The sequence below is a fragment of the Amphibacillus cookii genome (assembly GCF_016908375.1).
Classification (GTDB): domain Bacteria; phylum Bacillota; class Bacilli; order Bacillales; family Amphibacillaceae; genus Amphibacillus_C; species Amphibacillus_C cookii.
In genome coordinates, this window is the sequence record NZ_JAFBDS010000005.1 from 1 (window position 1) to 57,671 (window position 57,671).

The following is a 57,671-nucleotide window of genomic DNA, read 5'->3' on the forward strand; positions in this document are numbered from 1 at the left end:
TCATCCGGTATTAGCTCCGGTTTCCCGGAGTTATCCCAGTCTTACAGGTAGGTTGCCCACGTGTTACTCACCCGTCCGCCGCTCATTCCACGCGATCTCACCCCGAAGGGATTGATCATGCTTCCTGCGCTCGACTTGCATGTATTAGGCACGCCGCCAGCGTTCGTCCTGAGCCAAGATCAAACTCTCATTAAAAGTTTACTTGCACACGGATGTGCTGGCATCGACGTTGCAACAATTCTTTTTGATGGGGCGAGTAATCGCAGCCCCAGGACGTTGCGTTCTTCGTCGATGATCCATTTGCTCGTTTAAAGCACTAGCTTGCTTCTTACTTCTTTTCTTAACATACTGGTTGTTTTGTTCAGTTTTCAAAGATCAAAGATCACTATCCCAGTTCGAGACAGCAATATAATAATACCATACACTACGCCTTGTTGTCAACAGTCTTAAAGCTATCACAACGCCTTGATATTTAAATGGCGTACTCCTAATAATAATAGGTTTTTACACAAAAGTCAAGCACAAATTCATTAAAATATAACGCCTTAAAACACTTCATTTATTACATGTTACAGATAACCGCCCGTAAAATGCCCACCTCAAAATAGAGAGCAGAGGTCAGTCTATTTAGATGGACGATAACGGATGCTAATATCCTGATTGACTCCACTGAAAAAGACGAAACCACTCGCTGATTGAAGGTTCGTTTTAATCTTTCATCTATCATAACTGCTGAAAAATCAAAAACAAGTTATCGCTTATTATATGATAACAAAAAAGGTTCGGAATATATTGGATCTATACTCCGAGCCTTGTATTAAGTTATTAGTTGGCTACAATATTAACCAATTTACCTGGAACAACAATCACTTTTCGAACCGTTTGACCGGCAATTTTTTCTTGGATAATCTCATTCGCTAATGCCAGCTCCTCAAGTTCATCCTTGGTAGCAGTCTTTGGCACCAACATTTTAACTCTATTCTTACCAAGAATTTGAATCACAATCTCAACCTCATCTTCCACTAACTTTGTTTCATCAAATTCTGGCCAAGATTGATACGCGATTGTCTCAGCTTTACCTAATTTACTCCAAAGCTCTTCAGCTAAGTGAGGTGCCACCGGTGAAAGTAACTTCACAAAACCTTCTGCATACTTTCTCTCTATTTCATTAACTTTATATGCTTCATTAATAAATACCATCATTTGAGAGATCGCCGTATTAAATTTCAACTCTTCAAAATTCTCTGTAACACGCTTAACCGTTTCATGGTAAACTTTTTCAAGCTGATCGTCTTTGACCTCAGATACAATTTTTGATACTAACTGCTGTGACTGTTCTGATATGTATAGACGCCAAACACGATCAAGGAAGCGACGCGCTCCATCAAGGCCCCCTTCAGACCACGCAATTGAAGCATCTAGTGGACCCATGAACATTTCATATAAGCGAAGTGTATCTGCACCATGACTAGCAAGTATTTCATCTGGGTTAACGACATTGCCCTTTGACTTACTCATCTTTTCATTGTTTTCACCTAGAATCATTCCTTGATTAAATAGCTTCATAAATGGTTCTTTTGTAGGCACCACACCTATATCATATAAAAACTTATGCCAAAAACGAGCGTATAATAAGTGTAAAACAGCATGTTCTGCTCCGCCAATATAAACATCTACTGGCAACCATTTGTTTAACTGATCATAGTCAGCAAGTTTTTCACTATTATCTGGATCAATGAAACGTAAGAAGTACCAGCAACTCCCTGCCCATTGTGGCATAGTATTCGTTTCACGACGACCTTTTTTGCCTGTTTCAGGATCAGTCACATGAACCCAGTCTTCAATATTAGCAAGTGGTGATTCACCTGTTCCAGAAGGTTTTATTTCTGTTGTCTTCGGCAACACAAGTGGTAATTGACTTTCATCTACTCCTGTTGTCGTACCATCTTCCCAGTGAATAACCGGAATCGGTTCACCCCAATAGCGTTGGCGACTAAAAAGCCAATCGCGCAAACGATACGTGACCTTTTTCTCACCTTTATTACGCTTTTCAAGCCAATCAATTGCTTTTGTAATAGCTTCATCTTTATTTAAGCCATTTAAGAACTCAGAATTAATATGTTTACCATCACCAGTAAATGCTTCAGTTTCGATGTCGCCGCCTTCAAGTACTGGAATGATCTCAAGGTTGAATTTTTTTGCGAACTCAAAGTCACGTTGATCATGGGCAGGTACGGCCATAATTGCACCAGATCCATAAGACATTAAAACATAATCAGCAATCCAAATCGGAATTTTTTGATCATTGATAGGGTTCACTGCATAAGCACCTGAGAAAACACCTGTCTTATCTTTAGCCAAATCTGTCCGTTCTAAATCACTTTTTGTTTTTACCTGATTTAAATAATGACTGACTGCACTTTTTTGCTCTGCTGTAACCACTTTATCAACCAATGGATGTTCAGGAGCTAACACAGCATAAGTAGCACCGTATAGGGTGTCAGGTCGTGTTGTAAACACGGTAAAAGTATCTTGATGATCCGCAATGTCAAAGATCACTTCAGCACCTTCTGATCGACCGATCCAATTACGTTGCATATCCTTAATGCTTTCTGGCCAATCTAGCTCTTCTAAATCTTCCAATAAGCGATCTGCATATGCAGTAATTTTAAGCATCCACTGCTTCATTGGCTTTCGCTCAACTGGGTGTCCCCCACGCTCACTTACACCATCAATCACTTCTTCATTAGCTAACACCGTCCCTAACGCTGGACACCAGTTAACCGGCACTTCATCGACATAAGCTAGTCCTTTCTCATAAAGTTTTAGGAATATCCACTGTGTCCACTTATAATAATTAGGATCTGTTGTATTAACTTCTCTGTCCCAATCATATGAAAAGCCTAGCTCTTGAATTTGCCGTCTAAATGTATCAATATTTTCAGCAGTAAACATGGCCGGGTCATTGCCTGTATCAAGCGCATATTGTTCAGCTGGCAAGCCGAAAGCATCCCACCCCATTGGATGAAGAACCTCGTAACCTTGCATCCGCTTCATTCTCGACAGAATGTCTGTTGCCGTATAACCTTCCGGATGTCCAACATGAAGCCCTGAACCAGATGGATAAGGGAACATATCTAGCGCATAAAACTTTTTCTTATCCGTATTTGTATTTGTCTTAAACGTTTTATTGGTTAACCAATAATCCCGCCATTTCTTCTCTATTTTTCTATGGTCAAATGACATATTATATCCTCCTTCATTTTGATCGACAACGGCAAATGGGAACGTGTGTTCTAAAAATAAAAAAGCCCTGCATCCCACAACTGGGACGAGAGCTTTTCCCGCGGTACCACCCAAAATTAACGTCCTTCGTAACGTTCACTTTGTTTCTTTAACGCAGAATACGGCGATCACTACTACCATTCACAATCGCAACCTCAAAGGTGAGTTCGTAAAAGCCAAGAATAACTTTCAGCAACCGTTATTTCTCTATGGCTTGACTATTTTACTACTAATCCTTTTCATTGTCGTTCCTTATTATTGTAATCGTATTGTAAGTAAACCAGACGCTTTTGTCAAGCTGATCATCAAAATACTTTTAAAATGACATCGTGCTTCTCCCCTCTTATTGTGATAAAATATTCAAAGTGATTTAAACCAAATTAGGATAAAGGGGTTCTCATTTATGAAAAATCCATTTCCATATTCATATGATCAAAAGCGATACCATTCTTTAAACTATCATTTAAAAAATCGTTTCGGAGAAAAAATCTTCAAAGTAGCATTAGATGGGGGATTCGATTGCCCTAACCGTGATGGCACGGTTGCTTATGGTGGCTGTACGTTCTGCTCGGCTGCTGGAAGCGGTGATTTTGCTGGAAACCGTACCGATGATCTAGAAAAGCAATTTAATGAAGTGAAAGACCGCATGCACAGTAAATGGCCTAATGCCAAATATATTGGCTATTTTCAGGCCTATACAAATACACATGCACCTGTAGACGAGCTAAGAGATAAATATGAAACTATTTTAAAACAAGATAATGTTATTGGCTTATCGATCGGCACGCGCCCAGACTGCCTCCCAGACGATGTCGTTGAATATTTAGCAGAGCTTAACGAGCGGACTTACCTTTGGGTAGAACTCGGGTTACAAACGATGCACCAAAGCACTTCTGATTTAATTAATCGTGCACATGATATGCAATGCTATCTTGATGGGGTTGAAAAACTACGCAAACATAACATTAACGTTTGCACACATATTATTAACGGCTTACCTGGTGAAGATTATCAAATGATGATGGACACGGCTAAAGCAGTGAGTGAGATGGATGTACAAGGGATAAAAATTCATATGATGCACCTGTTGAAAGGAACACCTATGGTTAAGCAATATGAAAGAGGGATACTTAAATTTATGACACGTGATCAATATATTAAACTCGTGGTCGACCAGTTGGAAATTTTACCGCAAGACATGATTGTTCACCGCATCACTGGTGACGGACCGCCTGAGTTGTTAATTGGACCGATGTGGAGCATGAGTAAATGGGAAGTATTAAACGCGATTGATGCCGAACTTGAAACACGCAACAGCTATCAAGGGAAGCTGTTTAATACACACCCTCAGGTACTGTCATGTTAAAACGTGTCATTCCTTACGCTCATCAATTAATTCAACAGGTCATTCAACCTGGTGAACTCGTGATCGATGCCACTTGTGGGAACGGCCATGATACCGTCATGCTTAGCGAGGCAACTGGACCTAATGGAATCGTTTATGCTTTTGATATTCAGGCTGAGGCCATTATCAATACACAAGAACTGCTTAAAGAAAAACAACTAACTAACGTTGAACTGATACATGATAGTCATCAAAATGTCGATCATTATTTAGAAAAACGGGCTGATCAACAACTTGCTGGTGCTATCTTTAACCTCGGTTATTTACCCGGAAGTGATAAAGCGATTGTTACTAAGCCAACAAGCACGATTTTAGCTATAGAGAAAATAGCCTCTCGATTAAAGGTTGGAGGCATAATCGTTTGTGTTGTCTATCATGGTCATCTGGGAGGTACAGCTGAAAAAGAAGCCTTGCTTGACCATTTGAAACAATATGATCAGAAGCAATTTAATGTACTTCAGTATGGATTTATTAATCAAAAAAATCATCCACCTTTTATTCTTGCCATCGAGAAAAAACAAGCCGATTAAAGCGAGTATTGCTTAATCGGCTTGTTTTTAAAGCGATTATACCATTTTATTGAATAATAGAAAAAAACAGACTTAATCCCGCCAGCTTTTAATAATTGACGCTTTATCCGCGCTCCGCTCAATACCCTATCGATTTTAGGGTCAGACAGGTATAAAGCGATTAGCCCTTGGTAAATAAAGCGATGGAACGATAGATCCCGCATCTCTTTAATTGCAACTTTAGTCCGTTCAATAAAATAAAGCAGACGTTGCTCCAACTTATCAACACTCGGGTAGTAAGCGCAAAAGTTTAAGTCCCCCTCTTGTCTATCTTCATTCTGATCAATGAGATAATCCAGAAGAATATGAAGGCCTTGTAAATATGGAAAATAACCCTGATAAATATAATCTAATTGACGCTTCTCTAACTGACCATGAAAAGCATAAGAAACCATACAAAATATTCCTAAAGTTGACCCTGTTGCCGCACTATACTCATACCAACTTAGCTCTTTATAATCCGCTTCTTTATACATTTGCTTTAAACGGTCCACCCTTTCAGATTGATCAACATGTTTATGTACTTGCAAATCGATATATATACGAGCTAGCTCAATTAAATATCTTTTCATGACAGGATAAGCGCTTAGCGTTGATAAATGCTTTTGACATACTTGCACAAGCTCTGTTAAGTAACCACCATCGTTTTGAGATTTACGAAACTGATAATAAGAGCTTGCTGATTTCGACAATGTGATAGCATCCAGCATCGATTGGTGCAGTGACCGAAAATCATTCGGGTCAAGTGAATCACTACGGTCACATAAATTATCTAAATAGTCGCTAATCGTTTGATACGCAACGATGAAGGTCACTGCTTCCCTCCACCTTGCTCCTGATAAAACACTATAAATACTTCCACCTTGACAATGAAAGGTTTTCGTATCAATACTAGCTAAGGCTTGATCACGTAAATCGGCATTCGGAATAGCCTCTGCCCTTGCACGCCAATACATAAGCTCATTAGTTACAACTGGAAAGATATCTCGGAATGCGGTCTTTACAAGTTTAGGAGCTGTTTGATACATACTGCTTCTCATATTTATCACACCTACACGTTTAATGATTGCTTTTAATCATTATAGCCAGCGGGAATAGATTTAAATCTAATTTGACTTGATAATGATAAAAATCCCCCTCAAAGTAAGCTGATCTTTTCTACTTCATTAGACTTTACAAGAATGGACCCTATAGACGGCACTATTTTAGCGCCCATTCTATTGGGTCCATGTTATTCCCCGCTCGCGCGCATTTAAAAAGGGGGGGATCTTTTGCGTTGTATGATTAAGCATTAATAAAACGAAACTTCCATCAGCGGGCGCTTTCGTTCTTTGCCCACTGATGGTTCGTGGAATGAATCAGGATATTAGTGTCCGTTATCACCCACCTCAATTGATTAACCTCTGTTCTCTTTTTGAGGGGGTTTTAGGGACGGCTAGCTGTGATAAAAGCATTTAAGGCTTCTGCTTTATCTGTTCTTTCCCAAGGAAAAGTGACATCTGTACGACCAAAATGACCATAGGCTGCGGTTGACTTAAAGATCGGTTGTCGTAATTGCAACATTTGAATGATACCTGCTGGGCGCAAATCAAATAAATGGCGAATTGCTTCTACTAGCTTTTCCTCACTTACTTTCCCCGTTCCAAATGTATCGACTGAAATAGAGACAGGTTCAGCTACCCCTATGGCATATGCCAATTGAACCTCGCATGCCGTGGCTAATCCAGCAGCAACAATGTTCTTAGCGACATAACGTGCAGCATAAGATGCAGAACGGTCTACTTTTGTTGCATCCTTACCACTAAACGCACCACCACCATGGCGTGCATAGCCACCATAAGTATCGACAATAATTTTTCGACCTGTCAAACCAGCATCGCCTTGAGGACCGCCAATAACGAAACGTCCTGATGGATTAATAAAATATTTTGTTTGCTCATCTAATAGTTCCGCTGGCACAACCGGCGCAATCACATGTTTTTTCAAATCTGCTTGAATACGCGTTAGCTCGATGTCTGGATGGTGTTGTGTTGAGATCACAATCGCATCAACACGCAACGGTTTATTGTTTTCATCGTATTCAACCGTTACTTGCGTCTTACCATCCGGACGTAAGTAATCAACGGTTTGGTCTTTGCGCACATCTGCTAACCGCTTCGATAATTTATGCGCTAAAGAAATCGGTAATGGCATCAATTCAGGCGTTTCATTATTAGCATAACCAAACATTAAACCTTGATCTCCTGCCCCAATCGCTTCAATCGCTTCATCGTTCATTTTACCTTCACGCGCTTCCAAAGCTTGATCTACTCCCCCCGCAATATCGGGAGATTGTTCATCTATTGCGGTTAATACCGCACACGTTTCGTAATCAAATCCGTATTTAGCACGTGTATAGCCAATTTCCTTAATCGTTTGACGAACAATTTTAGGTATATCAACATAGGTTGAAGTTGTTATTTCTCCTGATACAAGTACTAGACCTGTCGTAATCGTTGTCTCACATGCCACTCTAGCGAGAGGATCTTTTGTTAAAATTGCATCAAGAATTGCATCTGAGATTTGATCACTAATTTTATCTGGATGTCCTTCAGTTACAGACTCCGAAGTGAATAATCGACGATTTGCAACCATGTTAGCAAATCTCCTTTCCTAACCACCAAAACAGGTGTCCATTCTTTTTTATTTTAGCTGTTTCCAAGTTTATCATAACAGAATATGCGAAGCATTGGCTATAAAAACGAATGCCTTCTTACACTCTTCACTGAATAGTTAATCGAGATGGATGCATACATTCCCTAACTAAACTTTGTTATGTTTTTTTATCGTAACCAAACCCTTCTCTGTTGTCAATATAAGTTCTAACTATTATAAATTATAAAACAAACCTTCAATTAGTGGACGTTTAGTGAATCACGACATTAACATCCGTTATCTCCCGCCTAAATAGATCATCTCTGCTCTCTATGTTTGTGGCGGGCGTTTTTACGGACCATTATCTGTGCTAAACACACAGCCATTTATTTTTGCATACGATGGAGAAAACGGGATAAGAAAAAGGAGTATTAAAATGAAAAAAATTGGTGTCATCTCCATGCTTTTAGTCATACCTATCTTACTTATAAGTTGTTCCAATGAGCAATCATTAATAGAAATTCGCGTTGCAGAAGTAACACGAAGCATTTTTTATGCTCCTCAATATGTTGCCTTAGAACTTGGCTATTTTGAAGAGGAAGGTCTAGAGGTTGAGCTACAAACCATTGCTGGTGGAGATAAAGTAATGATTTCGCTATTATCGAACAATTCTGATATTGGTTTAGTTGGGGCTGAGACTTCTATTTATGTTGCTAGTCAAGAAACAGATGATCCAGTTATTAACTTTGCGCAATTAACGCAAACAGATGGTACATTTCTTGTTTCACGTGAGCCCGACGATGATTTTTCCTTTACAGATTTAATCGGCAAGGAATTTTTAGGTCAACGTAAAGGCGGGATGCCGCAAATGGTGGGAGAGTTTGTATTAAGAGACCATGGAATCGATCCACACGAAGACTTAGAACTCATTCAAAATATTGACTTTGCCAACATTGCTAGTTCTTTCTTAAGTGGCGTTGGCGATTATGTACAGTTGTTCGAACCTACTGCAAGTCAATTTGTTGAAGATGGCATAGGACATATTGTCGCTTCTTTTGGTGAAGCCTCAGGGCAAGTCCCTTACACTGTTTTTATGGCTAAAGAAAGCTTTTTAGAAGCCCATGATCAAGCGGTTTTAAAGTTCACCAAAGCCTTATATCGTGCACAACAATATGTTAACTCAGCTGCTCCTGACGAAATTGCCGAGATTGTTCAACCTTTTTTCGCTGAAACCGATCGCGCATTACTTGCTAGCTCAGTTGAGCGTTATCAGACACAAGGCGCCTATGCAACCACCCCTTTGCTAGAAGAAGCAGCTTGGGAACATTTAAAAGTAATTATGGATCAAGCAGGTGAATTGCCCGCTGACATTGACTATCAAGATTTAGTTAATACAAATTTTGCAGAAGAAGTTATTAAAGATTGAGGAGGTAAGCCCATTGAGCTATTTAGAGCTTGCATCTATTTCTCACTATTATTTTAATGAAAAACATTGCACACATGCCCTTGATAACATCTCATTCCAAGTTGAAAAGGGACATTTCATTTCTTTATTAGGTCCTAGCGGGTGTGGGAAAACAACTCTTCTATCCATTATCGCTCAACTAATTAACCCAACAGAAGGAACAATAAAGTTGAAAGGTTTACCGATTGACCAACAGAACATAGCGATTGGCTATATGCTCCAACAAGATTACTTATTTCCTTGGAAAACGATTTTAGACAATGTTTGTATTGGTCCAAAAATTCGTAGGGAATGGGTAACAGGTGATTACGATAAAGCTAAAGGATTATTGACTAAAGTTGGATTGACCGATATTGCTAATAAGTATCCCGATCAATTATCTGGCGGTATGAGGCAACGCGTGGCACTCGCTCGCACCCTAATGACTGACCCTGCACTACTTTTACTTGACGAACCTTTTTCGGCATTAGACTTTCAGACCAAACTTATTTTAGAAGCATTTATGATTGATATGCTAAAAGATTATCAAAAAACATCGCTTTTAGTCACCCACGATATCGGAGAAGCCATCGCTATGAGTGATGATATTTTTTTGATGAAGGCAAATCCTGGCGCCATTCACTCACACATATCTGTGCCAGAACAAGTACGAAATCTCTCACCTATTGAAGCACGAAAACATCCAGAATACCATCAACTATTTGATCAAATTTGGAAGGAGATGAATCAGCTTGACACCGAAAACGACGCATCCCGCGTATAATGTTTACTTACAACAATTATCACGTGAAAAAAGGTTAATCAAATATGGCCAATCGATTATTTTTATTTGTTTTTTCGCATTTTGGGAAATCAGTAGTCGTCTGCACTGGATTGATCCATTAATATTTAGTTCTCCTTCACGTGTTGTAAATCTTATGGTGCGTTACCTTCTTGATGGTTCACTCTGGTTTCATATGCGGATAACTGTTTTTGAAACATTAGCTGGTTTTTTCATCGGAACAATAGCAGGGGTAATTTTGGCTTTCTTCCTTTGGTATTCCAAGAGATTTTCAGCTATTGTTGATCCCTATTTAGTTGTCTTCAATGCCTTACCAAAGGTAGCATTAGGCCCGATTATCATTGTCGCTTTAGGACCAGGTTATAGCTCCATCATTACAATGGGAGCGATTATTTGTGTGATTGTCTCCGCTCTTGTCGTTTATAATGGTTTCCATGAAGTTGATGCTAATTATATTAAAGTTTTACAAAGCTTTGGCGCTTCCAAATGGCAAAATTTCAAAGAAGCGATTCTCCCTGCTTCTTTACCGACCATCATATCCACCTTTAAAGTAAACGTCGGTCTTTCTTGGGTTGGTGTGATCGTTGGTGAATTTCTCGTTGCATCCAAAGGGCTCGGCTACTTAATTGTCTATGGTTTCCAAGTTTTTAATTTCACATTGGTTCTTTATAGTCTTGTATTAATTGCTTTTTTAGCAGCGTTAATGTATCAAGGTGTTGCTTATTTTGAAAAATGGTTATTAAAGAAATTACGTTAACGAAATGGCATCTTTAAACAGTAAGACACGTCAGCTTTCTTATTCAAAGCTGACGTGGTGTTTAATAATTTCCTTTAAACTCAGTCTAACGATATCATCCTTCATAATAAAGCTAAATGATTTATTCGTTATCAAATTTTCAGGTAAATTCTTTAATAGAACAGGACCTTCTGTTTCATGATAACTATTTTGTTGTTTCAAATCTGCAATTTCGGCGTAGTAAATATTTTTGATTACGGTATCCCCTTTACCCTCTACATGATATTGACCTAAATAACGGAGCAAATCAACAGTTGCACCTGTCTCTTCTTTTACCTCTCGAACAGCCGCTTGTTCCGCTGTTTCCCCCTGTTCTACTTTACCTCCTGGAAATTCCATGCCTCGTGTTTTATGCTTAGTAAGTAGCCATTGCCCCCGATAGCGACAAATAACAAACACATGTTTAGGGTATTTAGAAAATGGATGGTCATCAAATGAAAGCCTAACCTCATTATTATAATAATCTCGAAAAACATACATAACGATCGCTACCTTCAAATAATATCCGATGAGTCTGTCACATCCTCTTCAATATGAGGATGGTTAATATCAATAATCCTCCAGCCTTTTTCGTAAGCAAAGACGATTTCAATCCGATAGTCTCCATACATTTCTAGTGAGTTTTCTTGTATGATCTTGATCAGACCGTCGTCTAAGACTTCTTTTTGATACGGCTCTTCAAGTATGAACCATGGCGGTAATTCAGTAGGGACAATATACAGACCATCGTCTCTTTCATCATAATAAAATTCTATATAGGGTGCAACCACCTCTTGTGTAGCTATCCCATCGAATTGTTCAATAAGTGCTGCTTTCGTTGAAAAATTAACCACGCGATAATTTTCATTAGTTTCTTGTACGAGCTGGTCAATAAATGCTTCAGTCTTTTCCTTAATCATTTCCTTTGTCAATTCAGGAGCTGTCTGTCGCTCCTCTAATGTAGTGAAAGTGGAAGAGGTAATTTCTTCTTTCGTCAATCGTTCATGTTGACTATAGGAGTGGGCATAAGTAGGACGCTCACTTTCTGGTTGATAAGAAAACAGAAGTAAAGTGGTCACGAGCAGTGCCAGTCCGGTTAAAAGCCATTTAAATTTATGTTTCCACATCATTCCCCATCTCCAATCATGTTGTTACTTTATCCTTCCACTTTTTGAGCGCAGCTAAACCTTATTTTCTTTCGTAAATATTGTGAAGATAGTAGATGTTCAAGTACAATAGCTTGTATGTTTCTATCGATCACCAACTATTCTCTATTGTTAAAATTTATGCTTAGGAAGCCTTTTCGACTAGATTATCACGGTAATGAACGTTATCGAATCATTATCTATAAAACAAAACGACAATCAGTTGGCCTTCTTGCTCTTCACCCATTGATTGTTAGTTGAGTGAATCAGGACATTGGCGTCCGGTATCACCCACCTATATGGATTTACTTCTGCACGCTATCTTGAAGTGGGTGTTTTACGGACGGTTATCTGTGCTAAACGTCCTGTTCTCTTTTAGCGACTATGCCCACCTATTTTGTTTGCTCGTCCTTTGACCTGACCAGCATCTAGTAATGATGATGCCTTCATTATAGCCGTTAAACCGTACCGTTCTTTTAATAAATCCATTGTTTGCGTAAGGTCTTCTTCTGTTTGCGGGTCATCGAATAACGAAAGTTGTTGCGTTGATTTAGGTACAAGCTTTGATAAAGTTAAACCGATTCCTCTAATTGGATAGCCCTCCCAATGTCTGCTAAAGAGAATATCAGCAGCCTGATAAATTTTTGAGCTTAATTGGGTCGGCTCCGTTAGTGCAAGTTGACGATTAAATCCTTCTTTACTACCAAAATGATGACTTTGGAGATTTACAGATACGGTCATACCTAAATAATCTTGACGTCGCACTCGTCTAGCCACCTCCTCTGATAGTTCACGCAACACCACTTTTATATCCGCTTCTCGCTGATAGTCATAGGGTAAAGTCATGTGATGCCCAATCGCTTTTTGACTTTGATGTGTTTTCGAGACAACCGGACTTGAATCAATTCCATTAGCTAAACGCCAGAGCACTTCGCCGTTTATCCCCCAACGCTTCTTTAACCAGTCAACCGGATAACAAGCTAGATTGCCAACCGTATGTAATCCCATCTTAACAAGGTGGTTATTCATCCGATCTCCAACACCAAATAAAGCATCAATCGGAAGCGGCCAAAGTAAGTCTTTAATATTGTTCAAATTTAATTCAGCAATTCCGGTTCTGTTTTTTTTGGCAAATTGATCACACGCCATTTTGGCTAACGCCTTATTGGGTCCAATCCCAACCCTTGCTTCTACCCCGATGCTGTCAAAAATTTCATCACGAATCGCTTGAGCGATAGCTTGCTTGGAACCAAATAAGTGAAAGCTACCAGTCACATCTATAAATTGTTCATCAACAGAATATACTTCTACTAAGTCAGAAAACTGCTCAAGTATTTTAGTGATTTCCAATGAAAGGGTTAGGTAAAGCTCCATATGGGGTGTAGTTATTTCAAGGGTCGGGCATTTGCGACGTGCTTGCCAAATCGGTTCTGCCGTCTTTACACCTTCTTGTTTCGCAAGCGGACAAGCCGCTAACACAATGCCACTTCTTTGAGTAGGATCCCCAGCAACAATAACAGGCTTGTTAACTAAATGTGGCTGCCTTATCTTTTCTACTGAGGCATAAAAAGCTTGCATATCAACTAAAAAAATGGTGCGTTCCACCTGCCTCTCTCCCTAAAACATCATTTTTAGACTACAAAAAAGAACAACTTGCTCATATTCTATACGAACATTTGTTCTTTTATCAAGCTGTATTTTTTTCCATCAATTTAAAATTTTCATCTGAGATGTTTCATTAAGCGTGTGTTTATTATAGTCAACCAACAAATAGCCTTTTCCTCTAATTGTTTTAATATAAATCGGATTTTTCCGTTTTGGCTCTATCTTTTGTCTTAATCGACTAATAAAAACATCAATAATCCGATCATCAATCGTGTCTGATTCACTTGATAATGCTTTCAATAGTTCTTTTCTAGTCACGACCTCACCTTTATGTGAGAATAAATAATAAAGCAGTTCAAACTCTTTTCGTGTTAAATCAATCAATTGATTATGTTTATATAAAGTATAATTTATTGTATCAATGATAAGTTCGCCATTTACTATATGGTGTTCGGGCAGTGAACTGTTGGTCGCTTGGTAATCAAAACGACAACATTGCTCACTTCGACGCAAAATAGCTTTAATTCGTGCAATAAGCTCCTTAATGCTAAAAGGTTTTAAGACATAATCATCTGCCCCTAGTTCAAGTCCCAATGTGCAGCTTAATTCATCATGATCCGATGACAATAAAATAATAGGTTCCCAGCGCTTCAGAACTTGTCTTAATCGTTTACAAAGTTCTAATCCATCAATAGGTGTGTCTAAATCGATAAGTACAGCGGATAGTGTAAGTGTATCTGTTAAGCTCATTGCTTCATCCATATGATCCGTTTCCCATATAACATACCCTAAAGCGTGAAATGCTTCTCTTAATGACGCATGCAAAACATTCTCCTTGGCAACCATTAATATCGATTGATCCATCAAACCCCTCCTAAAACTGCTATCCTATCGCTGTTCCTTTATTTGAGTATCCAGCAGCCGATAATTCCCACTGTTTTTAGTATATCGAGCCAATTTTAAAAAATCATGAACTTAGTGTTAAGGTTATGTAAATTTTAACAATATAGAAATGTTACTTAAATTGCGAATTTATAAAACAAACCTTCAATCAGGACATTAGCGGCCGCTATCTTCCACCTAAAGACAAGCTCTATTCTCTATTTTGAGGCAGGCGTTTTGCGGACAGTTATCTGTGATAAAAAAATAGTTCAGTTTTGGCGTTAACAAATTGCACACCAAAGCTGAACTACTTATAGACTGTACTGATCTCTTTTATCAACTATGAACTGAATATAGATTGCTTTTGTTTGATCCAAGGTTTTAATTTAATGAACAATGGCACAAATAAAGCAGAAACAATGATGCCCTTAATCAAGTTAAATGGAATCACACCAACCATGATTGTACTCAACAACGCTCCACTAGATAAATCATCCATACCCATGAAGACACTGTAAATGGGAAGTAAGACATAATAATTGAGTATCCCCATTGCAAGCGTCATAATAATCGTACCAACAACCAATCCAGATAACAAGCTTTTATCACCTTTATACTTATGATAAATCATCGATATGGGCACAACAAAAGTGACACCCGCTACAAAGTTAGCAAATACACCAACTGGATCTGCTGCTCCAGTAAAAATAAGATATAATAAGTTCTTAATTAATTGGACAACCACACCTGCCATTGGTGAGAAAATAAGTGCCGCTAATAACGTCGGCACTTCCCCAAAATCCACTTTTAAATAGGGAGGCAAAAATGGCAATGGGAAATTTAAAAATAATAATACCATAGAAATGGTCCCTAATAATGCTAAAATAATCAATTTTAATAATTGTGATGACTGTTTATTCATGTCAACATCCTCCTTCACCTTCTTAATCGATATTAACCTCAATATGATGAAGGGAGAGTAACTTCCTCAAGCCCAAATTAAAAATCCTAAAGCAAAAAGGGCTTTAGGATTAATAGGCATCAAGAAATAAAATGGTCAATTAACCATATTACTCTGTATCTTCTCCCATCCAGACTTTCACTGTCGGTCCTAGATTCGCACTAGGTCCACCGCTATAAAAAGCGGGTCACGGACTTACAGCATGAGCTGCTTACCGTCGGTCGGGAATTACACCCTGCCCCGAAGATTAAATCGATATGTTGTTATATATAGTATAATATAGTCGAATAAATTTGTGAAGGGTTTTACATGAACTTTTTTCACATAATCATCAAAAAGCACAGTTAACAAAGGAGAGCCATGCTTAATTTCGGATCTTTTAAAGCTTCTACTGCACAACTATCTCCTTCAAACTGAAAGCTTACTTAGCAAATAAGGAACTAATCAATTAATGGATTTAAGTTCTCAGCCCCACTCATGTTAGCAATAAAGTCAACTAATAGTTCAATTTCCTCTTCGATGTCTTTAATACTTACCGTTTCAACCGGAGAATGCATATATCGTAGCGGTAGTGAGACTAAGCTGACTGGCACACCGCGACCGGTTAAACGCATTTTATCAGCATCTGTACCCGTCATGCTTGATGTCAGTTCATATTGAACCTTGATATCCAATCGCTCAGCTGTTTGCTCAAGCCATTGGTTTATTTTTCGATTAATCGGCGCACCCTTAGCTAAAACAGGCCCACCATCTAATTGAATATCACCATATTTATTTTTATTAACATTAGGGTAGTCAGTTGCAAAAGTGACATCACAGGCAATAGCCATCGTCGGCTCCACACCTGCAGCTGCAAAGTACGCACCACCCATATTCGTTTCTTCATTAACAGTGCTCGCCACATAAACACCGACATTAAGGTGTTTATCCGATAATTTACGAAGCACTTCCGCCACAATAAAAGCCCCGGTGCGATTGTCTAGACCTCGGCCACTTATATAACGATCCATTAGTGATTCAGGTTTACGATCATAAACAGCTAAATCACCAATTTGAACATAGGCCTCAATTTCATCTTTAGACTTTGCACCACAGTCAATAAATAAGTCTGCAACATCGAAATCACCTTTTATTCCACCATGATGCTGAGCATTAACACCAATTACCCCAGCTATTTCTTTGGCATAGCCTTGTATTTTCACCTTCATTCCAACAGCTGCTTTAGGATTAATCCCCCCCATTTTATCAAAATAAAGAAAGCCGTCATTATCTATTCGATTAATAACAAGGGCAATTTCATCACAATGACCGGCTAATAATATTTTGAAATCCGCTTCTTTATTAAGTACACCAATTGCATTTCCAGCATGATCTGTTATTATTTCATCAGCAAATCGCTCAACATAATTAATCCACTTCTTTTGGATAGCAATCTCCATACTTGATGGTGAAGGTGTTTGTAACAACTCAAATAAGAACTCTTTATTTTCTAATAACATAATGTCATCCTCCTTTTCATTCTACCAACATCATATCAAAACTTTTTGTAAATACTAAGAAAAAATATTTAGGATGATGATTAATGATTGTTCGTATAAGGTATTATTATCTCCAACTGCCTACACTTTTAAAATTACTCATTATTATTGGAGCATTTATGATCGGGTTTGGTTCACTTATTCATTTTGTTGAACCTAACATCTTTCCAACTGTATTTGATGGCATTTGGTGGGCGCTCATCACCGGTTCCACAGTTGGGTATGGAGATTATGTTCCTCACACGTTAATAGGACGTCTGTTAACCTTGATGCTTATTTTAGGTGGCGGTGGTGCCATTACTTTCTATATGGCTACCATTTCAGCAACAACTATAAAAGCAGAACAGCAAAGAAATAGCGGACTCACACGTTTCCAAGGAAAAGCGCATCTTATTGTTATTGGTTGGAATGAACGCACAAGGCAACTGGTTCATCTATTACAAAATCAAAAAACACAATCAACCATTGTTTTAATTGATCAAACCTTAGCACATTTGCCTGCAAATTATCGCTATCTTCATTTTGTTAAAGGGGATCCTACTATAGCTAAGACATTAAGTGAAGCAAACGCTGAACAAGCTACAGCAGCCATAGTTACAGCTGACCCAGGAAAAGAAGAACGCTATGCTGATCAAGCGAGCATATTAACGGTTATCGCATTAAGAAGTATAAATGATGACATTTCAATCCATACCGAAATATTAACAACAGAACAGGTAGACAATGCTAAGCACGCCGGAGCAACCGCCATCATTGAAACCAATCGCGTCCTAGCAGAGATGTTTGAAAAACAGCTTTAATTAAAATTAAACGAACCTGCAATCAGTCGGCGTGGACCTACAGGATGTAGGTTATGCAGACGTTGCCACAGGACGTGGCGGTTTTAGTCTACGATCTTATTCTCCTACTTGTTGAAGTGAATCGGACATTAGCGTCCGTTATCATTCACCTCAATCGATTTGCTTTACTCTGATTTTGAGGGGGATTTTATGGACGGTTATCTGTGATAAATCAATACCATCATAGAAACATTAAAGGTGTTCCCCATCAAAAGATGATTAGACGTAAAACAAGAGGCTGTTTAAACAGCCTCTTGTAGATTATAAACGTTTTTCTAGTTCTGCTTTTTCTTTTTCAAATCCTGGTTTTCCTAATAAGGCAAACATATTTTTCTTGTACGCTTCTACACCAGGTTGATCAAATGGATTCACACCTAATAAATAGCCACTAATTGCACAAGCCTTTTCAAAGAAATAAACAACATAGCCAAAAGTGTAAGCATCTAGCTTTGGCAAGTGAACAATTAAGTTGGGGACTTGACCATCTGTATGAGCAAGCATTGTCCCTTGATAAGCCTTTTCATTAACAAAATCTACGGTTTGACCAGCGAGGTAATTTAAACCATCAAGGTCTTGACCTTCTTTCTCTAGCGTAATATCATGTTTTGGCGTTTCAACATGTAAAACTGTTTCAAAAATATCTCGACGACCTTCTTGAACATATTGACCTAAAGAATGTAAATCGGTTGAGAAATTCGCAGAAGAAGGATAGATCCCTTTAAAATCTTTCCCTTCACTTTCTCCGAATAACTGCTTCCACCATTCAGCAAAATATTGTAAAGCTGGCTCATAATTAATCAGCATTTCAATCGTCTTACCTTTATTGTAAAGTACGTTACGAATCGCTGCGTATTGGTAAGCGGGGTTGTTGTCAAGATCTGCTTCACTAAGTTCTTGTTGCGCTTTTTGTGCCCCTTCCATCATTGCATCAATATCGACACCACTTGCTGCGATGGGCAATAAACCAACAGCTGTTAGCACAGAATAGCGTCCACCAACATCATCAGGAATTACAAATGTTTCATAACCTTGTTCTGTCGCTAATGTTTTTAATGCACCTTTCGCGCGATCAGTTGTCGCGAAGATACGCTTTTTAGCTTCTTCTACACCATATTTATCTTCTAGGAATTTACGGAAAATTCGGAAAGCAATTGCTGGCTCGGTTGTCGTTCCACTTTTAGAAATAACATTAATCGATACATCTTTGTCTTCTAACAAATCAAATAAATCATGCATATATGTCGAGCTAATACTATTCCCAACAAAAATAACTTGAGGTGTTTCACGGTTATCTTTAGGTAAAATGTTATAAAATGAATGATTTAGCATTTCAATGGCAGCACGCGCACCTAGATAAGAACCACCAATACCAATGACAAGTAAAACATCTGAATCGGCTTTAATTTTATCTGCTGATTTTTTGATCCGATCAAACTCATCCTTATCATAGTTTTCAGGTAAATCCACCCAGCCAAGAAAATCATGGCCAGCCCCTGTTTTATTATGTATCATCTCATGAGCTAATTTTACAGGCTCTTTAAGATAGTCAACTTCATGCTGACCAAAAAACGTTAATGCTTTTTCATATTCAAAACGTACGTGTGTCATTTAATTACCTCCATTTATAAAATAATCTGTCATCTTAAAGATACCGAATCAGCTTTCGTAAATCAAGTAAAATTGAAAGTTAACAAGCCCATTGGCCGTATACGGCTTATTCAAAAGTATAGATTCATTAAAAAAACACACACTAAAATAGCAAGTTATATTATTGAATAAGGAGGACATACGATGAATGTACTTGAAAGAATAGCACTTGTGTTAATTATCATTGGCGCCATCAATTGGGGCTTAATCGGTTTGCTACAATTCGATTTAGTTGCTACATTATTCGGTGGTGGTTCTCAAGCAGGTGCTTTTGCCCGAATTATCTACACCTTAGTCGGCATTAGTGGTTTAATTAGCTTGAGCATCTTATTTAAGCCAGACCATGAACCGAGAGAGAAACATCATTATCAACCACAAAGCTAAATACAGACAAAGCAGATAACGAATCAACGGAACGACCTAAAAAGCCAGCACACTTATATTCAGTGTGCTGGCTTTACATATGAATTACTTGTTCTGTTCTGACTGTTTAAGCCACTCGTTTAATTTATCTTTCAATGTATTAAAACCACCTTGTTCTTCTTGTTGCGAAGGCTTAGGGTTAGATGGTTTATTAGCTTGAGGTGCCTTTTTTGGTGCTTCTTCAGTAGCACGGATAGATAACGAATATTTATTTTTTTCTTCATCAATTGAAATAATTTTAACGTTAACTTCATCACCAACAGCAATAAACTCATTAATATCTTTAACAAACCCATGAGTAACCTCTGATATGTGAACCAAACCTTGAATTTGATCATCTAACGCTACAAAAGCGCCATAAGGTTGGACACCTGTAACTTTTCCTGTTAATACCTGACCTTCTGTAAATTTTTCTGACATAATCATCACAACTCCTAAATTTAATATTGACAAATCTATAACACCTACGAGTCATAGGATTTACCGGATGTATTTATACGCAATTATTAATTTTATCATAGCTGATCATGAATATACAAGATATTTTTATTGCTTCAAACATCTTAGCTAAATACCACGTTAAACATGTTATAATAATTAGAAAATAATGATTAATCAAAATAAGCGAGGGAGTGGGATAGATGATGGAGCCGTTTGAGCAATTGCCAAACCGTCAAGGAACACGTTCAGTTAAATGGGATATGACTGAAAAAGTATTTGGTTCTAGTGATATACAACCGATGTGGGTAGCTGATATGGATTTTGAAATCGCCTCCCCCATTAAACAAGCATTAATTGATCGGATTCATCATGGGGTATTTGGCTATACAATAACGGATAGCCACTTAAATCAAATAGTAAAACAATGGCTGAAAAGAAGACACAATTGGACAATTGAGGCAGATAGCATTATATATAGCCCGGGTGTACTTGTTACTATACATATGGCTATTTTAACGCAAACGAATCCAGGCGATAAAGTATTAATTCAAACACCTGTATATCCGCCATTCCATAGTATAGTCAAAAAGCATAATCGTACATTAGTCACTAATCCATTAATTTATAACAATGGAAGATATACAATCGATTATGATGATTTAGAAGCAAAATTCAGATCCGGAGTAAAGGCGTTTATTTTGTGTAGTCCCCATAATCCAGTTGGGCGTGTTTGGACGAAAACAGAGTTGGCTAATATAATCAGCCTTGCTAAACGCTATCATGTACTTATTATTTCAGATGAAATTCATGCTGATCTTATTTATAACGATGCTCAGCATGTACCGATCGGTTCAATTGATCAAACGATTGAGGATCAACTTATTACTTGTTTTTCACCAACAAAAACTTTTAATTTAGCAGGACTACAGGTTTCCTATGCAGTCATTGCGAACAAACAGCTCCGACAGGACATTACACAAGCTTTAGCGGACTATGGCGTATCTTCCTTAAATACATTAGGGATTACTGCTTTAGAAGCCTCCTATCAACATGGTGAAGAATGGCTTGATCACCTATATACGGTATTGCATAAAAATAGGCAATTAGTCGAAAAAACCTTTCAAGAAAGACATGAGATCACGCCTATTCATCCCGAGGGAACATATCTTATGTGGCTGGATTGTAGAAACATGAGCCTTGATCAGACCGCATTAAATCAATTTATGATAGCAGAAGCTCGGGTAGGGTTAAATAATGGTTTAACTTTTGGAGAAGAAGGACGTGGATTTATGAGGATCAATTTAGCTAGTCCAACCACATATATAGAAACAGGTGTTAATAAAATGATTAAAGCATTAGACGCTAGAGTAAACAAGGTGTAAATGAACCGGTTGGCAGCGATATTTGAAATATAAGCACTTTAACTTTAAGCAGACAGAGGTTCAGGGCTACAGGAGATATAGGTTAATCACACAACTAACAGTATAGACAACCCTATTGCAAGCTTATAGTGCTGGCTTATTTGACATTTCAAACAACGCAAGTTAAATATGAATAAAATAGTTTTAAATGAAAAATGGAGGGTTCACTCGAACCCTCCATTTTTCACCATGATGTTATATCAACGTAATAACTGGATGCTAACCATAAAACGAACCTTAACCAGTAAGTTTTTTGTTCTTCTCCCGCGGATTGGCCGTTGAGTGAATCCGGACATTAGCGGCCGCTTCCTCCCGCCTAAATAGATAAGCTCTACACTCTATTTTGAGGCGGGCGTTTTACGGACGGTTATCTGTGAACAATTATTCCCCTAATTGTTCACGGATCGCTTCAGTAATCCCTTCAATGGCTTGCTCTTCATCAGCACCTTCAACTGTAACCTTAATTTGAGCACCTTTAGGTACACCTAACGACATGACACCCATAATAGACTTCAAGTTAACTGATTTACCATTATAATGCATTTCTACGTGTGATTCATATTGACCAGCTTTATTAACTAACAATGTAGCAGGACGTGCATGAATACCTGTATCATCTGTAATTGTAAATGTTTGCTCTTTCATTTTAATTCCTCCCAACTGATTCACGTTATTAATCAATCCATTCTTTACATAAATAGATTCATTAATGTTATTATATACGAAATTTAACATGGAATAAATAGAAATAATCATAATAATAGAACGTTTTCACAAAGGTTAAGCTTTCCCCGATTACCTAGCTAGAAAATATGAAAAATAATTTGTATTCTAAATTCGATTATGATAACTTATCAATATGTAGTGAAGCTTCCCTCAATGGTGGGCTTATTTCTTGTTAATAAGGAATAAATAAGAATCAGTAACGAACTTTTTACATCGTAATAGTTAAAACCTTAGGTTTGGAGAAAGTTCTCTATTCTGCACTAATTAAAAATTATTTTATTAAAGGATATAGGAGGCTTGCTTTATATGAGTACACATATAGGTGCTAAAAAAGGCGATATAGCAGATAAAATATTATTACCAGGAGATCCATTGCGCGCTAAGTACATCGCTGACAACTTCTTAGAAAATGCTGTATGCTACAATGAAGTACGAGGTATGTATGGCTATACAGGTACATACAAAGGTGAACGGATCTCTGTACAAGGAACAGGAATGGGCGTCCCTTCTATCTCTATCTATGTCAATGAGCTTATTCAAGAATATGATGTTAAAAAATTAATTCGCGTCGGAACATGTGGGGCTATTCAAAAAGATGTCAATGTCCGAGATGTTATTTTAGCACAAAGCTCAACCACAGACTCACAGGTTAATCGCATGGTATTTGGCGGCATTGACTTTGCCCCTATCGCTGATTTTCAATTATTAAAGGCCGCATATGATACAGGGAGCAACAAAGGGTTAGCCCTACGTGTAGGTAATGTCTTTACAAGTGATAGCTTTTACCGCGATAACGGATTAGCCTTATTGGAGAAACTAGCTCAATATCAAGTACTTGCTGTAGAAATGGAAGCTACTGCACTTTATACACTAGCTGCCAAATTCAGTCGTCAAGCATTAGCTATTTTAACCGTGTCTGACCATATCTTAACCGGTGAAGAAACAACTGCTGAAGAACGGCAAACGACTTTTAATGATATGATTGAAGTCGCATTGGATGCAGCAATTAAAAGTTAGTAGACAGAGGATATTTTAAAAAATAATCGACAATTTCAAAAGGGGGAAGTTTAAACTTCCCCTACTTTAAAACGTATTGTTAACCATTAAAATATAAGGTTAACATTAGAAAGGGAGAGAATGATGAAAAAAATATCAACCTTAGAATTATGTTATGGAGCGATTTTTATCTGTTTAATGGCAATTGGAGCAAATATCACTTATTGGTTTCCATTTTTATCCGTACCAATAGGCGGGGTATCTGTACCGCTTTCCCTGCAAACTTTTTTCAGTATTCTAGCGGGGCTCATGTTAGGTAAAAAATTAGGGGCATTTTCAATCTTTGCCTACACACTTGTAGGCTTAATTGGTGTTCCCGTCTTTGCTCAAATGCAATCTGGATTATTTGTACTTTTTAATTATACCGGTGGCTTTTTACTTTCTTTTATTTTAGTGGCTTATGTAACAGGCTATTTAGTTGAGCGTCTAACGACCATAACTTTATTATTAAGTACATCTATCGCTATAATTGGGGTAATTACAAATTATTTAGTCGGTGTAACTTATATGTATATTGGTATGAACACGTGGTTAAATCTTGAGATTACTTATTTAACAGCTTGGTTAGGTATGATTCCATTTCTAATTAAAGATCTTTGTCTTGCTTTTATTGCTGCATTGCTTATTATGAGAATGCATCAGCGTCTATCTTTTAAAACATCACATATAAAAACGTTATGATTTATGAACAGCGAAAACACATTGCAGAAGTCAGTAAAGCGATTGAGTGAATCAAGACATGAACGCCCGTTACCTCCCGTCTAAATAGATGAGCTCTACTCTCTATTTTGTGACAGGCGGTTTACGGACGGTTATCTGTGATGAACGTGTTCAAACTAAGATGTTTATTTTCTAATGACAAAGCCTGTTTTAACTAAATTCACTATCCGATCAGAGCGTATTTATCTTGGACAATGACTTTCACAAATTAAATATGCTATAATAACCGATATAGATCTATCAGAGATAGAGAGGATGATTGAAGGTTGGCTTTGTTTGAAAATTTTCCATTAATTGTTGCATTATTTGCTATTCTTTTTGCGCAAGGTGTCAAAGTACCGATACATTACATTGCTACTAAAGAATTCAAACCAGGCCTAGTCTTTAGTACAGGTGGAATGCCGAGCAGTCATTCAGCTGCTGTAGCTGCTGTCACCACTGGTGTGGGTATTGAACACGGTATAGCATCTGGGATATTCGCTGTTTCTTGTATCTTTAGTATTATTATTATGTTCGATGCCACCGGTATTAGAAGACAAGCCGGCGAGCAAGCTATCGTACTTAACATGCTTGTCAAAGATTTTCAATATTTTGTTGATGAAGTAAAAGATTGGTCAAAAAAGAAACAGTTCGAGAAGAAAGAAGAGCTAAAAGAGTTATTAGGTCATCAACCTATTGAAGTATTTTTCGGTGGATTAACAGGTATCACACTTGCACTGTTGGCTTATCCACTATTCACCTGAATATTTGACATAAAACGAATCTTCCAATCGTGGCGTTTTCGTTCTTCGTCCACTGATTGCAGATTCGTTGACTGAATCAGGCATCCGTTTTTCACCACCTCAATCGATTGACCTCTGCTCTCTATTTTGTGGTAGGGGTTCTGTTATAACAAAAATGCAGACTTAACAAAGTCTGCATTTTTTAGTTCTCATCCTTTAATAATATGGAATTTGTTCACTAAATCTCATAAGGATCTGAGTGAAAACTCATCTCAAACGCTTCAATTACATCTGACTTTATCTTCACAGAAATTTGTTTGACGGTATAATCATGACTTATTGTCTTATTGTTTAGGCTTACCTCACTAAAGACATCATTAAATGTTAGGTTCGTAACCGCCATGGTTGTTGTAAGCAAAGCAAGTGCAAAAAGAATCGTAAAAAATAGCGGATAGCTAACCTTCTTCAATCGATTAATCATCTATGCTCACTCCTTTGGTCATTCAGCATAGACATCATCTGATCAAATTATACGTAAAAAATAAAACGAAACTTCAATCAGTGGAGTTTCACTCTTCCCCCACTGATTGGTAATTGAGTGAATCAGGAAATTAGCGTCCGCCTAATTAGATTGACCTTTGTTCTCAATTTTGTGGCGGGCGGTTATCTGTGATCAATTATTTAGCTTTTCTAAATTGTTTCCAAGCCAGAGACCATCCGCCAATTTGAAAAAGAAAAAAATAATCCACTACTTTCTTTAAAACTGAAGCAAACTTACCGAAAATTCTTCTTTCTTCTCCGACTAAGCCAATTGCATCATTAGCACCTATTGAGGCAATTGTGCCACGATTTTTAAAGGAAAAAGACTTCATCTGGCTTTTTCCCTCTAGCTTAGCGATGACATTATATGCAGCCACTTTACCTTTTTGAATGGCTAAATCAGCATTCGGCAAATAAGGTTTCCCACTTTTATCTCGAACCAATGCAACATCACCAATCACAAATACTTGCTCATAATTCGGAGCTGTTAAATCACAGTTGACTTCCACACGTCCTTGATTAGAAGGCAATGCTGATTTATCAATCAACTGATTACCTTTTACACCTGCAGTCCAAACAAATAAAGAAGCAGGGATATCTTCAACGAGACCTGATTGTTCAATCTTTATATTTGCTCGACTTATCGACCTTATTTTTGTACCTAGGCGAAATTCAACGCCTTTTTTCTCGAGCTGTTGCATGGCATATTCACCTAATTCAAGATCGAACTCTGGGAGAACAGTCGGTTGATTTTCAATAGCTATAAGCTTAATCTTATTCGGATCAACATTTGCTTCTATACAAAGCTTAGGTAATTGATCAACCCATTCCCCTAGTAGTTCGACACCAGTAAACCCCCCACCCCCTACAACAAAATGGAGTGGTTTTTCCATTTCAGTCTTACTGTAGTCTTCTAACACGGTAAGGATTCGGTTATACAATTGATTGGATTGTGCTAATGTCGTAATTGAATAAGCATGTTCTTTCAAGCCAGGGATTTGAAAGGTATCGATTTCAGAGCCGAGGGCCAAGATCATATAATCATAATCATATATATTACTTTCTGTACGCACACACTGTTTATTTACATCAATATCCTGAACTGTTTCTTTTACGACAGAGACAGATGTGGAATGAATCAGTGACTCAATATCAAACATCGACCGTTCGTTTGAATAAAAACCAACCGCATTACGGTGAAGCCAAGTGGTTTGATAATGATAGTGATGCTTATTTATTAACGTAATCACGACGTTATCTTTAGTAAGTTTCTTTTGTAAATACAAGGTTGCCGTCAATCCAGCAAAACCCGCACCTACAATAACAATTTTAGTCGGATTCATTTCTCTCCCCCTTTTAATAGGCGGTTATTCTCTCCCTCACTATTTCATCACATTTCAATCTTAGCTTTTTTCGTAAACATTTTCAATTGGTATTCCCTGCTTAAGCAAATAAAACCCGCACTAGAACTGATTAGCTGATTACTAGAGAACGCTATTGACATGACTGAGGTTTATTTTTGTAAAAAAAGGTATAAAGTATGTTAGAATATTGATTAGTGACTTTGAAAGTGCAATAACAGGAGGATTAGAAAATGTCAGAAAGAAAAGTTTATGATATAACCATTATTGGTGCAGGCCCTGTTGGTTTATTTACAGCCTTTTATGGTGGGTTAAGACAAGCAAGTGTTAAAGTGATTGAAAGCCTTCCTCATATTGGTGGTCAACTCAGCGCTTTATATCCAGAAAAATACATTTATGATATCGCTGGATTTCCGAAGGTTAGGGCACAAGATTTAGTAAATAATCTTCACGAACAATTAAGTATGTTTGAGCCTACCTTCTGTTTGGAAGAAGCAGTTGAATATGTTGAACGCCTTGATGACGGCACTTATAAATTGACAACAAACACTGGAGAACACCTTACAAAAACAATGATTATTACAGCAGGTAATGGTGCATTTCAGCCAAGAAAATTAGCCCTTAAAGAAGCTTCAGCTTTTGAGAATCGCAACTTGCATTATTTTGTCGATAATATGATGCAATTTAAAGATAAACGTGTCGTTCTGTTCGGTGGTGGCGATTCTGCTGTTGATTGGGCCTTAATGCTCGAACCGATTGCAAAAGAAGTGACACTTATCCATCGACGTGACCAATTCCGAGCACACGAACATAGTGTAGAAAAATTACATCAATCAACGGTTCGTTTATTAACGCCATTTGTTCCAGAAGCTCTGATTGGTAGTGATGCAATTGAACAAGTTAAAGTAAAGAAAGTTAAAGGTGATGATGAAATAACAATTGATGTCGATGATGTTATTGTTAATTATGGCTTTATTTCTTCACTTGGCCCAATAAAAGATTGGGGGTTAACGATTGAAAAAAACAGCATCGTTGTCAATTCTAAAATGGAGACAAATATAGAAGGTATATATGCCGCTGGGGATATATGCACATACCCAGGTAAAGTTAAGCTCATTGCTACTGGCTTTGGTGAAGGACCCACCGCCGTTAATAACGCTAAAACTTATATTGAACCTGAGGCCAGAGTACAACCGAAGCACTCAACCAGTTTGTTTGAATAGCAACACAAAAGAGTCATGATCTCATCGGTAATAATGCGATCATGACTCTTTCTATTTTGGAACTTCATTTATATGGTTGTATACTATTTGACGTTGGTGAAGGGAATTCTCCATTTCATGCGTTTGTGTAATGGAGGTAGACTTTCGTTAACGTCTTTTCTATTTCTCTAAAAATAGCAATGGGTTCGGTCATCCAGTGATTCGCTTTCCGCAGGCACGGCTTCAGCTAACTCATGTGCGCACCAAACGCGCACATGAGTGGATCTTCAGCTCGTGCTATTCCTGCAGGAGTCTCATCACTTCCTGACCGAACCCGTATGAATTTACGTGTAGATAGACATTTAAATTAAGTTAAGATCTATTGAATCGAAATCAGCCCAAAATGCACCTAATCAAACAAACATTCACTTATAAAATCGGCAATAATTCTCACCAACGTCATTTGACAAAGAACCATTTATATACAAAGATGGTTTACAGTAACCTAGCAAATTATCAGTTTAAGCTTAACAATTTTCAGGTGATCCTTCTCTTTCCTTCGCTTTAAACGATGAACCACAGCCACATGATACAATAGCATTAGGGTTATCGATCGTGAAACCGCCGCCCATCATATTTTGTTTAAAATCGATGGTTGTTCCATTAATAATCGGGATATCTTCTTTTTTAATGGTGACAGGAATCTGATTGATGTTATCAGCGATATCTACTTGTTCATCGACTTGTTCATCAAAACCTAGCGAGTAACTTAACCCGCTACAGCCGCCTCCTTTTACACCAAATCGAAGTCTAACCTGATCATTGTCCTCTTGCTTTAGCATTTCTTCTATTTGATTCCGAGCTTGGTCTGTAATATTCAGTACCATATTCTTTAAACCTCCTGCATCTATATTAGTACCAGTATAATCAAAAGCAAACTTGAATTCAAATGTACCGCTTTTTACGTCAATATAAACATACCTTCTACCGTTGTCACTGCTGGGCCAGTCATCCACACATGATTATCAGTAGACCATTGGATTACTAAATCACCACCAGCTAAGTGAATGGTAATGTCCTCACCCTTATTAGCATAACCATTTAAAATCGCTGCAACAGCTGCCGCGCATGCACCTGTGCCACAGGCTTGTGTCACACCCGAACCTCGCTCCCACACACGGAAGTGCATTTCATGCGCATCAACTACTTCAACAAATTCCACATTCACACCTTCTGGGAAACGTGAATCGTTAGTAATGATGGGCCCTAATTCATATAATGGCGCCTGATCAATTTGTTCAACAAAGAAAACCGCATGAGGATTCCCCATCGATACCGCTGTTAATGACAAAACAGTTTCATTAACGATAAATCGCTCTGAGATGACCTCAACTGTTGGAACACCTTCCATGGGGATATCACCACGTTTCAAATACGGTGCACCCATATCGACGGTAACATGTTCGACGATATTACCCTGTTGATGGACTTTAGCAGTTACAAGCCCTGCTTTTGTTTCAATAGTAAATTGTGTTTTTTTTACTAAGCCATGTTCATAAGCATATTTCGCTACACACCTTAATCCATTACCACATGTTTTACCTTCAGAACCATCTTTATTAAACATCCGCATCCCTACTTCAGCTTGTTCACTAGGCGTGATCAAAATCAGTCCATCTGAACCAATGCCGGTATTCGAATCACTTACTTTTACCGCTAATGAAGCGAGTTCTTGTTCCTGTATATCAACGTCAAATGTATTTATATAAATATAACTATTTCCTAAACCATGCATTTTTGTAAAAGGAATAGACTGCATGTAAATACCTCATTTCTAGGTTTATTTTGTTTGAGAATATCTTTTAATACATTATAAAACAAGTCAACATGTTTGGAAACCGTACTAACATTTTTATAATGAACGCAATTATAAGCTAGAAGATAGTATGAAATTAAATACTTCTTAAAGTAAGAAATTAATGTTATACTGTCTAAAGGAAGATAGAAAGGAGTAGATGGATGATGCAAGAACAAGTGCAAGAAGTTTTAAATAAATTACGTCCATTCTTACTACGTGACGGTGGCGATGTTGAATTAATCGATGTTGAAGATGGCATTGTTCGTCTTCGCTTAATGGGAGCGTGCGGGAATTGCCCTAGCTCAACCATTACACTTAAAGCAGGTATTGAACGCGCCCTTGTAGCAGAAGTGCCAGGCGTCCGAGAAATAGAACAAGTATTTTAAAAAGATAAGACTACTCACCGCAAAAAGTGAGTAGTCTTTTATATTTGCACTATTAAGACTAATAATAAAACGAACCTGCAAGGGCTTTATAAACTGTTATCTGTGATAAATGAATCAATGTTGCATTTTCTGCACAAAAAATCGATATTTATTATTTATCTTTAAGGTAATTGGAGGGATTATTATAAAAAACAGAATTGCTATTAAAATTGCCATTAGTTTTTTTATTGTCATTTTTATTATTCAATCCATTTTATTTATTACTTTGTATAATTTTGTAGCTAGAGATGAACGAGATGAGGCTGTCAATCAATTATGGACACGTGGGCACTCACATAGCAAAGTTTTAAGCGAACACTTTAACGAAGAAACAATAGAACATGTCGCTTTAATGGAATCAGCTTCACCATTGATTGCCATTATATTAGACCACAATTACGAAATCTTAGCTCAATCGAATGGTATTGAGTCTGAAGTAGAGGATATTATTTTAAATACTGATCTTAGCCAATTGTCTCAGCAAGGAAAAATCATTAATAGTGATTGGTTGAACGCCAATTATTTAGCTACAGTTAATCCTATTCAAGTCGATCAAGACAACAACGGATTTATTTTTATGTTTACGAGCACTGAACAATTGAAGGGAAATATTCAGTCGTTAGCCATTCAATTTACAGTCGTTGGCATACTGTCACTACTTCTTACTATTATGACGTTATTTATCTTATCTAGAAAGGTATCAAAACCTCTATTGGACATGAAGGCTGCTACTCAAATGTTGAGCAAGAACCAAACAACCTCGATGATGTTACCAGTTAACAGAAACGATGAATTAGGAGAACTAGCTGATGCTATTACTAGTTTAGCAAACCATTTAACTCATTTGAAAAATGAGCGCAATGAATTTTTAGCCAGTATTGCCCATGAATTGCGAACACCTTTAACATATATCAAAGGATATGCAGATATATTAACTAAGCAAAATACTTTAACGGACTTAGATAGAGACAAATATTTAAGAATTATTCAAGAAGAAAGTGATCGATTAACGCTTCTAATCAAAAATTTATTCGAACTCGCTCAAGCTGATCAAAATAAGTTTACGATTAGTACGCAAAGGGGCCAATTACACAGACTTGTTAGTGATGTCATTCAGTTTTTCCAGGTGTCGTTTCAAGAACGAGGTATCACGTTAACAGTAAATATCCCAAAAGAAATAGAGCTTCAGTTAGATCAAAAACGTTTTAAACAAGTGCTTATTATTGTTATTGATAACTGCCTTAAACATGCAGGTAGTCCATTTGATCATTTGAAAATAAATGCAGAAAATACCGATCATTTTATTGTATTAGCAATAGAAGATAATGGACAAGGTATTGATCAAGACCACCTTCCTTATATTTTTGATAAACTCTATCGTGCTGATCAATCTAGGGCAAGAAAGAGTGGGGGATCAGGGTTAGGTTTAGCTATCGCTAAACAAATAGTAACCGCTCATAATGGAGAGATTGAAGTACACAGCACAAGAAGTAGCGGAACTAAAACGATAATTAAACTAAGAAAGGAATAGATAAAATGCGAAGGGCACTATTAGTCGATGATGAAGAAAGAATGCTTGATTTACTTGAATTATATTTGACCCCTCATGGGTTTAAATGCACAAAAACAAGTAAAGGAGAAGATGTAGAAGATATCCTACGCAGTCAAACATTTCACATTATATTATTAGATGTTATGTTGCCTAATATTACAGGTTGGGACTTGTGCAAAAGGATCCGACACGTTTCAGATACGCCCATTATAATGATTACAGCACGCGACCAGGGGGATGACATTGTAAAAGGCTTAAAACTCGGTGCTGATGATTATATGACAAAACCCTTCGATGAAAAGGAGCTTTTAGCACGGATTGAGGCTATCTTGAGAAGAAGTCAGGCACAACTATCTATTGAAATTGATGGATTGTTATGGAATGAAAAACAACATCAACTTAGTTATCGCCATCACATTATCAAGCTTACACCTAAAGAATTTTTATTAATCGGCACTTTAATGAGAAAGCCAAATCAAGTGTTTTCTCGCGAGCAACTGATTGAGTTAATTTGGGGATTCGATTCACACACTGAAGGACGTACCGTTGACTCACATGTGAGGAATATACGCGATAAGATACGGCAAACCGGGTTTAATATCGATGATTATTTTATCACGGTCTGGGGTGTTGGTTACAAATGGAGCAAAGAGCCCAGAACATAACAAAAATATATTCTGTAAATACGATTGATTTTAGAGTCTATTGGTTTATCACATACCTACAGAGAAAATATACTCCCTTTCATAAGCTCCTACCTATATAGATGAGTCCTTCAGGCTTGTTAAGAAAAGGGTGTAAGTTATTCTAAATACTTTAACACACGTTCATTACGGTGGTCATGAATTAATAGTTAATTCATGATCATTGTTGAATATGGCTACCTTTACATTTACTCTCAAGTTCTTTCTTTCGTAAATACAAGACTTTTAGAAGAGTGTTCTCGTTAGGGAATGCTCTTTTTCTAAAGCTAGAATATATACTTACTACGGCATTTGTAAAGTCGATTAAAGGGTGTGTAATATATTAGAAGATGGAGTTCATGTCCCTTTACCACAAGTTGTCGTACAATTTAACCTCCCCTTAAACTACATAAGAGCAGCGACAGCCTTTTATACTATCGCTCCCTTTACTTGAATAAAAAAGGGTGCTGTACCGTTCAAGATGTAAGATGATATCCTCTTCTTTTCATCAGAAGTAAACAACGCTTAAATTAAAAAGATTTATAATAAAGGTTAAGGATAATTGTTCCTTTACCATAACTTCTTTAACAAACTCAGATCAACTAAGTTTTAATTCTTTATTATTTTCTTTTAAAAACTCAATGGCTCCCATTTACTCTGCTCTATCATGGTCAAGTAAGATTGCACCAATATCAAAAAATAGCTTCTTTTCCACCTCCCCGATATGTTTTTATAAGTGCTTTTGTGCTAATCTCACGTTTCTTCAATTTGAAAAGCGACAACTTCTTTCACAAACGGTCGCTTACCATCTATTTTTCCCCTATCCAAATTGTCCATCTATCTTTTTCAACTATATTAGTATCTCTGTGTAATGAACGATCTATATGTTTTATTAACACGCCCAACTCTTCATCATCTAACTCATGTAAAATACTTCTTCCAGCTCTTTCTCTTAAGTCTTTTAATAACTGCCCTTTATTATCATATACCTTTCTAATCTCCCACAGTTTAACTTCTTTAACATTCTTGAATCCGGCTTCTTGCATCATATTTATTACAATTTGACTCCTATGTCTACGCCTCGTTTCTTTTTGAGTCAATTTTGGAAATCGTTCAAAAAAGTAACCTCTAATATGATTAGCATCACCCTTTATTACACAATCTTCTGGCGTGCGGTCCTGGACCAAATAAAATCCGCCGTTTCTCAATAATCTAAATGCCTCTGCAAAACAAGCATTTAAATCCTTCATATGATGGATTAATGCTCTTTCAACTAGCAAATCATATTCGTTACTTCCTAAACCCGTTTCAAAAGCGTTTCCCTGAACAAAAGAAATATTTTTATACTCTTTGCAATTTTCCCTTGCCCCTTCAAGCATAGATTCGGAAAAATCCACACCTGTAACATAGCTTATTCCCATGTCTGCTAATGCTTTAGTATAAATCCCCCCACCACAACCAATGTCTAATGCTCTAGATACATTCCCAATAGGTAAAAGTTGTTTTACTTCTCTAATCCACGAAATATCAGCAAGTCGAGTTGTATAAGTTTTACTGTTGTCCTTACTATGAAAATCAATTCCCACTTTCTTCACCGTCCTCACTCATAGAGAAAAATTAATTTTTGCATATCTTTTAATAAATTTCATTTATGTTAATCACCTAACGATTAACGCCTTTATCTTTATAATTATTCTACCAAATAAAAAAACTGTGTGAATAAGAAATCGTAGACATTTCTTACGCACACAGTTAATATTACTTCCAATGATGTTAGAATCTATAGGTTTATCACATACCCACAAAGAAAATATACTCCCTTTAATAAGCCTTTTGACTATCGATGAGCTTCCTTTATTCTATGGCAAGCCATTTACGGATGATTATCTGCAGTTAACGGATCATTCGCATTTGACCTGTTTTTTACTTTTACCAATCCACTTTTGTTCCTGTTAAACTTTAAGGTAAAACATCAATTGGATTAAGGAGTTCACCATTATAATAAACCTCAAAATCAAGGTGAATACCAGTTGATCTTCCGGTTGTTCCCATAATTCCGATCACATCACCTTGATTCACTTGTTGCCCTACATTTACATGTTTGCTTTCTAAATGGGCATATTGGGTGGTGTATCCATTTTGGTGATCAATCTCAATCGTGTTTCCATACCCATTTATCCAACCCGAAAATGTAACTATTCCTCCATCAGCTGCCAAAATCGAATAATCATCAGGTCGAGCTATATCAATTCCTTTATGGAAACTTCCCCAACGTGGACCTTGGTATGAAGTAATCACACCTCCAATTGTAGGCCAAATAAATGTACTATCCGTATTGCCTGCCGGGGCATTTGATGGTCGCCTTGAATCACCTTGAGCGGTATTGTTCTCTCTAGATCGGTCATTATTCGGTTCTTCCTGGGACAATAAAGCCAATTGTTGTTCTTCTTGTCTCTCTTTTTCTAACTGTTCTTGTTCTATTTCTAATTGTTCTAACGTTAATTGATTAGTCTCCAATTCTTGTTCTAATCTTATTTCTGCTTGTTCCATTTCATCGATTTGTTCTGCTAAATTTTCGTTATCTTCTTCTAAGTCTATTAATTGCTGTTCCAATTGATTTTGCTGCTCACTTATTTCTTCCTTGATATGAGCAAGGTCTTTCAAGTCGTCCTCTTGCGCTTGATAAATGTTTTGGTCTTGTTCGATAATCGTTGAAACTGCAGTATACTTCGAGATAAAATCCAGGAAGCCTTCAGCACTTAATAAAACTTCAATATATCCCCAGTTACTATCATTTTGTTGCATTGCTCGAAGTCGATTACCCATTATCTCTTCACGTTTTTCAATTCGATTCTCTAATTCTTGCATCTCATCATTCAATTGTTCAATTTCTTGTTCTGTTTCACTTATTTCACGTTCTGCCTTGTCAATATCCTGTTGAATTTGACCAAGTTCTTTGTCTTTTTCAAGCAAATCAACATTCATACGCACTAGTTCTTCTGAAATGCGTTCTGTTTCTTGATCAAGTTCATCTATTTCTTCTTGTTTTTCTGTAATGCTTTGATCCAAACTCCCCGTTTCTTCGCCAATGATTTCTATAGGAAATATAGCTATTAATAAAGTAAATAAAATTAATAGGCGGTATCGTTGATGCACAATCACTATTTATTCCTCCTTAAACTAATCTTTTAATTTTCTATTTAATAGATTAGTTTAGAAGTGTGGAGATTTTGTGCATAAATCATAACAATAGGATTACAGGTTAGTTGCTTTATTATGTTACGATCTAATAACTAATAACATCTTCATATCTGTCATTGAACGTTAACTCAATAACCACACGATGTGGTAAACAAATAATGACTTGATTAGGCTCAGAAATAAAACCAGTCTGAACACATATCTGATCTGGACAACTTGAATCACGTATACGAACCGCACGATTCTTTATTTCAACACCATCTTCATTACATGCAATCTCTGGAATTTCAACCATCTTCAACTTATCGGGATCGGTTAAGTCTATTTCCCGTATGACATTTTGATTGACTTGAATAGTAGCACTTACAGGCTGATTTAATGAAGCTCGATTATATAATAATAAAGTCGGAATAAGAGATAGCAAAAATAATATAAACATCAATATTATATCTCCTATTTTAAATTTCATTTTCATAATTAGATTACCTTACATTAACGTGTGTACGCCATAATAGATAAATAAAGAAACTATTATTAAAGTTCCTATAATGATAACCGTATAGTAATAATTTTTCGCAGGTATTTGCTTATCTGATTTCGGTAACCGACTATTTTTCCGACAGTAACTTATTAACCCGAGAGTTAAAATAATGAATGCTAAACCTAACAAGTGACTTATACTAACAAATCCCCCTACCGAAGGGTTTATTCTGAAAAATTCAACAAACGATCTTATCAACATAAAACCGATTAAATAGTGTAAAAAAACTTGACCTTGATACACTTTTCTATAAAAAAGCCATAATAAGTAGCCTAACAATAAGTAACTGAGTATAAATTCATAGGCTTGTACGGGGTGTAAGTATTCTCCATTAAACATCACGCCCCAGTGCCAATTGTTGCTTAAAGGTCTGCCAAAAACATCACAACCAATACGGCTAACAGCTTGAGCCAATATTAGTGCCGGCGCTGCAATATCTAATACTTTCCATATAGGTAACCGATATCGTTTAAGTAGATAAAAACTTGTAAGTAATCCAGCAAATAGTCCACCATGGATCGATAAACCTCCTCGATGTATCATAAAGATCTCAACTGGGTTTGCAAAGTAATAAGTCGGATTATAGAATACAATATAAAAGATACGCGCACCAATAATCCCGCCGATAAATGCATATAATCCAATATCAAATAGTCTTTTGAAATCAACTTGCTCTCTTTCTGCAAGTTTTTTTAATAATAACGTCCCTAGAACGATACCTATACCAATCATTAATCCAAAGAAATAAAATGTGAATGGTCCAAAAGAAATAAGTTCTACCATATGTTAATTCACTCCTTATTTTTAGTTGTAGAAATCAAATTTAATAAATAAATATTGATTTTCTGTCGAGATCATTAACTTCTAATAAATAAAAAACCATCAATATCTTCTGATATCAATGGTTTAAGCATTTATTATAAATTACTCTATGGGATTAATGTTAATTCGTTTTAGTCTCAAGGAATTATAAATGACATTTAGCGAGCTGACTGCCATTGCTGCAGCTCCAATCATAGGATGTAACAAACCTAACATAGCTACGGGTATGAAAGCCGCATTATAAAACCATGCCCAAAAATAATTTTGTTTAATTTTACGGAATATAGCTTGTGATAACGTAATAGCAGAGACAATCCCACTCAGCTCACCTCGCACTAAGGTAACATCAGCAGCTTCAATGGCAATGTCTGTCCCTGTTCCGATTGCTATTCCAATCTGCGATTGTTTTAGTGCTGGAGCATCGTTGATACCATCGCCTACCATCGCCACGACTTGGTGATTTTCTTGTAGTCGTTTCACTTCAGCAACTTTACCATCTGGCAATACTTCCGCAATCACATGACTAATCCCAATTTTTCTAGCGATTGCTTGCGCTGTTCGCTCATTGTCACCTGTAATCATCGCTGTTTTGATCCCTTTTTTCTCTAATTTAGCAATTGCTTCAACCGAATCTTCTTTAATGGGATCGGCGACGGCAATGACACCGAGTAATTGATCTTGTTTAGCGACAAGCATAGCGGTTTTTGCTTCATTCTCTAAACGAATTAATGCATCCTGATGTTCGCTATAATCAATATCGTTTTCGTCCATTAGTTTTCGATTGCCAATAAAAATTTGCTCTTTATTAACTAATCCGTGTACACCCATACCAACCTGATTGGTAAATGCTTCAACATCATCTAGTCGTCTGTCACTTGATTTGGCTTTTTCTACAATAGCATGTGCTAATGGATGTTCTGAACCTTTTTCTATCGTTCCCGCATAATATAAAAAGTCTGCTTCAGCTACCCCATCAGCTAATAAAATATCCGTTACTTCTGGCTTCCCTTTTGTAATCGTTCCGGTTTTATCAAATGCAATCATATCTAAATCTTTAAATGATTGAATAGCTTCTCCATTTCGAATTAAAATCCCATGTTCGGCACCCATCCCGCTTCCAACCATAAGTGCTGTTGGTGTTCCTAATCCAAGTGCACATGGGCATGAAATAACGAGAACGGCTGTTGCTGTTATAAATGCTAGCGTTAGTGGGGTAAGATCAGGATTGATCCATGGTAAGAACTGTGCGCCCCAATCAATAATCGCTTGATGAAAATCAGGAAAGACAAGATAAGAAATAAAGGTAATGATCGTTAAGATTATGATCACCGGAACAAAATAACCCGTGATCCGATCGGCAAACTCTTGAATCGGAACCTTAGAACCTTGTGCTTCTTCCATCATTTTAACAACTTGAGATAAAAATGTGTCTTGACCAACCTTTGTTACTTTCACTTTAACTAAACCTTGCTGATTAATGGTCGCTCCAATCACTTCATCACCTTGCTGGCGCTTAACGGGCATAGACTCTCCAGTCGCCATTGATTCATCAAATAAGCCGTTACCTTCAACAACAATACCGTCGGTAGGTACTTTTTCACCTGGACGAATAATCATAATATCATTCGCTTGTAATTCTTTTACTGAAACTTCTACTTCTTCACCATCGACTAAAATTTTTGCTGTCTTAGCCCCCATCTCAAGTAATTTTTTAATCGCTTGTGATGCCTTCCCTTTTGCGCGCACCTCAAGATATTTTCCAATTAAATGAAAAGTCATAATTGTTGTTGCCATTTCAATAAATGTTTGAATTGGCAAAAATAATCCCATTAAGCCTACTAGATAGGGTAGTAGTGATCCGAGCATCACGAGTACATCCATATTCGGACTTTTGTTTCTTAAAGCTTTAAAAGCACCTACATGAACATGTCGACCAGTACCAAATACAACAGGAGCACCTAACAGCGCAACAATAGGGAGATAACCTGGAATCGGCCAGATAAACATATGAATAACCATCATAAGCATAATCAGACTTGATAGCCCAATTGAGATAAACATTAATCGTGCTGCCCTGTTTATTTTCTGTTCATCTTCATCAGCTTGCTGATCTTGATTATCTTCAACTAACAATTGATAGCCTAATTGATCGACTTTTTCTTGTAAATCAAAAATTCTCACTTGATTTGGATCATATTCAACCGTTAGTTTTTCAGCGGGAAAATTAACGGCGGCTTGATTTACACCTTCAAGTTGGTTTATCCCCTTTTCAATGCGATTAGCACATGCCGTGCAAGTCATACCATTTACTTTTAACGTTGTCTTTATATCAGTTCGTTGTTGCTTTGGAATGGCTCGATAACCTAAATCTTCAACAACCTGTTCAATCTCTTCTTTGCTAATAATTGCTTCATCGAATTCAATTCGCGCCTTTTCAGCAGCAAAATTAACGGTAGCTTTTATGATACCGTTAGTATTATTCAATTTTTTTTCTATATTTAATGAGCAACTACTACAAGACATACCTTCTATCTTCCAAACCTCCTGCACGTTCTTTTTTGAATTTTCCATATAATTAGCTCCTTTTTATCTAACAATCATTTACATTTATAAAAAAACTATACCCAGGTAGGGTTGATTTATTTTAAATTTAACATGATCTTAAAAAGATGTCAAACAAAGTTAACCTTCAATCGGAGGCGTTTTACAAACGGTTATCTGTGATAAAGCAAAGTATTTAAGTATATTTGGTATAGAAAAGAAAAAATAAAAACCTCACATCAAGTCTTTTCCTTAGTATATATCAACTAAGGAGCTCTGCCGGTGAATGTGAGGCGGGTGTTCTATAGAATGACTTCTATTCCTTTATTAACGGGTTTTAATATTTTCCACTCTATATCTTGTATCGTTTCTTTCCATGTCGCCACTTTTGTAGCGATCTTTTCTTCTGTTGTCAATGCTATCATGGTTGGACCTGCCCCACTTAAATAGATGCCATAAGCATGTTCTGCTAAAAGCGTTTCTACTTTATTATAATGGGGGATTAACTTCTTCCGATACGGTTGGTGAAATAAATCTTTTTTCATTAGCCGACCAAGCAACTCCCAGTCCCCTTGGCAAATGGCTGCAACACTTACATTAGCAATACTACTTGCTTTAATACTATCATGATACGAAAACGTATTGGGTAGGACGGCTCGAGCGTCCGATGTTTTTAATTCAAATGGCGGTATCAGTGTTAAAAGGTCTAAATGATGAATAGGAATACGTACCGTATCTAAAGTCTGGTGATAATGACCAATAACACAGCCCCCTAAGATTGCAGGGGCTACATTATCAGGATGACCTTCTATTTCAGTAGCAAATAACACTTTCTCTTGATCAGTTAAGCCTAAATCCAGCAATTGATTAGCCAATTCAATTCCAGCGGCGATCGCGGTCGCGCTGCTCCCTAACCCTCGTGCTAATGGAATATCACTATTCAACTCTACATGACAAGCAGGCAGTTCCTTATCACTAAAGCGCTTGGCCGTTTTCTTTGCAATTTGACAGATAAAATTGGTTTCGTCACTCGGAAGCTCAGCTAAGTGTTGCGATTTAGAAATAAAACACCAGTCGGTTGCGTCACGAATAGTTAAGGTTAAAAATAGATTTACAGCCATACCGATCGAATCAAAGCCAGCCCCTAAATTTGCTGTTGTTGCAGGGACTTTTATTGTCCAACTCATGAGGGAACCCTACCCAAGATTTCCTTTATCACTTGTTCTTCATCATTATCAAGTACTGTTGGCTTAATTTTGCTATACTCTATGGCGATATTTGGATCCTTTAATCCATTTCCGGTCAAGACACAAACCACTTTGGCACCTGATTGCACTTTGCCTTGTTCTAAAGCTTTAAATAGCCCTGCTACCGAGGCATTAGATGCAGGTTCTGCGAATATCCCTTCATTTGCTGCCATCCATTGATAAGCAGCTATCATTTGTTGATCGGTAATCTCATCAATCGTTCCTTGTGATTCATCACGAGCAGCGACAGCTTGCTTCCAACTCGCTGGGTTGCCGATTCGTATAGCCGTTCCAACAGTTTCGGGATTTTCAAATACACGATCATGAACAATTGCTGCTGCTCCACTTGCTTCATAGCCCATCATCTTAGGTAATCCAGTTGCTTGCTTTTCATGATATTCTTTAAAACCTTTCCAGTATGCAGTAATATTACCCGCATTACCAACTGGAATAAATAAATAATCGGGCGCTTCTCCTAATACATCACAAATTTCAAATGCTGCGGTTTTTTGCCCTTCTATTCTATACGGATTAACGGAGTTTACCAGAGTGATATCGTCTTTCTCTCCTAATTTCCGGACCATACGTAAAGCATCATCAAAGTTACCCTTGATCGAATAAATTTCTGCACCGTACATAACTGCTTGTGCCAATTTCCCTTGGGCAATTTTACCTTCTGGAATAACGATAATAGCGCGTAAACCAGCTCTAGCCGCAAAAGCAGCAGCAGAGGCGGAGGTGTTACCTGTGGAAGCACAGATAACCGTTTTCGAGCCTTCCTCGATAGCTTTAGCCATTGCCATCACCATCCCACGATCTTTAAAAGAACCCGTTGGATTAATCCCTTCAACCTTGGCATAAGCTTCCACACCATACTTTTTAGAGAGATTCTCCAATTTAATTAACGGTGTATTTCCTTCATGCAAGCTAATCAGTGGTGTATTATCGTTAATTGGTAAAAATTCTTTGTATCCTTTTAATAATCCTTGCCAAGCCATATCTTATTCCTCCCCATCAACACGGTAGTGACTAATTAATCGTTTCACTACATTTAATTTATCTAATGCTTGTAAACTTTTCAATAATTGCTCTTGACTTATTTTATGGGTAATCATCACAATCTCAGCACGACCCTCTTTTTCTCCTGGTAACTGAAGAATTTTAGCAAAACTGACATGCTGATCAGAAAATATATTGGTAATTTCTTGAAAAGCACCTGCTTGATCTTCGACATCCAACCGAATGAAATGGCGTGAAAATCGCTCATGATCGGCTTTTAATTGACGTTCAAATTGTGGATCGATGTACGCATTACCGCTAATACCCAATCTTATATTACGAACGACCTCCATCAAGTCCGAGACAACGGCAGTTGCTGTTGGCATACTCCCCGCGCCAGGGCCATAAAACATCGTTTCTCCGACGGCTTCACCATGAACATAAACGGCATTAAACTCATTTTTAACCAGTGCCAACGGATGATCTTTAGGTAATAAAGTCGGTTCAACGGTTACTTCTGCTTTATGTTCGTGCATTGAAGCAATACCAATCAACTTAATCGTATATCCTAAACTTTTAGCAAAATTGATATCATCTTGTGTCACTTGACGAATACCTTTAACATCAACATCGTCAAGGGTTAATTCCATTTTAAAAGCTAGATTTGCTAGCAAAGCCATCTTCCTTGCTGCATCCACCCCATCAACATCTGAGCTTGGATCGGCTTCGGCAAACCCAAGTTCTTGTGCCGCTTTTAAAACTTGATCAAAATCAAGACCTTCGTCAGTCATTTTAGTCATAATATAATTTGTTGTTCCATTCACAATACCCATTACTTTCTCAATATGGTCTGAGGCCAATCCATCAACTAATGTGCGAACAATTGGGATTCCCCCAGCAATACTGGCATCATAAAGAATATCACAATGATTTTCTTTAGCTAGTCGTAGTAACTTTTGACCGTATACTGCCATTAAATCTTTATTAGCGGTCACAATATGCTTCCCTTGCCTTAAAGCCTGTTCAAGCAAGGTATTTGTATCTTCAATGCCTCCCATGACCTCCACAATAACATCAATATTATCATTATTAACGAGTTCATCAGGGTTAGCAGTTAACCAATTGGTATCAATAACCACGTCTCTTGGCTTATTCACGTCATTCACAAGTATTTTTACAATTTCAACATCACAACCAAGTTTGTGTTGAATTCGAGCTTGATGGTTCTCTAGTACCTTAACAACACCAGTTCCTACTGTGCCTAATCCACATAGACCTACTCTAATCTTATCCATTCAAAAAGCCTCCCCCTGTATTCTGTAAGTGAACATATGTTTATCTATAGAGGACATTATACCTGTTGCTTAAAAGAGATTCAAGCTTAAATTTACTTAAATTTCAGAAAAAAACATTACTGTCATTTGCTTTATTATTTATTTCAACATATTATATAATTATTCAGCTTTTCCGTTTTATTCATAATCTGGACGGGTATATTATTAAAATAGAATTTCTTATTAGAATGGATGGGATCATATGTCAGAACAAAAACCAAAAACAGCGTTAGAAAAGAAAGCGCGTCAATGGCTTAAGGATCGCGGGGTGACACTTGAAGACATCGGGGAACTCGTATACTATCTTCAATCGCCTTACCATGAAACCTTAGAGATGGACATCTGTATTAGAAATGTTGATAAAGTCTTAGGGAAACGCGAAGTTCAAAATGCAGTTATTACTGGGATTCAGCTTGATGTATTAGCTGAACAAAAAAAGCTAGCCTCACCATTACAAGAAACGATTGAAACAGACGAAAGTTTATATGGTGTTGACGAAATTATCGCTTTATCCATTGTTAATGTTTATGGATCAATCGGTTTCACCAATTACGGATACATTGACAAGCAAAAACCTGGCATTTTAAAAAAATTAAATGATAAATCGACGGGCATGTGTCATACATTTCTTGACGATATTGTGGGTGCTATTGCAGCTTCAGCATCAAGTAGGCTGGCACATAGTGAAGCAAACGATGAAGAATTAGACTGATCATCCAATCACTATTAATGAATAAGCTACTTTCCACTTTATACACTTACTTTTTGTGCGTAGAGTTCATAAAAGCGCTAAGCAACGATAATTGCTTAGCGCTTTTATTACATCATCCCATACGTTTGACAATAAAATAGGCACAGCCAAAATTGCAATATTCATATAAATAATCATCTATTGTACTTGCTTTCGTATCAAAGCTTGCTTTCGTATTTTGATCATCAAAAAATCCTTTTAGCCTTAATTGTTCATAACCCCAATCTCCAACAATAAAATCATATTTGGTTAGAATATCACTAAATCGTTCAACAAATGCCTTTTCTTGAAAGCCATCTTTGAAATTCTCAACAACTTGATAAGTTTGTCCTTCCACTTCCACTTCTAGCATCATTTGTACTCCTTCTACTCGTCATTTTAAGTCTATAATTATTTTAGCATAATTATTTATCGTTCGACTAGTTGTGTTAAGAAAACATCACTGGTGAATATTTGTATTCATTTTTTTATCAAATAGGTGCATATTAAGTCTATTAAGCCAATGAGGAGGAAAAAGTTATGAAGAAATATCTCATTGCCATATTTCTAATATCAAGTCTGTTGCCTATCCCTCATTTAACTGCTGATGAAGAGCATAAGCCAGTAGATCGGCTGACACTATATAAGAAAACAGAAAGTCTTACCCTTATTCCTTGGTATTATTTAGCTGCTATTGATCAATATGAAAGGCAAATTCATGATGAAAAAGAATTAGTGGCGATCACTTTTCCGGAAACAGATTGGTATGGTGTATCGAATCTAAATCATGATCCGTCTATAACTAGCGTTACCATTCACAATGGGATTGGAAAAGACGGAAATGGGGATGGAGAAGCTCAGATTGACAACCCAGAGGATCAATTGTATACGATGGCAGATTATATTTTATCGTATGGGCTATCTAAAAATGATATTCACCTTGCACTTTGGGAGCATTATCAAAGACCACTTGCTGTTAAGACCATTGTTCAAAATGCAAAGATTTACGAAACTTATCAAACCATTGAACTAACGGATCGTGCTTTTCCAGTGCCTGAACACTTCAACTACAGTTACCGAAGTACATGGGGAGATGCGAGAGGTTTCGGTGGTAGAAGAATTCATGAAGGAACAGATATTTTTGCTGATTACGGTACCCCTGTTAGAGCAACTACTTATGGTACAATTGAAATTATGGGTTGGAATCGCTATGGAGGATGGCGACTGGGGATTCGGGACCTTAATAACGTTTATCATTATTTTGCACACTTAAATGGGTTTGAAAAAGACCGAGAAGTTGGTGACATCGTTGAGCCTGGTGATGTTATTGGCTACGTGGGCTCTTCTGGTTATGGACCTCCTGGTACATCAGGTAAATTTCCACCTCATTTACATTATGGTATGTACAAAGATAATGGTGAAAATGAGTGGGCATTTGATCCTTATCCATTCTTACGGAAATGGGAAAATTAATTAATGACAGCTGAACATGACCTTATTTAAAGGGTAAGTAAACAAGGTTAGCCAATTGATTTTACTAATTAATAAACATAGTAAACAAAACAAGTACCGTTCAAGCTAATAGCTTTTAACGGCACTTGTTTTATTTCTTATTGTTTTGACGACTTTACCGCATGTGATATGCTTAATGCAAGTCCGCCCCAAATAATGGTTATACCTATAATCATCATAACTACAGCAGATATTGACATAAATACCTCTCCTTTTCCTACTGGTTGTCTTCTTTCGGCCATCTCTTCATCGCCATAAATGCACCGAAAGCCATTGCACAAATGGCAACCATCCAACCAAAATTAAATAAAAATTCATTTGGATACTCGCTGTAAGCAGTAGTCATATCTGTTCTTAAGTTTTGTAGCATCATGTAACCTAGTACAATCGGTGTAATGACGCGCAATGAAAATTTCCACCATTGACCGACTCTAATATCTGATACACTGTTGGCATGTTGCTGTAATTGATTAATTTCTCTTGCAAACCAAGCAATTGCAACAATTTCAAATAATCCAACGAGTGCTACTCCATAATTGTTAATAAAGTAATCCACTGTATCTAATAGATTAAGTCCGCCTTGATTAGCATAGAATAATGAAAGTAATGCCGATGCACCAGCACCAATTGCCACGGCCTTTTTTCGAGAGATATTGAATTTCTCTTGTAAGCCGGCTATATATGTTTCTGATATAGATACCATCGAAGATAAACCTGCTAACACAAGTGAGCCAAAGAATAATACACCGAAAAATTCTGAGGCTGGCATTTGACTAATAATTTCTGGAAACACCATAAATGCTAACCCAACACCACTCTCAACAACTTCAGCAACTGGTTGACCTGTTTGATTAGCCATAAACCCTAAAGCAGCAAACACACCAATACCAGCTAATAATTCAAATGATGAATTGGCAAAACCCGTAATAAAGGCATTGTTTGTAATATCAGATGTCTTTGGCAAATAAGACGAAAAGGTAATCATGATGGCAAAAGCTATCGATAAACTGAAAAAGATTTGTCCATAGGCAGCAACCCAAACTGAACCATTCGTAATCGTTGACCAATCTGGTGCAAAGAACGTGTCCAATCCATCTAGCGCCCCCGGTAAGGTTAGCGCACGAACGACGATTAATAAAAAGCTTATAATGAGTAAAGGAATAAAGATTTTGTTGGCTAATTCAATGCCTTTCTTTACGCCTCTAAATAAAATAACAAATACAATCAACCAAACAATTAGCAATGGGATCAACACATTGGGAACCATTGAACCAAACACACCAGCTTCAGACACTTTTAAAAAGTCATTTATAAAGAAATCAGATACATCTGTTCCCCATGATAGATTGAACGAAAAATAAGTGTGCATAATCGCCCATGCAACAATGATTGGATAATAAGTAGAAATAACAAACGAAATTGCTACTTGCCACCAACCTATCCATTCCATACCGCTACTTATCCGTTTAAATGCGCGTGGTGCTGAACTGCGATATTTATGGCCAATCGTATATTCCATAATTAACATCGGAATCCCAGCAGTAAGTAACGCAAACAAATATGGAATAAAGAACGCGCCTCCTCCATTTTCATATGCTGTAGCTGGGAAACGCCATATGTTTCCTAAACCAATAGCAGAACCCATAGCAGCAAGCAAAAAGCCAAGACGCGTTCCCCATTGTGAACGGTTTTCCATAACTAAACTCCCCTTCTGAACGATAAAGTAAGAAAATTCTGACTATAATAAGCTGGATAAAAACAAATAATAAAGAATTCCTAACCGATCGTATAAATATTTATTTTTTTCTGACATTTAATGATTATAACGATTGTAAGCATTTATGTCAAAGGTTTTTATAATAATTATTATATGATAAGTTAGAAATGAGCAAGTGCTTTTATATCTTAGCTTTAAAGAAAAAAGGGCTACTTCACTAGGTAGCCGCTTTTTGCATAAAACGTGCCTTCAATCCGTGGGCGGAGGGCTACAGCACGTAGGTCATGCAGACGTTGCCACAGGACGTGGCGGTCTTAGTCTGTAATCCTACTTAAGGACGTGGCGGTCTTAGTCTGTAATCCTACTTAAGGACGTGGCGGTTTTAGTCTACGATCTTACCCGCTCACGGATTGCAGGTTCGTTGAGTGAATCCGAACAACCACCTCAATTGATTTGCTCCACTCTCTATTTTACGGGGCTGGTTTACGGACGATTATCTGTGATAAAACTGATAATGACTGATATAACCACTACAACCATCAAGGTTGCTAGTAAAGAGACAACTGCCATTTCAGTCCAAGCAAAAACGAAATAGCCTATAATTGATGCAATCGCGCTAATAAAAGCATAAGGCAATTGTGTCAACACATGATCAATATGATGAGAACCTGCACCAGTTGATGATAAAATCGAAGTATCAGAGATAGGTGAACAGTGATCTCCAAATACAGATCCAGCAAGTACTGCTGCCATTGCGGGTAAGACAACAGCTGGACCTATCTCTACTGCAACCTGTGCAGCAATTGGCAACATAATGCCGAATGTTCCCCACGAAGTTCCAGTCGCTAATGCCATAAACCCGGCGATGACAAACAATATTAATGGTAAATAGTGAATATTAAAAGAAAAATCATTAACTAAGCTTGCTAAATAGCCACCTGTATCAAGCGTGTCAATGACGTCACCAATCATCCAAGCAAGGATTAAAATATAGATCGCCGGCATCATCGAGTTTATACCTTCAATAATAACAAATCGGTTTGAATGCTTTGGGCGAGATTGTTTATGGTATAAAATAAATGACAGTACAACAGCAATAAGTCCACCAAAGAACAATGAAATATTTACATCTGTATTCGCAAATAGAGAAAACACAGTGATTGCTTCTTCTGTAGCTAGATAGCCTGTCCATAACATCATAAGTACTGTAGCAATAATAAGCGTTACAATAGGCACAATTAAATGAAACACTTTACCATCTTTGTGTGGCTCGACCACCTGCTTCAAATCACCTGCGACACTCCCGTTTTCTGGGTCAACGAGCTGGTTTTTTTGAACCGCTCGATCCTCATGTATTTTCATCGATCCTATATTCAAGTTAAACCATGCCACAATAAACACCATTAACATAGAAGCAAATGCGTACATATTTAGCGGAATCATCCGTATAAATGCTTCTAAAGGCTGATAATCAATGATTTCATTGGCAGCAAAAATGCCACCCATCGTTCCAATAATATAGGCCCCCCAACTAGAAATCGGTGTTATTACAGTAATCGGTGCAGAAGTAGAATCAATAATATAAGCTAATTTTGCTCTAGATATACGTTGTCGATCTGTGACAGGACGTGAGACTTGTCCAACTGAAAGGGCATTAAAATAGTCATCCACAAAGATCAATACCCCCAAACATGCTGGGACAAGCTGAGAACCACGTCTTGTTCTTACACGGTTACTTGCCCAATGACCGAAAGCTTGACTTCCTCCAGAAGCCGCCATGATAGCTGTTAATATACCAAGTAGCAATAAAAAGCCCAACAAATAAAAGTTGCCCATGTTTAAACCATCTTCTGGACTATAGAAAATATTACGAAAGATAGTGATTATATCAATAATTGCCTCAATTATATTAAAGCGACTAATCAATAAAGCACCTGTGATGATGCCAACACCTAAAGACAAAAAAATCTTACGTGTAGACACCACTAATATCAGCATAAGGACTGCTGGTATTAATGAGAAAATTGTCCCTTCCATCTTGAAATCCTCCTAATCATTCAATTTGAATAATGACTTATCTTATTCTCGATTAGATCGGCTAATTGAAATTATCCTCTATGACAACATTTGATAGAAAAGTTTAATGACCATGCGTTTTAAATAATGAAAATTAATCGAATCCAACAATTAACATAAAACGAATAGTTTTATCTCTACTCTCTATTTTGAAACAGAACGTTTTATGGCCGGTTATCTGTGATAAACGCCAACATCTCTTGCCTCCTTAATCAGGCAATCTATAAGCGAAACACTAGCGAATCTCGATTTTTCGACAAAAAATGCAATAACTCATTTAAAAAGCACAATTGAGACCGCACAACTAAAGTAAATTAATCAGAGTAACCGATCAATAGCGTACTTTCACAAGGTTCGTTTCTTAGAAGCTAGACGAATACATGCTTTTTTACCATTCAATGCTCATTTTTATAATTATTGAACAACAAAAAAAAATAACAGCAATAGAACATAACCTACTACTGTTATTTACGCTTGTGCACATAAATAATTATCTCGTTATCCTCCGGTCGATCAACAGCTCACCACGTATAAGACATGACAGTATATCATTTATTCAACAATATACCAGCAACTAAAAGGGTACCTACCTTTTAATCACTTCGGCAATTTAATCCTTTCACCCATTATCATTGTTGGTGACTCAAATAGGTTACTCATTTCAAATTGCGCCTCTATCTCATCGATCTGATAAGGTCTTTATTCAATTTTCCTCAAATAGTGTACCAAGTTTCTTTTCTTATTGCAAGGGTTCTAACGGAATCGATAGAGGCATATCTCCATCCTGTGGTGACATATTATAGTAAAGTGGCACATCTCCACTATAACCGCCACTGCCTACTGGGATCGATTGTTCAATTTTCGCTGTCTTTGATCCAAAAGGAATAATTGTTCGGATCTCTACTTTAATGTTAACAACCGGCTCAATATGAATGCTATTGATTTTCATCCCTGTAATCAGGGTTTCTACTTCTGTATTAACATATCCAATAACTTCTAAATTGACTGGGATTTTCGGACCTAAATTAGCTAATAAAGGCAATCCAAGCACTTGACCTAAAGGAATCTCTATCAAATTCGATTGTTGCTTGACGTGGTCAAGCTCCCTATCACTCAATTCTAGCTCTAACAAATCAGATTCATCAGGAATAACACCTCGTTCAAGGAGATGCAAAAAATTTTCAACGCGATATTGAATATTTCGCTGAATCCGATTTTCTAAAGCCGTATTTATTTGATAGCTGACGACTCGCCCTTCTTGATCATATTGAAATTGGATAAGTTCATCTAATTCAAGATCTTCATTTAACTTTTTACTAACAGCAATTCCCATAGCCATATTTGCATATTGCATATTGCGCGTTTCCGCAATATCCAACAAAACTGGTTTAATACCATTGTTTATATATATAACACTTAAAAATGTCGTTATCATAAAGAAAAGGGTTGTTAATGCAACTATCTTCTTACCGGAGACGCTTCCACGCTGTTTCGTTCGCCACACAAAAAATCCCTCCCAACATAAATCTATGCTTTTGCTAGGAGAGTTAGTCTTATAAAATCTTTATACTTTATAGGCCGTAATCGTTACATCTAAGTGCTTTGCCAGATCAAGCTCATAAGGATTAATTTGTTGATCATTTTCACTTATCACTCTTACGACAGGTCGATTGTAAAGTTTTTTATTTTGTTTAACGACAAGGCCCGTTCGCTTATCACTTAATTCAACGGTTACACCATTAGGATATACAGCAACACTTTCTCTAAATAATTTTACCATATGGGGATCAAATAACGTGCCACTTCCAGCATATAATATTTCTAATCCCTCTTGTGGCAACATCGCATCACGATAAACTCGATCACTTGTTACCGCATCAAAAACATCTACAATAGCTAATATCTTACCATATAAATGAATCTCAGAGCCTTTAATCCCCCGAGGATAACCAGATCCATCTAATCGCTCATGATGTTGATAGGCACAGTGCGAGACCATTAATGGCAATGTTGAAAAGGATCGTAGAAATTCAAAACCTAATTCTGAATGTGTTTTGATCACTTCAAATTCTTTATCTGTTAGTTTGCCTTTTTTCTTCAACAGCTCATGTGGTAAAAACACCTTACCAATGTCATGTAACATCGCACCTAAACCAAGTTCTCTTATTTCTTTGTTCGAACGTTTCAGCGCTTTTGCTAACACAATCGCATAGATCGTCACATTGATTGAATGATTAAATAAATAATTATCGCTAACAAAAATATCTGACATTAACGATACCACTTGATCATCTTGATCGATCTCAGTGATCATCATATCAACAACGGACGCAATTTCTTCATTTGTGTGTTCTAATAGTACTGCTTCTTTCTTAAATGTTTTCGTTTTATAAGTCAAAAAAGCTGATTTTATCGAATTGATCGACTTAATTCTTAATTGCTCAGAAATCGGTGAATGTACGACAATATCATCGGATAACTCATCCCTAATGTAGACATAGGTTACCCCTAGATCTAATAAACGCTTAATAAATGTTTCTGTTAAGACAACATCCTTCTGAACTAAAATCTGACCTTTACTACTATAAATTGGCTTTGCTAATTCGGCACCAACTGTTAAGGCTCTTGTCGCTACTAGTTTCATGTTGAACTCCTATCTTTAACATTCCATTTATCACTATCAACTCTAATACTAGCAAACATTTCGACAACATTCTACATTTATAACATTTTTGCTAATTGTTGAATAGTTGGCCGTAAAAGATCGCGAATAAATTCTGGCATAAAAAACGTTTTTTGCGTTGCCCGTGAGATTTGTGGCGATAAATGGCCGAAAGTAAACATGTCAGCTGTTGCCAATTTGTATTCTTTATCTATATCAATCGGTTCTCCGTCAATTTCAACACTTACTAAATGTGAAGAACCCTGTTCATCCTCTTCAGTCTCTAAGATGAGATTAGAATAAACAAGACACCCCATGATTTTCCCGCGAAAACCGAAGCCCTTTACTTGAAGGTTAATGAAATCATCTGTTAATCCTGCTCTTATCACTTCTACTAAGGCTTGCCCTGTTAAACTCACTACACAAGGGTTAATCGGATGTGGACAGATTCGGTGAATATCGAAGTCAGTAATCGGCCCACGCCTTAAACCATCAATTAAAATCCCCGCATTTAACATCGCGAGGTCAGCTTCTCCCCAATCTTGCAAAGTTCTTGTTAATTGTTTAATAAGTAACGTTTCCTTAAACCAATTCACCTCTAGTGGTTGTGGTAACTGAGCCACTGTGCGACTTAAAAGTTGATTGGCTACCTGCTGTTGATGATTTAACTGCTTCATGGTTAGCTGATCTTCAGCATATGAGGATACTGGTACTGCCTTCGCTTGTTTGCCAATTAACCTTTTTTTATCATGATCCCACGTTAATTTAATGGATCCGACATGATTTCCAAACTTACCTGCTGCCGTTAAGATCGTATCTCCCATCCATTGTTCCTTTTTAAACAAATGATGTGTATGTCCGCCAATAATTACATCAATTTCTTGGAAACGGTTGGCTATTTCTTGATCTTGATCAATACCTAAATGAGATAACAGGACAATTACATCAACTTGATCTTTCATTTCCTTTAAATAACGTTCAAGGGATTGGAGTGGATCAAATACATGCCATTCCAATGGTTGATAAAATGGTGTAAAAGGTGCTGTTAAACCGATAACGGCTAACTTCACTTGGGAGGTTGTTGTTAACAATTTATAAGGCATTAACCAATCTGGATCAGGGCTGTTTTCACTCGTTAAATTAGCACAAACGACTTCAAAATTAGCTTGTTGATATAATTTAATAAGCTCTGATCGATCCAATGTAATCCCTTCATTATTCCCTATCGTGACAACGTCATAATTTGCACGATTTAATAATTCAATATTTCCTATACCTCTTAAAGCTTCTGTCGCTGGATGAACACGATCTAAATGATCCCCGTTATCCAATAAAAAATAGGCTTCTCCCTTACATTGATGACGAGTAATTTGCTGATTAAGAAAGCTTACGATCTTGGGCCAATTTTCAAAATGGCTATGTAAATCACTCGTATAATAAAAATGAATTTGCTCTTGCATCATCCATAACTCCCATCCCTCTTCCAGACAATCTATAGCTTTCTTTATTTTAACACTAAAAACGCCAAAAAAATATTAATCCATCGTTAAGCATTGTTTGATCTTTATGCTGATAACGCAAAGTACTACCCTTTATGATCTATATGACCTTAGCTCTCGTTTATACATGAATACGAACAAGAACAAAAGCATCCAGATAGAAACTAGGGACGGGTCTAGAGACAGCTCCGGAACGCTCAAAATATCCAAAGGATCAACTTTTATAATCTCTTATACAACAAAGAAGCTGATCAAATCAATTAATCAGCTTCGCTATATTTTATTAATTCAACTTTCTCATCTGAATTTTCAGGTTCAGCAAAGTTAGCATAAGGGTAGACCTCATATTAAATATAAGCGTTGACTTTAATAAAGATTTTCGATTGAATATAAACCTTTCTTTTTAGGCACGCAGATGAGCTATGTTCCGCTTTCCGTGGGCATGGCGTCTCAGCATAAGAAACTTCTTATTCTAATAGTGTCACATCTTCTTCGCTTTATTTCGTGCAGTTGAGCTGACGCATTCAGTATGAACCCCCAGTCTAAGTGGAGATAAGCAAGGGGTGAGACTTCTGCGGGAATAGGATGAGCTGAAGATCCACTTTAGAAGCGCTCTTAGCTTCTAAAGTTAGCTGAAGCCAGCCCCGCGAAAAGCGAATCCCTTGCTTTTCGGAACGAAATAACGTGCTAAACGTATACGGCACATCCATGCAGAAGTAAAGTCAACAAGCCTATTGAATACCACGTCTATTGAACACGATCAAGGTTGAATGACTATTTTCAGTGTGCGAAAGTTGAGTTAGTAATATTTACTCACCAACAATCATTTCAATATGCTTAGGTAATAAGGTAATATGAGTTGGTGTTTGACCATCTATTTCACCATCGCAATCGATTTTTTGAGCAGGGTCAGTTGAAATCGTTAAACGATTGGTCTGAAATGCAATAACTCCCTCCATATGATGATAATCCGCTATCTCTTTTCTTGATTGCAAGATAGACCATACAGATTTAATAGATGCTTCCTTGATAATAAGGACTTCAAACAGCCCATCACTGATATCAGCCTCTGGAAAAAATGCTCTCACCCCACCTGTATAGCTGCCATTGCCTACGATCACCATAACGGCTTGTTCTTCTATCACTTTATCTTTCACTTTTATTTCTAATTTGAAAGGTCGCTCTTCTCCTATAGATTGAATAGCATGTAAGTAATAAGCAAGTTTGCCCACGTTTTGCTTTGATTCAATTTCTACTGATTCTGAAGCCTGTGCAACTAATCCAATCCCCCAAATATTTAAAAAGTAGCGCTGATCTGATTTTCCAATATCTATTAATCGTTTTTTTAAAGCGACAATCTTCTGTGTTGCTTCGAGCGGATTTTGTGGCATTTTAATTTGTCTTGAAAAATCATTTGCCGTCCCAGCAGGAATAATCGCCAATACTGGTCTATTCGTTAGTGGCGCAATAATATTTACTACCTCATTTACGGTTCCATCTCCTCCAGCAACAATCAGCAACTCCGATTGCTCTGCTATTTGCAAAATAGCTTTTACTCGATCATCAAAATGAGTGGTATCATAGACGTCCACTTTAGCAAAGTTCCTCTCTAATATGGTTGCTATATCTTTCTTATAATGAGCTAATTGGCCTTTTCCAGACTGTGTGTTCATTAAGACAGCTACCTTATTCATTTATATTTCCTTCTTCCTTTATTAAATAGTGTCATTATACCCTTGGCGAATGGATTTAAAACACACCTTACCACTTCATAATTATGTCACGTATTTTTTAAAAATGCACAGTACACGGTTTAAGCAGAGCTGGGGAAGATGTTGCTATCCTCTTATTCTAAATCTTTAATTATAGTTTTGTTTAATTGATGATTTCGTTTTATCTTTTTTTGTCCTAACAGATAAATACCAAATAAAATAACAGTGGGTATATTAACTAAAATAAATGTCATGATTATTTCAAGCATACCTGGCTCAATTAGATTAATAATAATCAGTAGTGATAAAATTAAACTAAGTAGTGGTAAAATAAGCCCCAAATATTTATTTGTACTTTTTGATAAAAACCATTGCAAAAAAATAACCCCCATTATTAATAACAATAAAATTAATGCATTAATAGGTAAAAACATGATCAATTTCACTCCTCTCTTTGTTTTTTATAAGCCTTTATTAGTGTCTTCGCCACATTAACATCTAACTTCTCATCTAAAGCTAAATTTTGAATCAAGTTAATATACGTATCCTTCTCCTCACCTTCGGCTAAATGTATTTTTTGAATGAGTTTATCTAGTCTAAGTCGAACAGTTGGGTAAGAGACACTATAGAGTTTTGCCATCTCTTTTAATGACCCCGACGTTAGAATAAACTTTTTAATAAAATTGAAGTCCTCATATTCTAAATAATTTAACCAATTTGGTTGATCCTCCACCATGAATCACTCCTTAAATCAATTGACATTTTAATAAAATTAATCATAACATTAATTTTATTAAAGTCAATGTTATGATTATGTTAAACTTTATTATTAAATTCGCATTAAATAAAAATTGCTATTTACTTCTAATTCTATTGACTTTTTTTGAATTGGATAAAATTAACTTATGGAATTCAGTCATCTAGCTAGCACCTCAACAAGCCATTTGACCTACATTAATAACAAGCGAGGAGTGTTCATATGAACGTGCAAGAATCATTTAACAACCCAGCAAAACGTGCATATATTTTTTTGAACATGGTTAAACCACTTCAACAGTCTTATCAGAAGACAGGTGGTGTGAACAATTGGACAGATTACCGATCGGACTTGTCCTATGCAAACTTTAAAGAGATATTGGAGAACAATGAAGTGGTTGAAAAAGCTAATGTAAGATCGATGAGTCAAACAGCATTGGACTATGTTCAACATAACCAACACTATTCCAAAAGTGGTCAAGTTAATCAAGTTTTGGCAAAGGCATATCAATTGGGTATGGTAGATGATAAGGGGCAATTAATTAATAGTATGGATCAAACTGTATAAGTCAGATACGTTTATAGCACTTAAACGAGAAACTTACCAAACAAGCCCATATCACTTGTATTAATGTGACATGGGCTTGTTTCTGTTAACGATTGAACCTTCTCTAATCGAACTTGATTAAGTTTTTTTATTTTGTAAATTTACTTCTAAGTAAATAAGCAACCTCATAGTTCTCTAATTCATCGATATGGGTTCTTTGTCAAATGACGTTGGTGAGAATTTTTTCCGGCAATTTTATAGATGAATTTCACAAATATTCAAGTCGGATTATGCTACTTGAATGTTGATTAGTTAGGTGGATTTTGGGCTGATTTCGATTCAATAGATCTTAATTTAATTTGAATGTCTATCTACACGTAAATTCATACGGGTTCGGTCTGGAAGTGATGAGACTCCTGCAGGAATAGCACGGAGACTACTGAAAAAGTGGTATTTTTCTCCCGTAATAATAAAATAAAAAAAATGAGCGTAATCCTCATTATAAAAGTGAGAAATTACGCTTATTTTTCAGAGTATAGAGACTCTATTTTATCTCTTTTTTATCTCTTTTTCATTGATTAGCTTGATCATTCGTTTCATATTAACGACGAAGATGGTGGCAGCTCCTTGCATTTTCATGCCAAACAGACCTAAGGTAATCGCTTTTTCATACCCGTGTCTATTTTTCAACGCTGCATTTTTTGCTTCTATTTTATATCTTGATGCAGCTAACTCTTTAAATTCTTTTGTCTCTTGGAATGCCTCTTGTTCCACATGTTCTGTTGATTTTATTGTTATTGAATAGGATTTTGTTTTGGCCCCTTCTCGATAACAACCTTCACGCAACGGACACACTTTACATTGCTTCACATCGAAAAAATATTTTAGTTGTGGGTTTTGAGTGGTTGAATGCCGATGTTTCATTCCCTTTCTGGTTGCTAGATGCCCAGCTGGACAGACAGACATCCCCGCATCTTTATTAAACTGAAATGTTGTTTCTTCTGTTCGTGTCCCGTTTGATATCACTGGATGCAGTTGCGCAACTAAACGTAGATTATTTTCTTTTGAAAATATCAAATGTCGTTTTCCTGAATAAGCCTTGTCCCCAATAACC

The 57,671-nt window shown here is 37.0% G+C and carries 52 protein-coding genes, 1 rRNA gene, 2 pseudogenes, 2 riboswitches and 1 other annotated feature (1 of these 58 running past the window's edge); of the genes and pseudogenes, 18 read left to right on the plus strand and 37 right to left on the minus strand.

Features of this window, described 5'->3' with window-relative positions:
* Positions 1-195: ribosomal RNA gene (locus tag JOE23_RS08105) — 16S ribosomal RNA — on the minus strand; the annotation flags it as partial.
* 630 nt (positions 196-825) lie between these two features.
* Complete coding sequence (gene leuS, locus JOE23_RS08110) at positions 826-3,246, minus strand: leucine--tRNA ligase (protein WP_204437443.1); 2,421 nt, start codon at positions 3,244-3,246, stop codon at positions 826-828.
* 78 nt (positions 3,247-3,324) lie between these two features.
* Positions 3,325-3,537: a binding site (T-box leader), on the minus strand.
* 151 nt (positions 3,538-3,688) lie between these two features.
* Here leuS and mnmL point away from each other — a divergent pair.
* Together mnmL and mnmM are read left to right on the plus strand one after the other, a co-directional pair.
* Positions 3,689-4,651, plus strand: a complete 963-nt coding sequence (gene mnmL, locus JOE23_RS08115; RefSeq protein ID WP_204437454.1) for a tRNA modification radical SAM protein MnmL/YtqA — start codon at positions 3,689-3,691, stop codon at positions 4,649-4,651.
* Positions 4,645-5,220, plus strand: a complete 576-nt coding sequence (mnmM, locus tag JOE23_RS08120) for a tRNA 5-(aminomethyl)-2-thiouridylate-methyltransferase MnmM (protein WP_204437457.1) — start codon at positions 4,645-4,647, stop codon at positions 5,218-5,220. Before mnmL ends, mnmM begins: the two co-directional genes overlap by 7 nt.
* Here the strand turns inward: mnmM and JOE23_RS08125 are convergent.
* A complete protein-coding gene (locus tag JOE23_RS08125; protein WP_204437459.1) occupies positions 5,217-6,299 on the minus strand; it encodes a tetraprenyl-beta-curcumene synthase family protein in 1,083 nt (360 codons plus the stop codon). The genes mnmM and JOE23_RS08125 overlap by 4 nt on opposite strands.
* Before the next feature lie 385 nt (positions 6,300-6,684).
* On the minus strand, positions 6,685-7,893 hold the full coding sequence (gene metK / locus JOE23_RS08130) for a methionine adenosyltransferase (protein ID WP_204437462.1): 1,209 nt from the start codon (positions 7,891-7,893) through the stop codon (positions 6,685-6,687).
* Between the two features lie 436 nt (positions 7,894-8,329).
* On the opposite strand from metK, the gene JOE23_RS08135 reads away from it, so the two are divergent.
* The 3 genes from JOE23_RS08135 to JOE23_RS08145 are packed head-to-tail and all read left to right on the plus strand — an operon-like array spanning position 8,330 to position 10,896.
* Complete coding sequence (locus JOE23_RS08135; RefSeq protein WP_204437464.1) at positions 8,330-9,319, plus strand: ABC transporter substrate-binding protein; 990 nt, start codon at positions 8,330-8,332, stop codon at positions 9,317-9,319.
* A gap of 13 nt (positions 9,320-9,332) precedes the next feature.
* Positions 9,333-10,121 carry an ABC transporter ATP-binding protein gene (locus JOE23_RS08140; protein WP_204437466.1) on the plus strand — a complete coding sequence of 263 codons (789 nt, stop codon included), beginning with the start codon at positions 9,333-9,335 and terminating at the stop codon, positions 10,119-10,121.
* Positions 10,090-10,896, plus strand: a complete 807-nt coding sequence (locus tag JOE23_RS08145) for an ABC transporter permease (RefSeq protein ID WP_204437468.1) — start codon at positions 10,090-10,092, stop codon at positions 10,894-10,896. Before JOE23_RS08140 ends, JOE23_RS08145 begins: the two co-directional genes overlap by 32 nt.
* Before the next feature lie 39 nt (positions 10,897-10,935).
* Here the strand turns inward: JOE23_RS08145 and ytkD are convergent, their stop codons facing one another.
* The 6 genes from ytkD to JOE23_RS08175 all read right to left on the minus strand — a co-directional run bounded on the left by ytkD (position 10,936) and on the right by JOE23_RS08175 (position 17,006).
* A complete protein-coding gene (gene ytkD / locus JOE23_RS08150) occupies positions 10,936-11,415 on the minus strand; it encodes an RNA deprotection pyrophosphohydrolase (RefSeq protein WP_204437470.1) in 480 nt (159 codons plus the stop codon).
* 14 nt (positions 11,416-11,429) lie between these two features.
* Positions 11,430-12,041, minus strand: coding sequence for a hypothetical protein (locus tag JOE23_RS08155; RefSeq protein ID WP_204437471.1), 612 nt, complete (start codon positions 12,039-12,041; stop codon positions 11,430-11,432).
* A 393-nt stretch (positions 12,042-12,434) separates the two neighbouring features.
* Positions 12,435-13,664 (minus strand): DNA polymerase IV, encoded by a 1,230-nt coding sequence (locus JOE23_RS08160; RefSeq protein ID WP_204437472.1) that lies wholly within the window; start codon positions 13,662-13,664, stop codon positions 12,435-12,437.
* Positions 13,665-13,766: 102 nt separating this feature from the next.
* A complete protein-coding gene (locus JOE23_RS08165; RefSeq protein WP_204437474.1) occupies positions 13,767-14,528 on the minus strand; it encodes a response regulator transcription factor in 762 nt (253 codons plus the stop codon).
* Between the two features lie 358 nt (positions 14,529-14,886).
* A complete protein-coding gene (locus JOE23_RS08170; RefSeq protein WP_204437475.1) occupies positions 14,887-15,468 on the minus strand; it encodes an ECF transporter S component in 582 nt (193 codons plus the stop codon).
* A gap of 153 nt (positions 15,469-15,621) precedes the next feature.
* Positions 15,622-15,759, minus strand: a riboswitch (FMN riboswitch).
* Positions 15,760-15,947: 188 nt separating this feature from the next.
* Entirely contained in the window at positions 15,948-17,006 is a 1,059-nt protein-coding gene (locus tag JOE23_RS08175) for a M20/M25/M40 family metallo-hydrolase (protein ID WP_204437477.1), read from the minus strand.
* A gap of 83 nt (positions 17,007-17,089) precedes the next feature.
* Between JOE23_RS08175 and JOE23_RS08180 the strand changes: the two genes are divergently transcribed.
* On the plus strand, positions 17,090-17,845 hold the full coding sequence (locus JOE23_RS08180) for a potassium channel family protein (RefSeq protein ID WP_204437479.1): 756 nt from the start codon (positions 17,090-17,092) through the stop codon (positions 17,843-17,845).
* Positions 17,846-18,145: 300 nt separating this feature from the next.
* On the opposite strand, the gene JOE23_RS08185 is transcribed toward JOE23_RS08180, so the two are convergent.
* Complete coding sequence (locus tag JOE23_RS08185; RefSeq protein ID WP_204437481.1) at positions 18,146-19,492, minus strand: glucose-6-phosphate isomerase; 1,347 nt, start codon at positions 19,490-19,492, stop codon at positions 18,146-18,148.
* A gap of 183 nt (positions 19,493-19,675) precedes the next feature.
* On the opposite strand from JOE23_RS08185, the gene JOE23_RS08190 reads away from it, so the two are divergent.
* Complete coding sequence (locus JOE23_RS08190) at positions 19,676-19,915, plus strand: DUF378 domain-containing protein (RefSeq protein ID WP_204437483.1); 240 nt, start codon at positions 19,676-19,678, stop codon at positions 19,913-19,915.
* Between the two features lie 84 nt (positions 19,916-19,999).
* Here JOE23_RS08190 and yugI read toward each other — a convergent pair whose 3' ends face one another.
* Complete coding sequence (yugI, locus tag JOE23_RS08195) at positions 20,000-20,374, minus strand: S1 domain-containing post-transcriptional regulator GSP13 (RefSeq protein WP_204437485.1); 375 nt, start codon at positions 20,372-20,374, stop codon at positions 20,000-20,002.
* 221 nt (positions 20,375-20,595) lie between these two features.
* Here yugI and JOE23_RS08200 point away from each other — a divergent pair, with 221 nt between their 5' ends.
* A complete protein-coding gene (locus JOE23_RS08200) occupies positions 20,596-21,777 on the plus strand; it encodes a MalY/PatB family protein (RefSeq protein WP_204437486.1) in 1,182 nt (393 codons plus the stop codon).
* A gap of 420 nt (positions 21,778-22,197) precedes the next feature.
* Here the strand turns inward: JOE23_RS08200 and JOE23_RS08205 are convergent, their stop codons facing one another.
* Entirely contained in the window at positions 22,198-22,461 is a 264-nt protein-coding gene (locus tag JOE23_RS08205; protein WP_017472330.1) for a phosphocarrier protein HPr, read from the minus strand.
* Positions 22,462-22,848: 387 nt separating this feature from the next.
* Here JOE23_RS08205 and deoD point away from each other — a divergent pair, with 387 nt between their 5' ends.
* The 3 genes from deoD to JOE23_RS08220 all read left to right on the plus strand — a co-directional run bounded on the left by deoD (position 22,849) and on the right by JOE23_RS08220 (position 25,061).
* Positions 22,849-23,559: a purine-nucleoside phosphorylase gene (gene deoD / locus JOE23_RS08210; RefSeq protein WP_204437487.1), complete on the plus strand. Its 711-nt coding sequence runs from the start codon at positions 22,849-22,851 to the stop codon at positions 23,557-23,559.
* Between the two features lie 123 nt (positions 23,560-23,682).
* Positions 23,683-24,279, plus strand: a complete 597-nt coding sequence (locus JOE23_RS08215; protein ID WP_204437488.1) for a biotin transporter BioY — start codon at positions 23,683-23,685, stop codon at positions 24,277-24,279.
* A 305-nt stretch (positions 24,280-24,584) separates the two neighbouring features.
* Positions 24,585-25,061, plus strand: coding sequence for a divergent PAP2 family protein (locus tag JOE23_RS08220; RefSeq protein WP_204437489.1), 477 nt, complete (start codon positions 24,585-24,587; stop codon positions 25,059-25,061).
* A gap of 217 nt (positions 25,062-25,278) precedes the next feature.
* Here the strand turns inward: JOE23_RS08220 and JOE23_RS08225 are convergent, their stop codons facing one another.
* Together JOE23_RS08225 and JOE23_RS08230 are read right to left on the minus strand one after the other, a co-directional pair.
* Positions 25,279-25,521 (minus strand): hypothetical protein, encoded by a 243-nt coding sequence (locus tag JOE23_RS08225; protein ID WP_204437490.1) that lies wholly within the window; start codon positions 25,519-25,521, stop codon positions 25,279-25,281.
* A 196-nt stretch (positions 25,522-25,717) separates the two neighbouring features.
* Positions 25,718-26,923 carry an NAD(P)/FAD-dependent oxidoreductase gene (locus JOE23_RS08230; protein WP_204437492.1) on the minus strand — a complete coding sequence of 402 codons (1,206 nt, stop codon included), beginning with the start codon at positions 26,921-26,923 and terminating at the stop codon, positions 25,718-25,720.
* A 251-nt stretch (positions 26,924-27,174) separates the two neighbouring features.
* On the opposite strand from JOE23_RS08230, the gene JOE23_RS08235 reads away from it, so the two are divergent.
* Positions 27,175-28,164: an NAD(P)/FAD-dependent oxidoreductase gene (locus JOE23_RS08235; protein ID WP_204437494.1), complete on the plus strand. Its 990-nt coding sequence runs from the start codon at positions 27,175-27,177 to the stop codon at positions 28,162-28,164.
* Positions 28,165-28,670: 506 nt separating this feature from the next.
* Here JOE23_RS08235 and JOE23_RS08240 read toward each other — a convergent pair.
* Together JOE23_RS08240 and dapF are read right to left on the minus strand one after the other, a co-directional pair.
* The gene (locus JOE23_RS08240) at positions 28,671-29,030 is read right to left on the minus strand and encodes a HesB/IscA family protein (protein WP_204437497.1); all 360 of its coding nucleotides are present in this window, start codon (positions 29,028-29,030) and stop codon (positions 28,671-28,673) included.
* A gap of 74 nt (positions 29,031-29,104) precedes the next feature.
* A complete protein-coding gene (dapF, locus tag JOE23_RS08245) occupies positions 29,105-29,962 on the minus strand; it encodes a diaminopimelate epimerase (RefSeq protein WP_204437500.1) in 858 nt (285 codons plus the stop codon).
* A 203-nt stretch (positions 29,963-30,165) separates the two neighbouring features.
* Here dapF and JOE23_RS08250 point away from each other — a divergent pair, with 203 nt between their 5' ends.
* From JOE23_RS08250 to JOE23_RS08260, 3 genes are all read left to right on the plus strand, one after another.
* On the plus strand, positions 30,166-30,387 hold the full coding sequence (locus JOE23_RS08250; RefSeq protein ID WP_026065223.1) for a NifU family protein: 222 nt from the start codon (positions 30,166-30,168) through the stop codon (positions 30,385-30,387).
* 109 nt (positions 30,388-30,496) lie between these two features.
* Entirely contained in the window at positions 30,497-31,957 is a 1,461-nt protein-coding gene (locus JOE23_RS08255; RefSeq protein ID WP_204437502.1) for a sensor histidine kinase, read from the plus strand.
* Positions 31,958-31,962: 5 nt separating this feature from the next.
* The gene (locus JOE23_RS08260; protein WP_204437504.1) at positions 31,963-32,643 is read left to right on the plus strand and encodes a response regulator transcription factor; all 681 of its coding nucleotides are present in this window, start codon (positions 31,963-31,965) and stop codon (positions 32,641-32,643) included.
* 188 nt (positions 32,644-32,831) lie between these two features.
* Here the strand turns inward: JOE23_RS08260 and JOE23_RS17890 are convergent.
* From JOE23_RS17890 to JOE23_RS08300, 9 genes and pseudogenes are all read right to left on the minus strand, one after another.
* A pseudogene (locus tag JOE23_RS17890) lies at positions 32,832-32,977 on the minus strand (IS256 family transposase); the annotation flags it as partial.
* A 493-nt stretch (positions 32,978-33,470) separates the two neighbouring features.
* On the minus strand, positions 33,471-34,247 hold the full coding sequence (locus tag JOE23_RS08265) for a methyltransferase domain-containing protein (RefSeq protein ID WP_204437931.1): 777 nt from the start codon (positions 34,245-34,247) through the stop codon (positions 33,471-33,473).
* A gap of 373 nt (positions 34,248-34,620) precedes the next feature.
* Entirely contained in the window at positions 34,621-35,823 is a 1,203-nt protein-coding gene (locus JOE23_RS18175; RefSeq protein WP_204437506.1) for a peptidoglycan DD-metalloendopeptidase family protein, read from the minus strand.
* Positions 35,824-35,947: 124 nt separating this feature from the next.
* Positions 35,948-36,301: a NusG domain II-containing protein gene (locus JOE23_RS08275; RefSeq protein WP_204437512.1), complete on the minus strand. Its 354-nt coding sequence runs from the start codon at positions 36,299-36,301 to the stop codon at positions 35,948-35,950.
* Positions 36,302-36,349: 48 nt separating this feature from the next.
* A complete protein-coding gene (gene lgt / locus JOE23_RS08280; RefSeq protein ID WP_204437513.1) occupies positions 36,350-37,186 on the minus strand; it encodes a prolipoprotein diacylglyceryl transferase in 837 nt (278 codons plus the stop codon).
* A gap of 141 nt (positions 37,187-37,327) precedes the next feature.
* Complete coding sequence (locus JOE23_RS08285) at positions 37,328-39,796, minus strand: heavy metal translocating P-type ATPase (RefSeq protein ID WP_204437515.1); 2,469 nt, start codon at positions 39,794-39,796, stop codon at positions 37,328-37,330.
* Positions 39,797-40,068: 272 nt separating this feature from the next.
* The gene (gene thrB / locus JOE23_RS08290) at positions 40,069-40,953 is read right to left on the minus strand and encodes a homoserine kinase (protein ID WP_204437516.1); all 885 of its coding nucleotides are present in this window, start codon (positions 40,951-40,953) and stop codon (positions 40,069-40,071) included.
* Positions 40,950-42,011, minus strand: a complete 1,062-nt coding sequence (gene thrC, locus JOE23_RS08295; protein WP_204437517.1) for a threonine synthase — start codon at positions 42,009-42,011, stop codon at positions 40,950-40,952. The genes thrB and thrC overlap by 4 nt, the downstream gene beginning before the upstream one ends.
* 3 nt (positions 42,012-42,014) lie before the next feature.
* Entirely contained in the window at positions 42,015-43,307 is a 1,293-nt protein-coding gene (locus JOE23_RS08300) for a homoserine dehydrogenase (RefSeq protein WP_204437518.1), read from the minus strand.
* A gap of 241 nt (positions 43,308-43,548) precedes the next feature.
* Here JOE23_RS08300 and JOE23_RS08305 point away from each other — a divergent pair, with 241 nt between their 5' ends.
* Complete coding sequence (locus JOE23_RS08305) at positions 43,549-44,058, plus strand: phosphatidylglycerophosphatase A family protein (RefSeq protein ID WP_204437520.1); 510 nt, start codon at positions 43,549-43,551, stop codon at positions 44,056-44,058.
* A gap of 112 nt (positions 44,059-44,170) precedes the next feature.
* Here the strand turns inward: JOE23_RS08305 and JOE23_RS08310 are convergent, their stop codons facing one another.
* Entirely contained in the window at positions 44,171-44,452 is a 282-nt protein-coding gene (locus JOE23_RS08310; protein ID WP_204437521.1) for a YutD family protein, read from the minus strand.
* A gap of 164 nt (positions 44,453-44,616) precedes the next feature.
* On the opposite strand from JOE23_RS08310, the gene JOE23_RS08315 reads away from it, so the two are divergent.
* Positions 44,617-45,549, plus strand: a complete 933-nt coding sequence (locus JOE23_RS08315; RefSeq protein WP_204437522.1) for a M23 family metallopeptidase — start codon at positions 44,617-44,619, stop codon at positions 45,547-45,549.
* 137 nt (positions 45,550-45,686) lie between these two features.
* Here JOE23_RS08315 and JOE23_RS08320 read toward each other — a convergent pair whose 3' ends face one another.
* From JOE23_RS08320 to JOE23_RS08360, 9 genes are all read right to left on the minus strand, one after another.
* A complete protein-coding gene (locus JOE23_RS08320; protein ID WP_204437523.1) occupies positions 45,687-45,788 on the minus strand; it encodes a methionine/alanine import family NSS transporter small subunit in 102 nt (33 codons plus the stop codon).
* Between the two features lie 17 nt (positions 45,789-45,805).
* Complete coding sequence (locus JOE23_RS08325) at positions 45,806-47,284, minus strand: sodium-dependent transporter (protein WP_204437525.1); 1,479 nt, start codon at positions 47,282-47,284, stop codon at positions 45,806-45,808.
* Between the two features lie 504 nt (positions 47,285-47,788).
* A complete protein-coding gene (locus tag JOE23_RS08330; RefSeq protein WP_204437526.1) occupies positions 47,789-49,342 on the minus strand; it encodes a Na+/H+ antiporter NhaC family protein in 1,554 nt (517 codons plus the stop codon).
* Between the two features lie 548 nt (positions 49,343-49,890).
* Positions 49,891-50,066, minus strand: a riboswitch (Lysine riboswitch).
* Positions 50,067-50,120: 54 nt separating this feature from the next.
* Positions 50,121-50,885, minus strand: a complete 765-nt coding sequence (gene yunB, locus JOE23_RS08335) for a sporulation protein YunB (protein WP_204437528.1) — start codon at positions 50,883-50,885, stop codon at positions 50,121-50,123.
* A 60-nt stretch (positions 50,886-50,945) separates the two neighbouring features.
* On the minus strand, positions 50,946-52,025 hold the full coding sequence (locus tag JOE23_RS08340) for an HD-GYP domain-containing protein (RefSeq protein ID WP_204437529.1): 1,080 nt from the start codon (positions 52,023-52,025) through the stop codon (positions 50,946-50,948).
* A gap of 77 nt (positions 52,026-52,102) precedes the next feature.
* Positions 52,103-53,503: a bifunctional metallophosphatase/5'-nucleotidase gene (locus JOE23_RS08345; RefSeq protein WP_239585332.1), complete on the minus strand. Its 1,401-nt coding sequence runs from the start codon at positions 53,501-53,503 to the stop codon at positions 52,103-52,105.
* A gap of 848 nt (positions 53,504-54,351) precedes the next feature.
* Positions 54,352-55,236: a diacylglycerol/lipid kinase family protein gene (locus JOE23_RS08350; protein WP_204437531.1), complete on the minus strand. Its 885-nt coding sequence runs from the start codon at positions 55,234-55,236 to the stop codon at positions 54,352-54,354.
* 152 nt (positions 55,237-55,388) lie between these two features.
* Positions 55,389-55,688, minus strand: coding sequence for a hypothetical protein (locus JOE23_RS08355; protein WP_204437532.1), 300 nt, complete (start codon positions 55,686-55,688; stop codon positions 55,389-55,391).
* A gap of 8 nt (positions 55,689-55,696) precedes the next feature.
* Positions 55,697-55,990, minus strand: coding sequence for a DUF2089 family protein (locus JOE23_RS08360; RefSeq protein WP_204437533.1), 294 nt, complete (start codon positions 55,988-55,990; stop codon positions 55,697-55,699).
* A gap of 243 nt (positions 55,991-56,233) precedes the next feature.
* Here JOE23_RS08360 and JOE23_RS08365 point away from each other — a divergent pair, with 243 nt between their 5' ends.
* Positions 56,234-56,578, plus strand: a complete 345-nt coding sequence (locus tag JOE23_RS08365) for a hypothetical protein (protein ID WP_204437534.1) — start codon at positions 56,234-56,236, stop codon at positions 56,576-56,578.
* A gap of 528 nt (positions 56,579-57,106) precedes the next feature.
* Here the strand turns inward: JOE23_RS08365 and JOE23_RS08370 are convergent.
* Positions 57,107-57,671 (minus strand): annotated as a pseudogene (locus JOE23_RS08370) (IS1182 family transposase); it runs 909 nt beyond the window's last position.

Bases quoted from the DNA above. Each gene is read 5' to 3' on its own strand.
- JOE23_RS08170 (WP_204437475.1), bottom strand. From the start codon at position 15,468: ATGAATAAACAGTCATCACAATTATTAAAATTGATTATTTTAGCATTA.
- yugI (WP_204437485.1), bottom strand. From the start codon at position 20,374: ATGTCAGAAAAATTTACAGAAGGTCAGGTATTAACAGGAAAAGTTACA.
- JOE23_RS08205 (WP_017472330.1), bottom strand. From the start codon at position 22,461: ATGAAAGAGCAAACATTTACAATTACAGATGATACAGGTATTCATGCA.
- thrB (WP_204437516.1), bottom strand. From the start codon at position 40,953: ATGAGTTGGACAATAAAAGTCCCTGCAACAACAGCAAATTTAGGGGCT.
- metK (WP_204437462.1), bottom strand. From the start codon at position 7,893: ATGGTTGCAAATCGTCGATTATTCACTTCGGAGTCTGTAACTGAAGGA.
- JOE23_RS08125 (WP_204437459.1), bottom strand. From the start codon at position 6,299: ATGAGAAGCAGTATGTATCAAACAGCTCCTAAACTTGTAAAGACCGCA.
- lgt (WP_204437513.1), bottom strand. From the start codon at position 37,186: ATGGTAGAACTTATTTCTTTTGGACCATTCACATTTTATTTCTTTGGA.
- dapF (WP_204437500.1), bottom strand. From the start codon at position 29,962: ATGCAGTCTATTCCTTTTACAAAAATGCATGGTTTAGGAAATAGTTAT.
- leuS (WP_204437443.1), bottom strand. From the start codon at position 3,246: ATGTCATTTGACCATAGAAAAATAGAGAAGAAATGGCGGGATTATTGG.
- JOE23_RS08260 (WP_204437504.1), top strand. From the start codon at position 31,963: ATGCGAAGGGCACTATTAGTCGATGATGAAGAAAGAATGCTTGATTTA.
- JOE23_RS08235 (WP_204437494.1), top strand. From the start codon at position 27,175: ATGTCAGAAAGAAAAGTTTATGATATAACCATTATTGGTGCAGGCCCT.
- JOE23_RS08215 (WP_204437488.1), top strand. From the start codon at position 23,683: ATGAAAAAAATATCAACCTTAGAATTATGTTATGGAGCGATTTTTATC.
- JOE23_RS08155 (WP_204437471.1), bottom strand. From the start codon at position 12,041: ATGTGGAAACATAAATTTAAATGGCTTTTAACCGGACTGGCACTGCTC.
- JOE23_RS08185 (WP_204437481.1), bottom strand. From the start codon at position 19,492: ATGACACACGTACGTTTTGAATATGAAAAAGCATTAACGTTTTTTGGT.
- JOE23_RS08360 (WP_204437533.1), bottom strand. From the start codon at position 55,990: ATGGTGGAGGATCAACCAAATTGGTTAAATTATTTAGAATATGAGGAC.
- JOE23_RS08350 (WP_204437531.1), bottom strand. From the start codon at position 55,236: ATGAATAAGGTAGCTGTCTTAATGAACACACAGTCTGGAAAAGGCCAA.
- JOE23_RS08330 (WP_204437526.1), bottom strand. From the start codon at position 49,342: ATGGAAGGGACAATTTTCTCATTAATACCAGCAGTCCTTATGCTGATA.
- JOE23_RS08250 (WP_026065223.1), top strand. From the start codon at position 30,166: ATGCAAGAACAAGTGCAAGAAGTTTTAAATAAATTACGTCCATTCTTA.
- JOE23_RS08305 (WP_204437520.1), top strand. From the start codon at position 43,549: ATGTCAGAACAAAAACCAAAAACAGCGTTAGAAAAGAAAGCGCGTCAA.
- JOE23_RS08300 (WP_204437518.1), bottom strand. From the start codon at position 43,307: ATGGATAAGATTAGAGTAGGTCTATGTGGATTAGGCACAGTAGGAACT.
- JOE23_RS08355 (WP_204437532.1), bottom strand. From the start codon at position 55,688: ATGTTTTTACCTATTAATGCATTAATTTTATTGTTATTAATAATGGGG.
- JOE23_RS08255 (WP_204437502.1), top strand. From the start codon at position 30,497: ATGAATCAATGTTGCATTTTCTGCACAAAAAATCGATATTTATTATTT.
- mnmL (WP_204437454.1), top strand. From the start codon at position 3,689: ATGAAAAATCCATTTCCATATTCATATGATCAAAAGCGATACCATTCT.
- JOE23_RS08190 (WP_204437483.1), top strand. From the start codon at position 19,676: ATGAATGTACTTGAAAGAATAGCACTTGTGTTAATTATCATTGGCGCC.
- JOE23_RS08345 (WP_239585332.1), bottom strand. From the start codon at position 53,503: ATGCAAGAGCAAATTCATTTTTATTATACGAGTGATTTACATAGCCAT.
- JOE23_RS08175 (WP_204437477.1), bottom strand. From the start codon at position 17,006: ATGTTATTAGAAAATAAAGAGTTCTTATTTGAGTTGTTACAAACACCT.
- ytkD (WP_204437470.1), bottom strand. From the start codon at position 11,415: ATGTATGTTTTTCGAGATTATTATAATAATGAGGTTAGGCTTTCATTT.
- JOE23_RS08285 (WP_204437515.1), bottom strand. From the start codon at position 39,796: ATGGAAAATTCAAAAAAGAACGTGCAGGAGGTTTGGAAGATAGAAGGT.
- JOE23_RS08320 (WP_204437523.1), bottom strand. From the start codon at position 45,788: ATGTCAATATCTGCTGTAGTTATGATGATTATAGGTATAACCATTATT.
- JOE23_RS08135 (WP_204437464.1), top strand. From the start codon at position 8,330: ATGAAAAAAATTGGTGTCATCTCCATGCTTTTAGTCATACCTATCTTA.
- JOE23_RS08225 (WP_204437490.1), bottom strand. From the start codon at position 25,521: ATGATTAATCGATTGAAGAAGGTTAGCTATCCGCTATTTTTTACGATT.
- JOE23_RS08315 (WP_204437522.1), top strand. From the start codon at position 44,617: ATGAAGAAATATCTCATTGCCATATTTCTAATATCAAGTCTGTTGCCT.
- JOE23_RS08230 (WP_204437492.1), bottom strand. From the start codon at position 26,923: ATGAATCCGACTAAAATTGTTATTGTAGGTGCGGGTTTTGCTGGATTG.
- JOE23_RS08180 (WP_204437479.1), top strand. From the start codon at position 17,090: ATGATTGTTCGTATAAGGTATTATTATCTCCAACTGCCTACACTTTTA.
- JOE23_RS08200 (WP_204437486.1), top strand. From the start codon at position 20,596: ATGATGGAGCCGTTTGAGCAATTGCCAAACCGTCAAGGAACACGTTCA.
- JOE23_RS08165 (WP_204437474.1), bottom strand. From the start codon at position 14,528: ATGGATCAATCGATATTAATGGTTGCCAAGGAGAATGTTTTGCATGCG.
- thrC (WP_204437517.1), bottom strand. From the start codon at position 42,011: ATGGCTTGGCAAGGATTATTAAAAGGATACAAAGAATTTTTACCAATT.
- deoD (WP_204437487.1), top strand. From the start codon at position 22,849: ATGAGTACACATATAGGTGCTAAAAAAGGCGATATAGCAGATAAAATA.
- JOE23_RS08325 (WP_204437525.1), bottom strand. From the start codon at position 47,284: ATGGAAAACCGTTCACAATGGGGAACGCGTCTTGGCTTTTTGCTTGCT.
- JOE23_RS08365 (WP_204437534.1), top strand. From the start codon at position 56,234: ATGAACGTGCAAGAATCATTTAACAACCCAGCAAAACGTGCATATATT.
- JOE23_RS08340 (WP_204437529.1), bottom strand. From the start codon at position 52,025: ATGAAACTAGTAGCGACAAGAGCCTTAACAGTTGGTGCCGAATTAGCA.
- JOE23_RS08240 (WP_204437497.1), bottom strand. From the start codon at position 29,030: ATGGTACTGAATATTACAGACCAAGCTCGGAATCAAATAGAAGAAATG.
- JOE23_RS08275 (WP_204437512.1), bottom strand. From the start codon at position 36,301: ATGTTTATATTATTTTTGCTATCTCTTATTCCGACTTTATTATTATAT.
- mnmM (WP_204437457.1), top strand. From the start codon at position 4,645: ATGTTAAAACGTGTCATTCCTTACGCTCATCAATTAATTCAACAGGTC.
- JOE23_RS08310 (WP_204437521.1), bottom strand. From the start codon at position 44,452: ATGATGCTAGAAGTGGAAGTGGAAGGACAAACTTATCAAGTTGTTGAG.